Origin of the sequence: Flectobacillus rivi, assembly GCF_030056655.1 — a bacterium.
Classification (GTDB): domain Bacteria; phylum Bacteroidota; class Bacteroidia; order Cytophagales; family Spirosomataceae; genus Flectobacillus; species Flectobacillus rivi.
The window spans coordinates 57672-115342 of sequence record NZ_JASHIE010000016.1 but is presented as its reverse complement, the minus strand read 5'-3'; the positions used below and the strand labels follow the sequence as shown (position 1 = coordinate 115342).

41 protein-coding genes and 1 pseudogene (2 of these 42 cut by a window edge) are annotated in these 57671 nt (G+C 37.7%); 27 read left to right on the top strand and 15 right to left on the bottom strand.

The genetic code is table 11. The annotated features are described in order from the left end of the window. From QM481_RS20600 to QM481_RS20510, 19 genes are all read left to right on the top strand, one after another. On the top strand, window positions 1–177 hold the 3' portion of the coding sequence (locus tag QM481_RS20600) for an MFS transporter (protein WP_283383128.1). 1116 nt of this gene lie to the left of the window's left edge; the window shows 177 of its 1293 coding nt (coding positions 1117–1293); its start codon lies beyond the left edge, outside the window; its stop codon occupies window positions 175–177. Window positions 178–299: 122 nt separating this feature from the next. Beyond that, on the top strand, window positions 300–1085 hold the full coding sequence (locus QM481_RS20595; RefSeq protein WP_283383127.1) for a crotonase/enoyl-CoA hydratase family protein: 786 nt from the start codon (window positions 300–302) through the stop codon (window positions 1083–1085). 40 nt (window positions 1086–1125) lie between these two features. Continuing rightward, entirely contained in the window at window positions 1126–2931 is a 1806-nt protein-coding gene (locus QM481_RS20590; RefSeq protein WP_283383126.1) for a feruloyl-CoA synthase, read from the top strand. A gap of 181 nt (window positions 2932–3112) precedes the next feature. Next, window positions 3113–3880, top strand: a complete 768-nt coding sequence (locus tag QM481_RS20585; RefSeq protein WP_283383125.1) for a 3-hydroxyacyl-CoA dehydrogenase — start codon at window positions 3113–3115, stop codon at window positions 3878–3880. Between the two features lie 16 nt (window positions 3881–3896). Then, window positions 3897–5234: a DUF3237 family protein gene (locus QM481_RS20580; protein ID WP_283383124.1), complete on the top strand. Its 1338-nt coding sequence runs from the start codon at window positions 3897–3899 to the stop codon at window positions 5232–5234. A gap of 594 nt (window positions 5235–5828) precedes the next feature. Continuing rightward, the gene (locus tag QM481_RS20575) at window positions 5829–6857 is read left to right on the top strand and encodes an alpha/beta hydrolase (protein WP_283383123.1); all 1029 of its coding nucleotides are present in this window, start codon (window positions 5829–5831) and stop codon (window positions 6855–6857) included. 17 nt (window positions 6858–6874) lie between these two features. Beyond that, a complete protein-coding gene (locus tag QM481_RS20570; RefSeq protein ID WP_283383122.1) occupies window positions 6875–8170 on the top strand; it encodes a CitMHS family transporter in 1296 nt (431 codons plus the stop codon). A gap of 3 nt (window positions 8171–8173) precedes the next feature. Next, window positions 8174–9520 carry an acyclic terpene utilization AtuA family protein gene (locus tag QM481_RS20565; RefSeq protein WP_283383121.1) on the top strand — a complete coding sequence of 449 codons (1347 nt, stop codon included), beginning with the start codon at window positions 8174–8176 and terminating at the stop codon, window positions 9518–9520. Beyond that, a complete protein-coding gene (locus QM481_RS20560; protein ID WP_283383120.1) occupies window positions 9517–9816 on the top strand; it encodes an AtuA-related protein in 300 nt (99 codons plus the stop codon). Before QM481_RS20565 ends, QM481_RS20560 begins: the two co-directional genes overlap by 4 nt. Before the next feature lie 175 nt (window positions 9817–9991). Then, on the top strand, window positions 9992–10471 hold the full coding sequence (locus QM481_RS20555; RefSeq protein ID WP_166551958.1) for a glutathione peroxidase: 480 nt from the start codon (window positions 9992–9994) through the stop codon (window positions 10469–10471). 1 nt (window position 10472) lies between these two features. Next, window positions 10473–10904, top strand: coding sequence for a MarR family winged helix-turn-helix transcriptional regulator (locus tag QM481_RS20550; protein WP_283383119.1), 432 nt, complete (start codon window positions 10473–10475; stop codon window positions 10902–10904). Window positions 10905–11764: 860 nt separating this feature from the next. Beyond that, the gene (locus QM481_RS20545; protein ID WP_283383118.1) at window positions 11765–12331 is read left to right on the top strand and encodes a collagen-like triple helix repeat-containing protein; all 567 of its coding nucleotides are present in this window, start codon (window positions 11765–11767) and stop codon (window positions 12329–12331) included. A gap of 73 nt (window positions 12332–12404) precedes the next feature. Continuing rightward, complete coding sequence (locus QM481_RS20540) at window positions 12405–12800, top strand: hypothetical protein (protein WP_283383117.1); 396 nt, start codon at window positions 12405–12407, stop codon at window positions 12798–12800. Between the two features lie 99 nt (window positions 12801–12899). Further along, window positions 12900–14705 carry a tetratricopeptide repeat-containing sensor histidine kinase gene (locus tag QM481_RS20535; protein WP_283383116.1) on the top strand — a complete coding sequence of 602 codons (1806 nt, stop codon included), beginning with the start codon at window positions 12900–12902 and terminating at the stop codon, window positions 14703–14705. 11 nt (window positions 14706–14716) lie between these two features. Next, the gene (locus QM481_RS20530; protein WP_283383115.1) at window positions 14717–15394 is read left to right on the top strand and encodes a LytR/AlgR family response regulator transcription factor; all 678 of its coding nucleotides are present in this window, start codon (window positions 14717–14719) and stop codon (window positions 15392–15394) included. Between the two features lie 542 nt (window positions 15395–15936). Beyond that, complete coding sequence (locus tag QM481_RS20525) at window positions 15937–17457, top strand: SulP family inorganic anion transporter (RefSeq protein ID WP_283383114.1); 1521 nt, start codon at window positions 15937–15939, stop codon at window positions 17455–17457. Between the two features lie 321 nt (window positions 17458–17778). Next, window positions 17779–19428 (top strand): glycoside hydrolase family 28 protein, encoded by a 1650-nt coding sequence (locus tag QM481_RS20520; protein ID WP_283383113.1) that lies wholly within the window; start codon window positions 17779–17781, stop codon window positions 19426–19428. A 71-nt stretch (window positions 19429–19499) separates the two neighbouring features. After that, window positions 19500–19691 (top strand): cold-shock protein, encoded by a 192-nt coding sequence (locus tag QM481_RS20515; protein ID WP_166551966.1) that lies wholly within the window; start codon window positions 19500–19502, stop codon window positions 19689–19691. A 429-nt stretch (window positions 19692–20120) separates the two neighbouring features. Beyond that, window positions 20121–20285: a hypothetical protein gene (locus QM481_RS20510; RefSeq protein ID WP_166551967.1), complete on the top strand. Its 165-nt coding sequence runs from the start codon at window positions 20121–20123 to the stop codon at window positions 20283–20285. Between the two features lie 82 nt (window positions 20286–20367). Here the strand turns inward: QM481_RS20510 and QM481_RS20505 are convergent, their stop codons facing one another. After that, window positions 20368–20820 carry a cold shock domain-containing protein gene (locus QM481_RS20505; protein WP_283383112.1) on the bottom strand — a complete coding sequence of 151 codons (453 nt, stop codon included), beginning with the start codon at window positions 20818–20820 and terminating at the stop codon, window positions 20368–20370. A gap of 370 nt (window positions 20821–21190) precedes the next feature. On the opposite strand from QM481_RS20505, the gene QM481_RS20500 reads away from it, so the two are divergent. Then, window positions 21191–22657 (top strand): Gfo/Idh/MocA family protein, encoded by a 1467-nt coding sequence (locus QM481_RS20500; RefSeq protein WP_283383111.1) that lies wholly within the window; start codon window positions 21191–21193, stop codon window positions 22655–22657. Window positions 22658–22832: 175 nt separating this feature from the next. Here QM481_RS20500 and QM481_RS20495 read toward each other — a convergent pair whose 3' ends face one another. From QM481_RS20495 to QM481_RS20460, 8 genes are all read right to left on the bottom strand, one after another. After that, entirely contained in the window at window positions 22833–23570 is a 738-nt protein-coding gene (locus QM481_RS20495) for a GLPGLI family protein (RefSeq protein WP_283383110.1), read from the bottom strand. Between the two features lie 45 nt (window positions 23571–23615). Beyond that, window positions 23616–26429, bottom strand: coding sequence for a TonB-dependent receptor (locus tag QM481_RS20490; RefSeq protein ID WP_283383109.1), 2814 nt, complete (start codon window positions 26427–26429; stop codon window positions 23616–23618). A 187-nt stretch (window positions 26430–26616) separates the two neighbouring features. After that, on the bottom strand, window positions 26617–27363 hold the full coding sequence (locus tag QM481_RS20485) for a GLPGLI family protein (RefSeq protein ID WP_283383108.1): 747 nt from the start codon (window positions 27361–27363) through the stop codon (window positions 26617–26619). A 90-nt stretch (window positions 27364–27453) separates the two neighbouring features. After that, on the bottom strand, window positions 27454–30258 hold the full coding sequence (locus QM481_RS20480) for a TonB-dependent receptor (RefSeq protein ID WP_283383107.1): 2805 nt from the start codon (window positions 30256–30258) through the stop codon (window positions 27454–27456). Window positions 30259–30958: 700 nt separating this feature from the next. Beyond that, entirely contained in the window at window positions 30959–34060 is a 3102-nt protein-coding gene (locus QM481_RS20475) for an efflux RND transporter permease subunit (RefSeq protein WP_283383106.1), read from the bottom strand. Between the two features lie 20 nt (window positions 34061–34080). Beyond that, window positions 34081–35133 (bottom strand): efflux RND transporter periplasmic adaptor subunit, encoded by a 1053-nt coding sequence (locus tag QM481_RS20470; RefSeq protein WP_166551975.1) that lies wholly within the window; start codon window positions 35131–35133, stop codon window positions 34081–34083. A 12-nt stretch (window positions 35134–35145) separates the two neighbouring features. Continuing rightward, the gene (locus tag QM481_RS20465) at window positions 35146–36477 is read right to left on the bottom strand and encodes a TolC family protein (RefSeq protein ID WP_283383105.1); all 1332 of its coding nucleotides are present in this window, start codon (window positions 36475–36477) and stop codon (window positions 35146–35148) included. Window positions 36478–36547: 70 nt separating this feature from the next. After that, complete coding sequence (locus QM481_RS20460) at window positions 36548–36979, bottom strand: MarR family winged helix-turn-helix transcriptional regulator (RefSeq protein WP_283383104.1); 432 nt, start codon at window positions 36977–36979, stop codon at window positions 36548–36550. A 470-nt stretch (window positions 36980–37449) separates the two neighbouring features. Between QM481_RS20460 and QM481_RS20455 the strand changes: the two genes are divergently transcribed. Both QM481_RS20455 and QM481_RS20450 read left to right on the top strand, forming a co-directional pair. Further along, a complete protein-coding gene (locus tag QM481_RS20455; RefSeq protein WP_283383103.1) occupies window positions 37450–38535 on the top strand; it encodes a helix-turn-helix domain-containing protein in 1086 nt (361 codons plus the stop codon). Window positions 38536–38612: 77 nt separating this feature from the next. Next, entirely contained in the window at window positions 38613–39476 is an 864-nt protein-coding gene (locus QM481_RS20450; RefSeq protein WP_283383102.1) for a DoxX family protein, read from the top strand. A 75-nt stretch (window positions 39477–39551) separates the two neighbouring features. Here the strand turns inward: QM481_RS20450 and QM481_RS20445 are convergent, their stop codons facing one another. From QM481_RS20445 to QM481_RS20425, 5 genes are all read right to left on the bottom strand, one after another. Next, a complete protein-coding gene (locus QM481_RS20445) occupies window positions 39552–40550 on the bottom strand; it encodes a GRP family sugar transporter (protein ID WP_283383101.1) in 999 nt (332 codons plus the stop codon). Between the two features lie 22 nt (window positions 40551–40572). Continuing rightward, window positions 40573–42132: an ADP-ribosylglycohydrolase family protein gene (locus QM481_RS20440; RefSeq protein WP_283383100.1), complete on the bottom strand. Its 1560-nt coding sequence runs from the start codon at window positions 42130–42132 to the stop codon at window positions 40573–40575. 157 nt (window positions 42133–42289) lie between these two features. Continuing rightward, a complete protein-coding gene (locus tag QM481_RS20435) occupies window positions 42290–43234 on the bottom strand; it encodes a nucleoside hydrolase (RefSeq protein ID WP_283383099.1) in 945 nt (314 codons plus the stop codon). Window positions 43235–43604: 370 nt separating this feature from the next. After that, window positions 43605–44501: a ribokinase gene (gene rbsK, locus QM481_RS20430; RefSeq protein ID WP_310589679.1), complete on the bottom strand. Its 897-nt coding sequence runs from the start codon at window positions 44499–44501 to the stop codon at window positions 43605–43607. Between the two features lie 437 nt (window positions 44502–44938). Further along, window positions 44939–46363: an NADP-dependent isocitrate dehydrogenase gene (locus QM481_RS20425; RefSeq protein WP_166551984.1), complete on the bottom strand. Its 1425-nt coding sequence runs from the start codon at window positions 46361–46363 to the stop codon at window positions 44939–44941. Between the two features lie 304 nt (window positions 46364–46667). Here QM481_RS20425 and QM481_RS20420 point away from each other — a divergent pair, with 304 nt between their 5' ends. Continuing rightward, a complete protein-coding gene (locus QM481_RS20420; protein ID WP_283383098.1) occupies window positions 46668–47633 on the top strand; it encodes an L-threonylcarbamoyladenylate synthase in 966 nt (321 codons plus the stop codon). A gap of 94 nt (window positions 47634–47727) precedes the next feature. Continuing rightward, window positions 47728–48686, top strand: a pseudogene (locus tag QM481_RS20415) (sodium-dependent bicarbonate transport family permease). Window positions 48687–48746: 60 nt separating this feature from the next. Here QM481_RS20415 and QM481_RS20410 read toward each other — a convergent pair. Then, complete coding sequence (locus QM481_RS20410; protein ID WP_166552684.1) at window positions 48747–49670, bottom strand: LysR family transcriptional regulator; 924 nt, start codon at window positions 49668–49670, stop codon at window positions 48747–48749. 517 nt (window positions 49671–50187) lie between these two features. Here QM481_RS20410 and QM481_RS20405 point away from each other — a divergent pair. The 3 genes in view from QM481_RS20405 to QM481_RS20395 are tightly spaced (at most 48 nt apart) and all read left to right on the top strand, a layout consistent with a single transcriptional unit that may run on beyond the window. Next, a complete protein-coding gene (locus QM481_RS20405) occupies window positions 50188–53316 on the top strand; it encodes a SusC/RagA family TonB-linked outer membrane protein (RefSeq protein ID WP_283383097.1) in 3129 nt (1042 codons plus the stop codon). A 13-nt stretch (window positions 53317–53329) separates the two neighbouring features. After that, window positions 53330–55219: a RagB/SusD family nutrient uptake outer membrane protein gene (locus QM481_RS20400; protein WP_166552686.1), complete on the top strand. Its 1890-nt coding sequence runs from the start codon at window positions 53330–53332 to the stop codon at window positions 55217–55219. Between the two features lie 48 nt (window positions 55220–55267). Continuing rightward, window positions 55268–57671 carry the 5' portion of a SusC/RagA family TonB-linked outer membrane protein gene (locus tag QM481_RS20395; RefSeq protein ID WP_283383096.1) on the top strand. It continues 623 nt past the right edge of the window, so the window shows 2404 of its 3027 coding nt (coding positions 1–2404); the start codon lies at window positions 55268–55270; the stop codon falls past the right edge of the window.

Sequence of the window (57671 nt, the reverse complement as noted above, 5' to 3'; positions counted from 1 at the left end):
ACAGGCGTTGGTTGGTCAATTGGGATTGGTCGACTAGGAGGCATTATTGGTCCAGCCGTTGGTGGAGTTTTAATCGGATTGGGATTATCAATGAGTACCAACTTCTTGATTTTTGCTATTCCAACAGCCCTTGCAGGACTTATGACTTGGTATTTGTCAACTGATAAGGTTAGTTAGAAGTGAAAGGGTAAAAGATTGTATTATAGGCAAAGTATTTACCGTAAATTTTAAATTCTGTAACCTTACAACATTTAGTTATCGTAAGAAAAAGCATCAGATACTCAACAAGAATTTAAGTTATGATAACGGAAAAATTGATTCCTGATACCTTACAGATACGTGAGGAAGGGGATATTCTATGGATAGGGCTCAGTCGTCCAGACAAGCGAAATGCCTTTAACGATGCGTTGATATTAGGTATTGAAACTGTTTTCGAAAATATTCCTTCGCACATCAGATGTGCCATAATTTATGGAATTGGCAAGCATTTTTCAGCAGGTTTGGACTTGTCTGAGCTGAAGGAGAGAGATGCGGTTCAGGGAGTTTTTCATTCAAGAATGTGGCATCGAGTACTCGAAAAAGTGCAATATGGACCTGTACCCGTAGTTGCAGTATTGCATGGTGCTGTGGTAGGTGGGGGCTTAGAACTAGCAGCGGCTTGTCATATTCGAGTGGCTGATAAAAGTACATTTTATGCTCTTCCCGAAGGACAAAGAGGAATATTTGTTGGGGGTGGCGCTGCTGTTCGACTACCCAAATTAATCGGTATGGCTCGTATGACTGATATGATGCTTACGGGTCGTGTGTATCATGCCGAGGAAGGAGAGAAGATTGGAATGGCGCAATACTTGGTTGAGGAAGGACAAGGGAAAGAAAAAGGTAAAGAGATTGCTCAAAAAATAGCTTCAAACGCTGGAATGACCAATTATGCCCTTACGCATGTATTGCCAAGAATTGTTGACAGTGGGCAAAGTGAAGGACTTTTATTAGAAAGTATGATGGCTGCCATAGCGCAAAGTGCTCCTGAAGCAAAACAACGATTAAAGGATTTTTTGGAGGGACGAGCCAAAAAAGTAGGAGAATAAATCATCCCTTTTTCCCAAAACATTTTACCTCTTTCAAGTTATGGCGTTCAAGAATGTAGCTTTTGGCCCAACCCAAACTATCAAGGTTCATCATCCTGATGGCAGTATTTTATTTCGTTTAAATAGTGAATTGAACTCCTTCCCTGAAACTATTACTGATAGACTCAAGGAGTGGTCGCTTTTGCAAGCTTCCAAAACTTTTCTTGCTCAACGTAATCAAGCAGGTGATTGGCAGCAATTGAGCTATGGTGAGACGTATTTACAAATGTGCTCGGTAGCGCAACATTTGTTAGATATGGGTTTTGGCGACTCTGATTCAGTGGTTATTTTGTCTGAAAATAGCCTTGAACACGCACTTTTGGCATTAGCTTCGGTACATATTGGTATTCCGTATTCACCGATTTCGCCTGCGTACTCTTTGGTGTCGGAAGACTTTTCTAAACTTCGTCATTGTTTGGAGAAAATGACTCCAAAACTTGTTTTTGTGCAGTCTGAACAAGCCTATTCAAGAGCTATTCATTTTATCAAAACTCATTTTCCCGCTACTCAAATTCTTGTTGCTGAGGGAGTAAGCTATCCTCACATAGAAGACTGGAGATATAGTGAATTTACCGATAAGGTCGAAAAAGCGCATCGGAAAGTTACGGGTGATACCGTTGCTAAAATACTGTTTACTTCTGGCTCAACGGGTTTGCCCAAAGGAGTCATTAATACTCAGCAAATGTGGTGTGCTAATCTCCAGCAGATTACACAGAGTTTTCCTTTCATGCAGGAACAAGCACCTGTTTTTATTGATTGGCTACCTTGGAATCATACTTTTGGAGGTAATCACAATTATGGATTGGCACTTCATAATGGCGGTACACTCTATATAGACGACGGAAAACCTAGTAGTAAGGGTATTGAAGAAACCGTAAAAAACCTTCGAGAAATATCTCCTACGGCTTATTTTAATGTTCCAAAAGGCTTTGAAATGTTGATTCCCTATTTGGAAAATGAAGAACAATTAAGAAATACTTTTTTCAAAAATCTTCAAATTATTTTTTATGCAGGCGCTAGTTTGGCGCAACCTATCTGGAATAAGTTGGAGGAACTAGCCATTCAGACCATCGGGGTGAAAGTGCCTATTGTGACAGGTTTAGGCTGTACAGAATCAGGCCCTTCGGCTCTTTTTGCCAATTGGGGTGGTGCATTTTCGGGCTTGTTAGGCGTGCCAGTAGCAGGCTTAGAAGTCAAGTTGGTACCCACTGGTGATAAATTTGAAGCAAGATATCGTGCTCCTAACGTAACTAAAGGCTATTGGCGAAATGCTGATGCTACTTCACAGGCATTTGATGAAGATGGTTTTTATAAAACAGGAGATGCAGTAAAGTTTTTGGATGAAAATAATCCCGATAAAGGATTGGTGTTTGATGGCAGAATAGCCGAAGATTTTAAACTCTCAACTGGTACGTGGGTGAATGTTGGCGTTATGAAAACCAAGATTATTTCTTCTGGTTCGCCCATTATTCAAGACGTAGTGATTGCTGGGCTCGACCAAGACTATATTGGTTTAATTTTATTCCTGAATTTGGATGCTTGTCAAAAGTTGATAGGAAGTGCTGAGAATATCGCACCGAATCAGTTGTATGAGCATAGTGTAATTCAACAATTTCTAGAAAACTGGATGAATGAGTTTAACCAACAAGCCACGGGTAGTTCCAACAGAATTGGAAAGATTATCTTAGCACAGGAGCCCCCTTCGATTGACAAAGGCGAGATTACTGATAAAGGATCGCTCAACCAACGAGCTGTTTTATCCAATCGAAAAGCTTTAGTCAGTCAATTGTTTAGTCATTATGAATAAATATTTTTCAAAAAGCTGATGGCTCATCGCCGAAAGCAACAACCCATATCCCTCAATCGTCAGTAAAGGTTTATTTCTATTAAATTATTATCCAAAAAACCATTCATACGAGCATATTGCTCAATCATATTCCTTTAAAAATCCCCTTTTATTGACGTATTGAGGGTTTTTCTTTTTTACGATGAATATACAATCAAACATATTTCTTATTTCTGGTGGTGCTTCAGGGCTAGGATTGGCTACGGCACAAAACATTATTTCGCAGGGCGGAAAAGTTATTTTACTAGACATAAATGAACAAGCGGGACAACATGCTCAAGTAAGTTTGGGCAATTCAGCGCTTTTTTGCAAAGCTGATATTGTAGACGAAACACAGGTAATGCAAGCCATTGAAAAAGGCTTGTCTGTATTTGGACAAATCAACGGGGTCATCAATTGTGCGGGTATTGGTCCTGCTAAAAGAGTTGTAGGCAAAGAGGGTCCTCATGATTTAGCTTTTTTTCAAAAAGTCATTCAAGTCAATTTAGTAGGTGTATTTAATGTACTTCGTTTGGGTGCAAATGTCATGCAACATAATACGCCAAACGAACAAGGAGAAAGAGGAATTGTAATCAATACCGCTTCGGTAGCAGCCTTTGATGGACAAATCGGACAGGCGGCCTATTCAGCTTCTAAAGGTGGCGTGGTAGCGATGACCCTACCAATTGCTCGTGAGTTTGCTCGTATGGGTATTCGAGTGATGACCATTGCTCCTGGGATTTTTGAAACACCATTGCTTGCAAATTTATCTAGCGAGGCACAAGCATCTTTAGCACAACAAATTCCTTTTCCCTCAAGACTTGGAAAACCTGAAGAATTTGCGAAATTGGTACAACAAATCATTGAAAACACCATGCTCAATGGCGAGGTAATCCGCTTGGATGGTGCTATTAGAATGGGAATGAAATAATACAAAACCTTTTACTATGAAAAAAATATTTACCTGTATATTAGGCGTTTTACTCGGATATACGGCTCATGCACAAGAAGTTATCCGATTATACAAAGGCAAAGCCCCAGGCTCAGAAAGCTGGACTTGGCAAGAATCAGTGTTAACTAATGCTAATTGGGGCGGTCGAACAGCCTATAATATCGTTGACCCAACTATTACTGCCTATTTACCTAACCCTAACAAAGCAAATGGTACTGCTATTGTAGTTGCGCCAGGAGGAGCTTTTCATACCTTATCAATTGACAATGAAGGTGTTGATGTAGCAAAATGGCTGAATGAAAGAGGTATTGCTGCTTTTGTTTTGAAATACCGAGTAGCACGCTCTTTTACGGATAATCCCATTACAGAAATCATGGGTAAAATGGGTAATATGAAAGCACTCGATCAAGAAAATGCGGCGGTGATTCCTTTGGCTACGCAAGATGGGCGTAAGGCGATTCAATATATCCGCCAGAATGCTGATAAATTCCATGTCAATCCAAACAAAATCGGCATGATGGGATTTTCGGCAGGAGGAACCTTAACCATGTCGGTAGTTTATACAGCCAACGATGCTGAAAGACCCAATTTTGTTGCTCCTATTTATGCCTACGAAAAAGCTATTTTGGGCAATAAAGTCCCAACTCAGCCTACGCCGATTTTTGTGGCAGCCGCTTCGGATGACCAATTAGGTTTCACCTTACACAGCTCCTCGATTTACAGCAAATGGACCCAAGCCAAACAACCAGCCGAGTTACATATTTACGAAAAAGGTGGTCATGGATTCGGTATGAGTAAGAAAAATATTCCTACCGACACATGGGTAGAACGCTTTGGAGATTGGCTACAATTGCATGGACTGACAACTCCTGAACCACCAGCGCCAGGCTTAGCATTTTTCTGTGAAATAAAAGTTTTACTAAGCGAAGCTCTTACGGTAGGTCAAACACCGCATGGACTACGACGCATCATTCCAATTGTTGGAGGTACTTTCGAAGGTCCAAGTATCAAAGGAGAAGTATTGTCTGGAGGTGCTGACTGGCAAATTGTGAGAAGCGATGGCGTGGCAGAACTAGATGCCAACTACCAAATCAAAACGGATGACGGAGTGATTATTTATGTAAAAAATAATGGATTGAGAGTTGCTTCACCTGAAATAGCCGCTAAAATTGCCAAAGGCGAGAATGTTGACCCTTCGCAATATTATTTTAGAACTATTCCAAAACTAGAGGCGCCCAAAGGAAAATACGATTGGGTAAATAATAGCTTATTCTTATGTAAAGGCATCCGTAAACCCGACCATGTTTTGATTCAAATTTGGGCGGTGAAATAGAATTAAAGTAAACAGGCACTTTGTGCCTGTTTAAAGTATATTTGATTTTTTGGGTATTTGTAGAAAAAACGACATTTCCCTTCGCGACACCTTACTTTTCTTGTCTTGACACAAGAAAAGTAACAAAAGAAAGTCAAGAAATCCTAAACTCGCCTTCGGCTCAAACAACAGGATTTCAGAAAATTGAATAAAAAATTATTTTTAGTGATTTATAAAGAAGCTATTTAAGCTCTCTTAAAATTGCTTGCGTAAGCAATGAATTTAAATTGTTTGAGCGAAGCGAGGTGGTACGCCACTCCGATTATAAATTCTTGAATTTTTTGCGGCCGCCGCTGCGGTTACTTTTTGTATCAAGGTGGGAACGCCTAGATAAAAAGTAAGACTAAGAATCAATCAGTAAAATATGTTTTTTGAAAAGTTTAAACAGCTTCAAAATTTAAACATACTCTAAGTATGAGTGTTGGGTTACTAGTTTGAATGTAGTTTTTTTTGATTATCAGTATTTTATATTCATAATTCACCACTCACAATTCAGCATTGATACTTAACTCAGCCCCTTTTAAAACATATCTATCCAAAAAACACATTTGATTTATGAAAAGAATTTTATTACTACTAATTACTTGTCTGTTTTTCAGTCAAATAAAGGCTCAACGAACCGCTGGCAAGGTCGAAAGCTTTGTGATTAATGCTAAAACCTTGCAAAATACAGGGGGAGAAAATGCTAACCGTAAAATCTCGGTATATCTTCCTCCGAATTATGAAAGTACACAAAAACGATTTCCTGTGGTGTACTATTTACATGGCTTCATGGGCAATGATAGCATTACAACAGGCATGAAGGCGATTCTCGACAAAAGTATTGCTCAAGCTAAAATTCGTCCTTTTATTTTAGTTATTGCAAGCCATTATACTCTTTTTGAAGGAAGTTTTTATAGTAATTCAACTCTCACGGGTAACTGGTCTGAATTTGAAGCCAAGGAGTTGGTTGAAGCGATTGACCGTAAATACAAAACTATCGCAAATCGCAATAGCAGAGGTATTGGCGGACATTCGATGGGCGGTTATGGTGCTATCAAAATCGGGATGTTATATCCAGAAGTATTTAGTTCGGTATATGCCATGAGTCCAGGGTTATTGATGATGGTCAAAGAATTTGGTGCCAATAGCGATTCATTTAAGGAACTTTCCAAAATAAAAACGGTCGAAGAGTTAAGAAAAACCTATTATCCAAAAGTATTAGTTGCTGTGGGTCGTGCTTGGTCTCCTAATCCTACAAATCCTCCTTTTTACTGTGATATGCCTTTTACGTATCAAGGTGATAGTCTGCAAGTCAATCAGACGGTTGTTGATAAATGGAATGCAAATTTTCCTGTATTGATGGTAGATAAGTATGCCGATAACCTTCGTAAACTAAAAGCCCTAAAATTAGATTGGGGAAGAAACGATGCGCAACGCTTTCCAATTCAGTGTGGAGCCTTTAGTCAAAAATTAGAAAACCTTGGTATTGAGCATTTTGCAGAGGAATATATTGGAAACCATGTGAACAAAATTTGGACAAATGATGGCAGAGTTTTGAATGATTTGCTTCCATTTTTTAATGACTATCTCGTTTTCGAATAACATATACGCTCGATAATATGCTCGCTCTATTAGGATTTTCGACCATTGCTATCTTTTTATTTTTAATCATTACCAAAAGACTCTCGGTGATTACTGCTTTGGTAATCGTACCACTTTTGGCAGGAATTATTGCGGGGTTTTCTCCTAAAGAATTAGGAGAAATGATGCTTGCTGGCATGAAGCAGGTAGCGCCTACAGGCATCTTGCTAACCTTTGCGGTACTATATTTTGCTACCATGCTCGATGCTGGACTTTTTGATCCAGTGGTTGCTTTTATCATCAAGTATGTAAAAGGTGACCCGCTCAAAGTTATTCTTGGCACAGCCATATTAACCATGATTGTACATTTGGATGGCGACGGTACCGCTACTTTTATGATTGTACTTTCGGCTTTTTTACCCATTTACAAACAGCTAAAAATCAACCGTTTGTTATTACCTTGTATTGTTGCGCTGAGTGTTGGACCTATGCATCTCGTACCTTGGTCTGGCACTTCGGCACGAGCTATTTCTACACTCAAATCAGATGCCGTACATATTTTTAACCCTAATATTCCTGCCATACTAGCTGGGCTCGCATGGGTATTATTTGTGGCGTATTTTTTGGGGATGAAGGAAAGAAAACGATTGGGTGTGGTAGATTTTGCCTATAATCATCAGGAAAATTTAACTGAAAATGAAAGAAGTTTACGTCGCCCAAAACTCATCATTCTCAATGCCATCTTGACGATTAGCTTAATTGTGGTATTAATCAAGGGACTGATTCCTGCGCCTGTTTTGTTTTTACTGGCAAGTATGTTGGCGCTGTTAATCAACTATCCACGATTGACCGACCAACAAAAAGTATTGCGTGGTCACGGCATGAATATTTTTCTCGTATCGAGTATGATATTCGTGGCGGGAATCTTTTCGGGGATTCTTACAGGAACTAAAATGATTGATGCCATGGCAAACGAGTTAGTCTCGTTGATTCCTCAACATCATGCGAATCTTTTGCCAGTACTAACAGCTATTACGAGTTTGCCAGCGAGTATTCTCTTCACGCCAGATGCCTATTATTTTGGCGTAGTGCCTATTTTGAGTCAAACTGCAACACAATTTCATTTAGATTCTTTAGAAATAGGACGCGCTGCTTTGCTTGGACAAATGACGGTGGGGTTTCCGATTAGCCCCTTGACGGCATCTACTTTTTTATTGATTGGTTTGACAGAAGTTGATTTGGGAGAACATCAAAAATTTACCTTCAAATGGGCTTGGGGTACCACCCTTGCGATGACGATTATGGCTTTACTGACAGGTTCGATACATATTTAGCACATGAAAAAAGAAAAAATAAGAATAGGATGCGGAGCAGGTTTTTCGGGAGATAGAATAGAACCAGCGCTTGTATTAGCCGAACAAGGAGAATTGGACTACCTCGTGCTAGAATGTCTGGCAGAAAGAACGATTGCCTTAGCCCAAAAAAGAAAATTACAAGACGCATCCAAAGGGTATGATCCACTTCTGGAGAAGCGAATCAAATCATTATTGCCATTATTAGTCAAAAATCAAATAAAACTCATCACGAATATGGGGGCGGCGAATCCACTGGCAGCCGCCCAAAAAGTCATTGAGATAGCTCAAGAACTACAATTGCCCATTAAAGTTGCCGCCGTGACAGGCGATGATGCTACACAATGGGTAAAAAATAGCTCCACCCATTTCACCATTTTGGAAAATGGTCAAGCGTTAAATGACTATGAGGTTATTTCTATCAATGCGTATATGGGTGTTGAGGGAATTTTGGAGGCTTTAGAGTATGATGCACAAATAATTATAACAGGAAGAGTATCAGATCCCTCTTTATTCTTAGCCCCCATGATTCATGAATTTGGATGGCAAATAGATGATTTTGATTTGTTGGGAAAAGGCACCGTGATTGGACACTTACTCGAATGTGCAGGACATATCACTGGTGGATATTTTGCCGAACCCATCATGAAACCGATAGAGGGATTAGAAAATCTGGGACATCCTTTTGCTGATATCTATGCCGATGGTTCAGCAGTCATTAGTAAAGTAAAAGGCACTGGAGGCAAAATTACGTTGCAAACTGCCAAAGAACAGCTTTTATACGAGGTCATAAATCCGCATGAATATTATACTCCTGATGTAATTGCTGATTTTACGACAGTCAAATTAGAAGAAATTGGTGAAAATCAAATTTGGGTAACGGGCGGTACAGGCAAAACCAAACCGTCAACTTACAAAGCAAGTGTTGGTTATAAAGCATTTTACCTTGGAGAAGGTGAAATTTCTTATGCTGGATTCAACGCCGTCGGGCGAGCCAAACTAGCAGGTGAGATTTTATCTCAAAGACTAAAACCTCAATTCGAAGCATTTAGAATAGATTACATCGGCTTAAATTCCATTTTTCGAGAAGAATTTAGTGCTAAAATGAAAGTCGAAGAATCCTATTTACCTGAAGTAAGATTGAGAGTCTCGGGAAAAGCCACAACTGCCCACGAAGCTTCATTGATTGGAGAAGAAGTCGAAGCGCTCTATACCAATGGTCCTGCAGCTGGTGGGGGTGTACGAAAAAATGTAAATGAGGTAATAGGGATTGTCTCCATTTTAATTGACAGAAATTTATTAAAAGCAAACGTAGACATTTTAAGCGCATGAAACTTTACGAAATAGCCCACAGCAGAGCAGGCGACAAAGGCAATACTCTTACGCTATCATTAATTCCCTTCAAGGAGTCTGATTATGAGCTACTTTGTACTCAAATTACTGCACAAAAAGTACAAGCACATTTACAAGGAATCGTCGAAGGTGAAATTACTCGATACGAATTACCTAATATTTCATCTCTGTTATTTGTTTGTCAACAGGCATTATTAGGTGGGGTTACAACATCGTTGGCAATCGATACTCATGGCAAAACTTTGAGTTATGCACTTCTGGAAATGGAGATTTAATCATGCCATTTCCCCTAATTACCTAGGAAACTATTCTAAATACCTTACCCAAATTTTCATATTCTTAAATACATCAATTCTAACATTCTTGTAAGATTTGATGTATTTTTTTGTATCCAAAAGAAGTTTATTATACATTTGTATCGTGTACGATATAATTGCAAAAAATTAAAAAATGGATCAAAAGTTCTATGATTTGTCAGCTAAAACACCTGCTGGCAAAGAAGTATCAATGTCAGAATTTGCAGGTAAAGCTGTATTAATTGTCAACACGGCAACCAAATGTGGATTGACACCACAATTTGAAGGTTTGGAAGGTTTGCACCAAAAATACAAAGATCAAGGTTTAGTCGTTTTGGGATTTCCCTGCAATCAATTTGCTGGGCAAGAGCCAGAAACCAATGATACCATCGAGCAAGTTTGTCAAATGAATCATGGCGTAACTTTCCAGTTGATGGCAAAATGTGACGTAAATGGAGATGAGACTCATCCTGTTTTCAAATATCTAAAAAGTAAAAAAGGAGGATTGTTCGGTAGCCGTATCAAATGGAACTTTACTAAATTTCTGGTTGACAAAAATGGAAAGGTAGTGAAGCGCTATGCACCCGTTACCAAACCTGAGGCTATTGAAGACGATATTCGTAAAGTATTGTAGTATGCTAGAAGAATCAGAAGTATTGAAGCTCGAAAGACAACTTTGCTTTCCTTTATATACAGCTTCGCGACTTACCACCCAGTGCTATCAACCAATTCTTCAAGAATTGAATCTTACTTACCCTCAGTACTTGGTCATGTTGGTTCTGTGGGAAAAAAACAATTTAAGCCTTTCGGACATCGCTCAAAAATTATACTTACAATCCAATACCCTAACACCTTTATTGAAACGGATGGAGGAATTAGGCTTGTTGACAAGAATTCGCTCTAAACAAGATGAGCGAAGCATTTGTATTTCTTTGACTGAAAAAGGTGAAACCCTAAAGACACAAGCAGAACAAGTTCCCTCTAAACTAATGCAACAAATTTCTCTAACCAAAGACGAAGCCATTCAACTACATACCTTATTATATAAGCTCATTCAGGGTTCATAAAACGTAAATAGCCGATTCTCATGAAAATCGGCTATTTTTGTACCTTTAAGTTAATAATTTCGAATAAAAGGTATTTTGAAAATAGGTATAGAAGAATGCACCTATCTTTTGATACTATTTTCCGAAAAAAAATCATGATGAAAATTGTACCCGAAATCGAGCGTTTAGTGTGTAGGTTACTTAAGCCATAGGCATTGGTACCAACCTCAGCAACATGACCATCAGAGGAAAAAGAAACAAATAGTAAATTCATATTTAAATCCTATCTTCTCACACACCCGATGCATTCATTTATGATTGAAGCCACACATAGGATAGTAACACTTACAAAAGCCTGCATAAGGATGATTCTGATTAATAGAACCATTAAAACTGCTTATCTTGAAAATATCAAACACCTCACTAATTTCCCTTAGATAGCGCTACTTCAGTTCTTACACATTCGCTTGAGTTCACCAGCCTTCATATCGCTATATACCAATAGTTATTTCCTGAAACCATATTAAGAACTTTCCAAATTCTAATTCCTGAGGAATCGTGGTAATATCTATCGAGCTAGATTTGCTTCACTTCACATTCAAAAATTCTCGATAATTGTCAACTTACACTACTATTTGTAAAGACCTTACTTAGACATCTCCGATGAAATACAGCGTTTTGTTCGGAAACGAGAGAACAATATGTCATTAAGAGATGTATCTGTTTGGGTAAAATCTCGAATTATGTTTGATCAATATCACTTTCTATCCCTAAAATCGGCGTTTTATCCCAGAAATTTTGTCCCATTTTCATGTCAATCTAATTTCATTCTATAATCGAATCTCAAGCAATTAAACACTCGGCGGAGATACGCAATAGCAATGAAAAAATCATCTTTTCTACCCGTAATTTTATCAGCATTATGTTGTAGTTTACTATTTACAAATTGTAAAGGCCCAGCAGGGGACGTTGGTCCAGCTGGGGTAGCAGGATCGGTAGGACCAGCTGGACCAACAGGCCCTGCCGGACAAACTGGCAACGCCAACGTGATTCAAATCTCATACGCAGCCAAAACTTGGACGGCTGCAAAAGGCTCAGCTCAACAATTTGTTTTCCCTTCTAATGTCACCACTGCAATAATGAATAGTAGTGCTATACTAGTCTATATGACCAACGGCACACCAAATAACGCAACCTCTTATGGTTGGTATGCAATACCTGGTATTGTTCCATCAAATGGAGTTGAACATGAATTCTACTATGAAACTTCTTTTGCTGGAAACACCGCAGGAATAAATATTTATAGAAAATTAGCTTCGACAGCATCACTTTCAGCTTCAACTCGTATCGTAATTATCCCTGCAAACGACATACGAGGTGGGCGTAAGGCAGCAGTAGATTTCTCTGATTATAATGCCGTAAAAGCGTATTATAACCTAGAGGATTAAAATAATTTATTGAAAGCAGTCTGCCGAAAATGCTGATTGAGAGTAGGCGAAAAACGCTTAATTATTTACAAAAATGAAAAGATTATTCTTTACCCTCGCAATAGTTCTGTTTATCGGACATTTTGTAGATGCCCAAAATCACAATACGCTATGGTGTGATAAAGACATGAAACTAAAAAACACGCATCACTTCATGTTGCAAAAAACCACTGAAACGGGTAAACTTAATGCCAAAATGAAATGGGGGGCACCAAATGGTGGTGCTACTTTTTCGGCAGCCAATTTAGAAATTACCAACGGTACTTGTGAATCTTGTAAGCCCCTTGGCGCTATTGGCTCGGGCAATTATGAGCAAAATTGGGTTATTAAAGTAACTGACCCCTCAAAACCTGTAACATTTGCGTGGAAAACTACAGGTACAATCAATGTGTGTGGTACTGGAAAACTTGTTGTCCCGAAACCATTCTAATCAAATTTGATTTATATTTGCGATTAGAGGATAAAACACCTTTTCTCTTCAAAAATAAAGAATAGGGAAAGGTGTTTTTTGTACTACTATCCACTGAAAATGCCCAACACACTTATTAAAATAGCACTTTTATTTTTAGCTTCTTATACTGTATTTGGGCAACCTCTCTCCCTACCTGAAAGTGAAGTCAAAAAACTGAAACTAAATTTAGAAGTAGGCGCCGAAGACACTAATAGTGTCATCAGCTTATGGCGTTTGGCAAGGTATCATACCATGACAGCGCCTCATCAAGCTGTAGTATATGCAACCAAGTCAATCAATCTTGCCCGAAAACTCGATTACACATACGGCGAACTGATTTCTTTACAGGCGTTGAGCTTCGTCTCAACCATCACGGGCGATTGGCAAAACGGTATGCAGTCGGCTTATGAAGGCTTGCAGGTAAGTCAAGCAAAATACCCCAAATTAGAAATCGTTTTTTATAACTTAATCGCTCTTGTTTACGAAAAACAACAAGATAGCAAACACCGATTAGAATGGTTATTAAAAGCCAAAAACAACCCAGAAATAGAATCACTTCCTAATAATGGGAAATGGTTGATTTTTCATAATCTTGGAGAGGTTTATGAAAAATTAAACGTGCTCGATTCTGCCATGTATTATGGAAAATTAATAGACTCGAGTTGTAGAAAATTGAACATTCCTATAGAGGTATCCTATGCCAATGCCGTCATGGGAAGGGTAGAAAAAAAACGCAAAAACTACCCACAAGCCCTACACTATCTAAGAACTGCGATTAGTTTCTCAAACAAATTCGGCAACCCTTTTTTAGAAACTGAGCAGTCGGTCGATTTGGCAGGGGTTTTTCAGGCAATGAACCAGCCCGACTCGGCTATTTTTTATGCAGAAAAAGCCTTAGCAGGCGGTCGACAATTCAAAAACTTAGTGCTTACCATAAGTGCCGCTAAAATTTTAGCGCAAATCTACGAACATAAAAACCCAGACAAAGCAATCTACTATCTGAAAATAGTAAATGCCTCTAACGATAGTCTTTACACTACTTCCAGAATTTTTCAAACGCAGAATATTGTCAATACCATCAAACAACGTGAGCAAGAATTGATAGAAGCTAAAAAAGAGTACAACAATTCTATCAGGCAAAATACGCTCATTGGATTTCTTATTTTTTTCGGATTATTGACTATTATTTTGATTCGGAATAACCGTCAAAAACAAAAAAATAATGCCGTTCTGAAGGATAAAAACCGAGAAATAAGCCTTCAAAAGGAGGAAATAGAGAAAACAATGGAGCAGAAACAAATGCTTCTTTCCGAACTGCAACATCGTGTAAAAAACAATCTACAGTATGTGATCAGCATTCTAGAAATCCAGAAAGAATCAGCGAGCCATAGCAACATTGACGACTTGATAAGAAGCAACCAGAATCGGATTCATTCGATTGCTTTGCTCCATAAAAAATTGAATGTTTCGGAAAGTGTTAATGAGGTTGACTTGAAACGATACATAACCGACCTATCCGAACTCGTCAAGGATTCGTATGACATCAAAGAAAAGAATGTGAGCCTGTTTATTACTTGTGACATCGAGATTTTATCAATCACAAAAGCACTGCCTTTGGGTTTGATTATCGTCGAGTTGGTTAGCAATAGCATGAAACATGCTTTCAAGAATCAAACAAAAGGCATTATCAATATTGAAATTACCCAAGAGAAAAACTCAAAAAAGAATTGTCTGCACTACATCGACAATGGCATTGGCTTTGATTTTAAGAATGTACAAACCAAAGGGCTTGGGGTAGAAATCACGAAAGGGCTGATTGACCAACTCAATGGCACAGTGGAAACACAACTCAAAAAAGGGTTTGAACTGAAAATGTGTTTTTAACGACCTCTACAATGAATTCAAAAGTAATACTAATCGTTGAAGACGATTTCCTGAATAGAAGACTTACAAAGAAAATTCTTCAAGAAAATAGCTATCAGGTTTTAGAAGCCAAGAATGCTGGTGAAGCCTTGGCAATCCTTAATAAGGAATTGGTTGACCTCGCTATTCTTGATATCAATCTCGGCGATGGAGAAATGGATGGTATTAGTTTAGGTAATCTCATTCAAAACAAACAAAAAGTACCATTCATCTATCTGACTGCTTACGAAAATACCAACATCATCAGTGAAGCTGTCGCAACGTCACCTTATTCTTATCTTACCAAACCGTTTAAAAACAGCGACTTAATAGCCTCTATTGAATTGGCACTCATAAAATCTTCAAAAGAAGACAAACCCAAACCTACCATTTTGGTAAAAGATGGTGAGTATAAAGTAGAATTACCACTAGATGATATCAATTTCATCAATTCAGAAGGGAATTATTTACTCTTTTATACCAACGAGAAAACGTTTAAATCTCGTGCAACTATTTCACAAATTTTAGAAGTATTACCTCCCTCAAAATTCATTCAAATTCATCGAGCATTTATAGTCAATAAGGATAAAATTGAGAAGTATAATGCTAAAAATGTGGTCATAAAAAATGCCATCATACCCCTTTCCAAAAAAGACCTCTTTGATAAGTAAACCATTGATAATAAGATCAATATGCTCAAAATTGGTCATTAGTCGCTGAAATAGTCTCAGCTACTACTGCTTCTTCATCTAGATAGATTAAAATATACCTCAGCAAAGACGTTTGAAACCTTTGTTGGAATTTTCGCCAACAAATTAGCATTATCAACAAGCTTGCTAAATAATGTCATCAATACTTCCCACGTTGCTTGCGGTTGACTCGTTGGAGATAGCTCCAACGAGGGCTAAAAACTCCACCACAGATAAAAAACGACACCTCCAACAGTCTGAGTCTCTTCTAATAAATGTATCTATAAAAATTTTCTCATGAATAAATTGTATTATTCAACTAGCACAAACAGATTTAGTGAGCTTGTTTGTACTTTTATATCATGATTGTGAAAAAGTTTAGATACAATACTCAACTTACTCTGCCTTGAGCCATTTCTTGATCCAATTTTCGCGCCTTGATTTTGACAAAATACGCAAGATTTTCTTAACAAATTTATTAAAAAGTCATCGCCTTTGGGTTGATGATAGACTATTCTCTAACAATGACTCAGTTATTTAATTTTAAACAAAAGGTAGACTACAAAACAGAAATTCTGGCAGGATTGACAGTTGCCATGACCATGATTCCAGAATCTCTGTCATTTGCTATCTTAGCCAAACTTCCTCCATTGGTTGGGTTGTATGGTGCCTTTATTATGGGACTCATAACTTCCATTTTCGGTGGTAGACCCGGTCTAATTTCAGGAGGAGCAGGTGCAACCGTGGTCGTACTCATTGCCTTGATGAATTCACACGGGCTTGACTATGTATTTGCTGCTATTATCTTGGGGGGAATCTTTCAATTACTAGTCGGAATCTTTCGTTTGGGGAAATTCATACGACTTGTTCCTCAACCTGTTATGTTTGGATTTGTGAACGGTTTGGCTGTTATTATCTTCATGGCGCAATTAGAACAATTCAAAACAGTCGTTGATGGACATCTGACATGGCTTTCAGGCTCGGCACTTTATACAATGTTAGGATTAGTTGCACTAACCATTCTTATTGTACTAGGCTTTCCGCGTCTTACTAAGGCCGTTCCTTCTTCGCTAGTAGCAATTATTATCGTAGGCTTTATAGTTTTTTTCTTTCAGATAGATACCAAAACTGTAAAAGATATTGCTTCTGTCAGCGGTGGATTACCCCCTTTTCATATCCCTCAAGTACCGCTTACTTTTGAAACGCTACAAATTATTTTTCCGTATGGCTTGGTTATGGGTGGCGTTGGCCTTACCGAAGGACTCTTAACGCTTAATGTTGTAGATGAAATCACTGAAACTAGAGGTGATGGTAATCGAGAGTCGCTAGCACAGGGAGCGGCTAATATCCTCAATGGTTTTTTCTTTGGTATGGGCGGTTGTCCCATGATTGCGCAAACTTTGGTAAACATTTCTGCCGGTGCACGTGCTAGACTTTCGGGAATTGTAGCGGCTTTTACGATTCTATCAATAATCCTTTTTGCTTCACCAATTATCGAAGCATTGCCTATGGCGGCGTTGACAGGTGTAATGATGATGGTGGCTATTGGCACTTTTGAGTGGATGAGTCTGAAAGTTATTAACAAAATGCCCAAAGCTGATATAATTGTAGGCATTTTAGTCGCATTGATTACAATATGGCTTCATAATTTGGCATTAGCGGTATTGATTGGAGTAATCATTTCAGCCCTAGTATTTGCATGGGAAAGCGCCAAACGTATTCGTGCACGCAAATTTATAGATGAGCATGGAGTAAAACATTATGAAATTTATGGCCCGCTATTCTTTGGTTCTACTACTACTTTTATGGAAAAGTTTGACATTCAAAACGACCCACAAGAAATCATCATAGATTTTAAAGAAAGCCGTATTGCTGATATGAGTGCCATAGATGCCGTCAACAAGTTGACCGAAAGATACCTAAAATTGAATAAGACAGTTCGTTTATGTCATTTGAGTGCCGATTGTCGCCAATTGCTCCAAAATGCTAACCAAATAATAGATGTAAACATCATCGATGACCCCACTTATCCTGTCATGGAATAGGTACAATTTAGAAAAATCAACAATGTGACCAGTCCAAGAAGAAATGAGCTTTCTCTTCTTGGACTGGTCTATTTATTTAGAGACGGTTCCCTTCTTAATCTTCAAAATTGGCAACGTTGCCGGTAACGATTGCACTAAAAAAGACAGTTTTTTATTTGTTAAGTTCAATATTGAAGTCCAATTTCGAACATAAAAGCATTGATTTTAGCTCAATTGCCTTTAAACCCTTTTCATTTTGGGGCTCTCTTGAGTAAAATTCTGAAAAAATCTTCCAGAATACACTCTAGATGGAACTATGACATTTAATCATTCAGACGGTTTATGAAAACTCATTTTCTTCGTTGGGCTGCGGCTTTAGTTGTAGCTACTCCATTTGCTAGTTTAGCGCAAAAAACTCAATCTTATAGTTGGGATAATTTACCCAAAATTACTCAACCAAGTTTCAGAAAAGATACTCTCAATATTCAGAAATTAGGTGCTAAACCAGACGGTGTTACGCTCAACACACAGACAATTAATAACGCTATTAATACGATTAGCCAAAAAGGGGGTGGAGTTGTTCTGATTCCCAAAGGTATTTGGTTAACAGGACCTATCGAGTTGAAAAGCAATGTAAACTTACATATTCAAAAGTCTGCCATCGTACTTTTTACAGGTGATAAAAGCCAGTATGCTCTGATAGAAGGTTCTTATGAAGGGAAAAAAGCTGCTCGTAATCAGTCTCCCATTTCGGCAACAGGTGTTGAAAATGTTGCTATTACAGGCAAAGGAATTATTGATGGAAATGGAGATGTATGGCGAGCTGTAAACAAAGCTCAGCTAACAGAAGGACAATGGAAAGAAAAAGTAGCTTCAGGCGGTGTGGTAAGAGCCGATGGTAAAGCGTGGTATCCAAGCGAGCAATTCTTGAAAGCTAGTGTTGAGGGTAAAAGTATGTTGCTTACAGATGGCAAAAAACCTGCTGATTTTGCCGATATGAAAGATTTTCTTCGCCCTAATTTGTTGGTTTTGACACAATGTAAAAAAGTTTTAATCGATGGTGTTACTTTTCAAAACTCTCCAGCATGGTGTTTGCATCCATTGATGACCGAAAATTTGACGATTAGAAATGTGGTAGTCAAAAATCCAGAGTACGCGCAAAATGGAGATGGTATGGACATTGAATCTTGTAAAAACTTCTTGATTGAAGGTTGTACTTTAGACGTAGGAGATGATGCGATTTGTATTAAATCAGGTAAAGACGAAGAAGGTCGTAAACGTGGAATGCCAACCGAAAACGGTATTATCCGCAACAATGTTGTATATAATGGTCACGGTGGCTTTGTAATTGGAAGCGAAATGAGTGGTGGTGCTCGCAACCTCTTTGTGTATGACTGTACATTTATGGGTACCGACAAAGGACTACGCTTCAAGTCTGTTCGTGGTCGTGGGGGTGTTGTTGAAAATATTTATGCTAAAAATATTTATATGAAAGATATTGCTCAGGAGGCCATTTTCTTTGATATGTACTATTTTGTAAAATTTGCCACAGATTCACCAAGAGATGAACGTCCGATTGTAAATGAAGGGACTCCTATTTTCAGAAATATGAAATTCGAAAATATTGTTTGTCATGGTGCTAAAAAAGGCATCTTTGTGCGTGGATTACCAGAAATGCCAATTCAAAATATTGCTATTGAAAATGCAACACTTCAAGCAGAAGAGGGAGCTATATTGATAGACGCAAGTGGAATTACCTGTAAAAATGTAGCTTTACTTTCTGAAAAAACAGAACCTGTTATTTCAATAGAAAATAGTCAAAAAATCACTTTCGATAACATTGAAGTAAGTAAAGGTGCCAAACGCTTCTTCACAATTAGTGGAGATCGCACAAAAAGCATCACTGTAATAAAAACAAAATTGGAACAAGCTAGCCAAAAAGTAGAATGGAAAGGTGGAGCTATAGAATCTGTTCTTTCTATAATGCCTTAATTCCGTAAATTTTAATCAAGATATTAGGAGTTATCAACATTTGTTCCGTTATTTGTCAAAAATTAAAACAAATGCAAACAGGAACAGTAAAATTTTTCAATGAGTCAAAAGGTTTTGGCTTCATTTCTCCAGAAAATGGTGGAGAGGATATCTTTGTCCACATTTCAGGATTAGTAGATTCAGTTCGTCAAGATGACAAAGTTGTTTTCGACGTAGCTCAAGGTAAAAGAGGATTAAATGCCGTTAATGTAAAGTTGGCTTAATATATAAGATATAACTGATCATTTCTTTTAAGCACGCCTTTCGAGGTGTGCTTTTTTTTGTACTAATGGGATGATTCTCAATTAATTTGTTTCGTAATTTATTACTGTTAACTTTGGTCTAATTAGCAAGCACTAATAAGTATTAATGCAAAATAAAATTGCATTAATGCGCTTTAAGCTGTAAGCCGTAGGCATTAAGCAAAAGAGCTTAAATTATTTCATGAGAGATTCTTTTCAACTTTTAGCCTACAGCATAAAGCCTAGAGCTTAATGCGGGTAAGATTTATTTTAATTTTGCCTACTAACTTAATAGATGAATTTCTCTCTAAAAGTATTTTACTTTTATTGTCTCCCGACCGACTTCCCTTCTTATTATGCTCCTCTAAGATTTCATCCATCATTTTAAAAGCTCCTAGGAGTATATCGGTTATGATAAAAAAAGATAAGAAAGTAAAAGAAAAAAAAGATTTGAGTATGTATATCACCTGCCTTATCCAAGACCCTGTGAAGGATTTTACGATTTCTTTTGATCGTGCTCTTTTGGATAAAAAAAGAGAAAAATACGGAGATAAATTGATTTTTAATCCTGCTTAGACTAACAAAGAAGAAGTGATTTAAGAAAAATATATGGGCAGAAAAAAAGAGTGTTTGAAACAAACACTCTTCATGGAATTAATTAGTTGGCCAATTTGGCAATTTGAACAGCTTTGGGTCCTTTACTTGAAGGTTCAACCAAAAACTCTACTTGGTCTTGCTCCTTAACTGGCTCTTTCAAGTCATTGGCGTGAAAGAATATTTTTTTCTTAGATTTACTATCAATGATAAAACCAAATCTTTTTTGAGTGTTAAAAAACTCAACGATCCCTTGATGTGCAGCTTTATCTGCTGGACCTCTTTCGTATCTATCTGATCTTTTTCCCGAAGCGGCATTATCCTCACTTCCCGCAGGTTTTGGAGGCGTAGTTGTAAGATTTCCATATTCATCAACATAAGCTAACATCTCTGAAAAATCCTTCCCTTTATTAGAGTTAGTTTTTCTATCCTCTCTCTTGTCATCTTTCTCTTGACGTTTTTTACGTTTTTTGGATTCTCTGTCTTTTTTGTTTGCCGTTATTTGGGAACTGCTCATATTGGAGGGGTTAAAATGTGATGTCAATCAATATTGACTATACCTGAAGATAGAGAACCAGTGTTGCATAAGGGGGTCATATTAAAATATTTCATTCCAAAAGCGATTGTGTTACGTCTATCCAACAAAGATAAAAGAATTATATGGGATTATGCTGTATTGAATGCGAAACCTACTGGCTATTGGAAGAATAAATTCCCCTTACATAAATATAACAACCTCCTTTCAATTTTATACAACTTTAACTGGAATATTAGCTAAATATTATTTTTTCGAGAAAAATAATAATTTAAAAAAGTTGCTAAATCAGGATAAAAGGGCATCGTAATTCGTTTATATTAGGGCACTTTTAACTATCCTCAATTTTACTATGTCAGAAAACTTACAAAATTCAAGAAGAGATTTCCTTAAAAAAGGCGCTGCGGCGGCTGTAGGAAGTTTCTTCATAGTTCCTCGCCATGTGTTAGGCAAGGGATTTATTGCTCCAAGTGACAAACTCAATATTGCTGCTATCGGTGCTGGAGGTAAAGGTCAATCGGATATTATTAACGCTTATAACAATGGTGCTTCAAATGTAGTGGCACTTTGTGATGTGGATTGGGCGAGAGCCAAAACTGCCTTCGAAAAATTCCCGAATGCCAAGAAATTCAGAGATTTTAGAGTAATGTTAGACCAAATGAAGTCTGATATTGATGCTGTAACGATCTCTACACCAGACCACTTTCATGCTTATGCAGCTATGGCTTGTATGCAAATGGGTAAGCACGTGTACGTTCAAAAGCCTTTGACACATAACATTGCTGAGGCTCGTATGCTTACCAAAGCAGCAAGAAAGTACAAAGTAGTAACTCAAATGGGTAACCAAGGTTCGTCAAACCCGCTTCAACAAATAGCTAGCAAATGGTTTGATGATGGCAAAATAGGTACAGTTCATACCGTAAATATTTGGACTAATCGCCCAGTTTGGCCACAAGGAATTCCTGTGCCTACAGATAAGCCTGCTTTGGTGGAGTCGATGTCTCCTGCTGATTGGGATGTTTGGGTTGGTCCTGCTCAATGGGTTGATTATCATCCGTTGTACCATCCATTCAAATGGAGAGGTTGGTGGAACTTTGGTACTGGCGCTTTGGGAGATATTGGTTGTCATACCATTGATTCGGCATTCCGTATTTTGGGATTAAGCTATCCAACCGAAGTAGAATGTAGCGTAGGGGCGGTGTTTATCAAAGATTGGACTCCTGAGTATATTCCTGAAGGTTGTCCTCCGTCTTCACACGTAGAAATTAAATTCCCAGCAACTAAGAAAAATAAGTCTGCTGTGAAAATGATTTGGATGGACGGTGGTATTCGTCCTATGCACCCAGATTTGATTCCTGCTAACACACCAATTAGTGATGATGGCGGTGCTAATGGTATTATTTTGACAGGGACTAAAGGTATCATGACTATTGGTATGTATGGTAACAACCCTAAAATTTATTTGAATAATGGCGAAGTTATCGATACGCCAAAATTGGCTAACGACATCAAGTTACCAGAATATGGTCACCAAGTAAGTTGGACGAACGCTTGTAAAGCAGGTTTTGCAAGTAAAGAGCATAAAGAACTATCGTCATCATTTGATTATTCTGGTCCGCTTACAGAAACAGTATTGATGGGTAATTTGGCGATTCGTAGTTATATGTTGCGCAAGAAAAACGAAAAAGGTGGACTTGACTTCTACGGTCGCAACAAGTTATTGTGGAACGGTGAGGACATGAAGATTACTAACTTCGACGATGCCAACCAATTTGTGGGTCGTACCTATCGTGAGGGTTGGAAAGTAGTAGATGTGTAGGAAACAGCTAAATCTTGAACTAGTAACTCATGATTTTAATAAACCGAGTACAATAATTGTAATCTGATAAAAAAACGGAGGTGACATCACCTCCGTTTTGCTTTTTAGCCTTTTCATGAATTAAGCGAATCAAAAAATTATTCAGCATTCAAAACTCGTAACTCAGCACTCATGCTTAGTATCTAATTGACCAAAATGGGTTTACTTCTTCTTTGAATTTTTCCTTCACATGCTTTTCTATCATTTGCTGATATCCCACTTCTTTGATTTTGCTTCCTTTAATTTTTTTGGGTAAATCTAATTCTGTTGTAAGTTTTTTAAACTCTATTTTGGAGGCTGAAATCACACAGGCGCCATTATTAATATCTAATTCGAGTATGAGCCCTGGCAAGCCCCAAAGTCTTTCAGGTCCAGCTTTTGCCTTAATATCCTGTGCAAACCACGCCACAATTACTTGATTTTTGATAGGGTCTTTGATTTGCGCCTTCATACAAATATGCCCCGCAACATCCTTTATATCGTTCAAAATTTTCCATTGAGGGCGTTCTAGACTATCTTCAACAACGTAGGTTTTCCCAAGAAAATCAATCACATCTGTGAGAGTTTCATTTTCGAAGTCTCTATAAATGATAAACTGCTCTTTCCGCCAAGAATATCCATTGGTATTTTCTTCCTTTTCCTCATATTTCGAACCTTTAGGACTAAAAAATAACGTATAGGTTTGAGTACTAATGTCAATATTCCCAAACATATAGGCATTTTTTTCTTTTTGCTGTTTACTCAAAAAGGTCATTTGGTCATTCATTTTTGTCCATGAAGTCGTTCGCTTGAAAGTAACTTCACCTTCGTTTTTTTGAGCTTTTGCCCAAACTCCAAAGGCGAGCAAAAGAATAATTAAGGTCATTTTTTTCATATAATTTGTGTCTATAATATCTAACCAGATAGAGAAATATTTTACCTAAAACATATTATTATTCTTTTTCAATTTAGCATCATGTCCTCGTACGTTGTAAGTCAAACTCAACATAAAGTATCTAGCAAGAGTAAATGCTTGCTGATAAGTTACAAAGTTTTGAGAACCCGTTTGGGTGATAGCTTGACGCTTATTAAATACATCAAATGCTGCCAAACGTGCTTCCAAACGGTTATCTTTCATCAATAAGCGACGTACTGAAACATTTAAAATGGGGATGTTTTGAGAAAAGTTAAATCGATCGTTTTCGTAACCTGTATAGTTGAAACTACTTTCTAGGAAGGTTTTCTTGATAAAGCTCCATTTGGCATCAATATTCAATCCTTTGCTAATAATATTCTGATTTTGACGGGTTTCGATAGAATATTGAATATTGTTAATTGAATAATTTCCGCCTAAAGTCACAAATATTTTATCGCTTGGGGTAATACTAAAACCGATGCTGGCTCCATAAGCATTACTGTTGGTAGTATTTAATACAGAGTTTACCAACGTGGGTGTTGTTGAAAAGGTGTAGTTTGCGCTTAGGTTGGTAGTCCATTTAGTTTTAATAATGGGGAAACTAGAATATAAAGTAGTTCTAAACGACTCGGCACCAGACATATTTTCGGGACGAGTACGTGTTACCAAATTAGCATCAACAGTTTGATTATAAACCACTTGATTAAGATAGTAATTGTAATTCATCCAGAGATTGATACTGGTAAAGTTGCTTTGATTAAAACGTGAAATACTCAAGTTTACATCATGTGATTTGGTTGGATTTAAGTTTTGATTTCCCTCTGTGATATAAAAAGGGTTGGTGTTTTGAATAACAGGCTGCAAAGCACTAATACTTGGTGCATTGACATTTATTCCATAACCAAATCGAATGTAGGTACTTTGTTGTGGATTGAAGGTTGCTGTAAAATTTGGCACAATAGCATCGTATTGTTTAGAAATCTGAGTTGTCAAATTTCCACCTTCGGTAGGATATACTTTTCCTGACAAGTCGTATCTCAATGCTGCTACACCAAGCGATAGATTAATCCCTTTCTTATTAAAACGCAAACCCGTTCCGATTCGATTATAAGTAATTCGGTTTTCATAATAAGTACTCAAACTATCATATCGTTGAGTTTCGATAAGACCATTATAGGCATCGCGACCAACATTTTGTTGGTTATTTGAAAAGTTATAAAAGTTTTCCCAAAAGAAACGCTTCGAAAGAGGTTCCAAATAATTCAAACCCGCTTTTAATGTCAGTGTTCGGTTAGCATTTTGATTAAGTTGAGCTATTGCACGAATTTGGTCGTTGGGATTGCTAGCTTCGAAGAACTGTGTTAATGAACGAATATTATCTGTTCCATCGGTAGTTGATCTTACAAATGAGCTACTAGCAGCAAATACACGTCCAACCTTTTTGAATTTATGACGGAAAATAGCAGTACCATTTAGATTATAAGCATTCAGGTTTGAGCTATTGTTGAGATTAATACGGTTTTGTAAAGCATCATTATTGTTGATGTACTCTTGACGAGTACCCACAGCGCTATTCGAATTACTAAAACGTAAATTTGCTTTGGTAATCAAAGTATTTGTCGAGTCAAGCATTTGCTCCCAGCGTCCACTGATGGAGTGGTTAGCTCTAAAACTTACTGTTGAACTGGTATCCAAAGTACTGAAAGAACCATTTTGAAGGAAGGTTCTTTTGTTCTGATTTTGATCCAAATTCAATTTAGTTTGATTATACACATAGCTGGTACTCAGCTTGGTTTTGTCATGTGTATAATTGTAGTTGACACCGCCACCCAAATTATTGGTAAAACCTTTTCCATTGAAACTACTCAATAAATCATCGTCTCCACCAATAAAAAAGGCGTCTCCACCACTTCCAAAGCCAAAATCTCCATTATCAAAACTACTGAAGGTATTATTTCCTTTAAACTCGCCATAGTCACTCCAGTTGACACCCGTTTCGTTGATATTATTAGCATATCCAATGACAGAGAACTGTTCTTTTTTGTTGAAACGGTTATAATTTCCTCTCAAAACTCCTCGGTCTGAGGTACCAATGGCGCCTGTAATTTTACCAAATTCTCCTTTTTTGAAGTTTTCTTTCAACTCCAAATTGATGGTTTTTTCCTTGCTACCATCGTCTACACCAGTAATAGTGGCTTGGTCTGATTTACGATTAAACACCTGAATTTTCGAGATGGTCTCTGCGCCTAGATTTTTGGTGGCAGCTTTTGGGTCATCGCCAAAAAAGGTTTTGCCATCGACGGTTACTTTTTTGACATCATTTCCTTGCGCCTTAATGTTTCCACTTCCATCCACTTCTATACCAGGCAGTTTACGCAATAAATCTTCAACCGTTGAACCTGGTGGTACTTTAAATGAAGCCGCATTATATTCGATAGTATCGCCTTTGATACTCAAGGGAGCTTTGGCAGTTTTGACCACAATTTCGAGTAATTCTTGCGAGATGGGTTTGATTTTGATAAAGCCCAAATCGTTTATAGCTGTTGGGCTAGGAGTGAGGTGTTGCTGATAAGGTAAAAAACCAACGTAAGAAATTTTGAGGAGATAGGGAATGTTTTTAACATTTCGAAATTCGAAAACTCCTTTTTCGTTGGCATTACCAAAATTAACTAAGGAGGAATCTGAAGGTGAAAGTAACATTACTGTAGCATCTGCCAATACAGCCGAGTTGGTATCTTGAACAATACCTTTAATACTTATACGAGTAGGGTTTTGTGCATAAAGTCGTGTTATGGCGAGCATCAACAGCACACTTAATAGGACTAGAATTCGATTCATAGGTCTGATTTTTAGATTTAATGGAGGTAAAGAAAACATCTTGTTTCCTTGATAGAACAAAGATAAGTATATCTACGAGTTTTTCGTAGATATACTTATCTATTAGCAATAAAAAATTTAAAGTAGCTTATAATAGGTTAATAAATGATAAAAAATCGCTAATCAGGATGTTTGAAGGAAGCGAAGACTAATATCTTATCACCCAAAACGGATTTATTTCCTCTTTGATTTTTTCCTTGATAAACTTATCAATCATGCCCTGATATTCAGCGTCAGTGATTTTTTTACCCTTGAGTTTTTTGGGAGGTTCAAGTTCTTTGTCTACTTTTTTGAATTCAATTTTTGAAGCTACAACAGTTACCGCACCGTCGTTGATATCTAGTTCTAAAATCATTCCTGGCAATCCCCAAAGTCTTTCAGGCCCTGCCTGCGATGGGAGGTCTTGTGCGAACCAAGCCGTAATTTTTTGACTTTTGATAGGATCTTCTACCTGAGCTTTCATACAAATGTGCCCAGCGACTTCTTTCAAGTCATTCAAAATTTTCCATTCAGGAAGTTTTAGACTATCCTCTACGATATAAGTTTTACCTAACATTTCAATGACATCCGTCATCGTATTTTTAGTAAAATTACGACCAATACTATACGCCTCTTTGCGCCAAGCATATCCTTCTGATTGATCGTTTTTCTCTTCAGAATTGACATATTTGGATTCATTATCATTGAAATAGAGAAGGGTGTAATTAGCCCAATCGTCTTTTCCACCAAACATATAAGACATTCTTTCTTTTTCTTGCTTACTCAAATAAGTCAAGGTAGAGTTAAGTTTTGTCCAATAGGTCGTTCTCGTAAAATAAACAACCCCTTCGTTGTTTTGTCCGAAAGAGGTAAAATAAGCGATATATAGTAGTGCTAAAAGGAATATTTTTTTCATCGAAATAATAGTTTTCTGTTTGTAAGAATAGATTCTCTGTAAGTTGGCAAAAGGCAAAAGAGTATCAACCTCTTTTGCCTTTACGTTTCATTAAAAGAATCCTCCGTTTTTCTTGAGTTTGTCTGAGTGACCTTTAAGGTTATAAGTCAAGCTCAACATAAAGTAACGAGCCAAAGTCAGTGCCTGTTGGTTGCTTACGGTATTGAGGTAGCCCGTTTGTACAATAGATTGACGTTTGTTGAAAATATCAAATGCTGCCAAACGTACTTCCATACGGTTTTCTTTCATGAATAATCTTCTTACCGAGCAGTTAAGAATAGGTATCTCTTGGTCAAATCCAAAACGGTCGTTGCGATAGCTGTTATAATCAAAACTAGTTTCGAAGAAGGTCTTTTTAGCAAAATTCCATTTTACAGACGTTGATAAGCCCTTGGTACGGATATTTTGGTTTTGATTATTTTCAATCGTGTAAGAAATATTGTTGAATCCAAGATTTCCTTCGATGTTCATGATTAGCTTCTCACTTGGTGTAATACTAAAGCCCGCATTAATCGTGTAATTTTTATTGTTGGTTTGATTCACAACGGTATTGACAATGGTTGGTGTATTAGAAGTGTTAATATTTCCCGATAGATTCATCGTCCATTTAGTTTTGATGATTGGGAAACTTGAATACATACCAACGTTAAAGTTTTTACCTCCTGACATATTTTCAGGGCGAGTTCTTGTCACCAAATTAGCGTCTACAGTTTGGCTATAAACTATTTGACTCAAGTAATAGCGGTACGAAGACCAAATACCAATACTGGCAAAAGTTGCAGGGTCAAACTTAGAAATATCAAAACTTAACTCGTGGTTTTTGGCTGGCAATAAGTCCTGATTACCCGAAGTGATATAAAATGGGTTATTGTTCTGAACCACTGGCTGTAAATCTGTTATACTTGGGGCTTCAACGTTGAGCGTATAATTAAAGCCCATGTAAGCATTATTTTTGAACTCGATATTGGCAGAGAAATTTGGAGTCAAGGCTTGATATTGCTTACTGATATTTGCTGTAAGAGGTTTTCCTTTTTGAGGATATACCTTGCCATCCAAGTCATATTGTAATACTGCTAATCCGAATGATAAGTTGATTCCGTCATTTGAAAATCTCAAACCTGAACCCACACGATTGTAGGTAATTTGATTTTGATAATAGGTACTCAAACTATCATAACGTTGTGATTCCAAATTACCATTGAATGCGTCACGTCCTACATTTTGACCGCTGTTGTTGAAGTTATAGAAACTTTCCCAATAGACTTTTTTAGAAAGGGGCTCTAAGTAATTTACCCCTGCTTTAATCATCGTAGTAGTATTGGCATTTTGGTTGAGCTGAGAAATCGCACGAATTTGGTCGTTGACGTTGGTTGCGTTAAAGAAGCGTGTCAACGAGCGAATATTATCTGTTCCATCAGTCGATGAAGTGCTTAAAGTGCTACTGGCTGCAAATGTTCTTCCTTTTTTCTTGAACTTATGGCGATAAATAGCCGTGAAATTGAAGTTATAGGCATTCAGATTAGAGCCATTGTTCATATTGATACGGTTCTGAACATCTTCAGAGTTATTTAAATACTGCTGAACTTGGTTAACAGAACTATTGCTCCCGCTGAAACGTAAATTTGTTTTAGCAATAATGGTATTCGAGGAATCCAACATTTGTTCCAAACGAGCAGCTACGCTATGTGAGTTTCTAAAACTAACAGTATTGTTGGTATCAAGCGTTGTAAAATTGGAGTTTTGGAGGAAAGTTTTCGTACTTTGATATTGGTCGAGGTTTAACTTAGTTTGGTTATAGAAATAACTTGAACTAAACTTTGTCTTTTGGTGAGTGTAGTTGTAGTTGACACCAGTACCAAAGTTGTTTGTAAAGCCTTTTCCGTCAAAATTGTTCAGATAATCGCCTTCCATATAATAGAATCTATTGCCATTTCCGAAGCCAAAATCTCCATTATCGTTGGAATTAAAAGAGTTATTTCCTTTAAATTCACCATAATCACTCCAGTTTACACCCGTTTCGTTAATGTTATTGGCATAACCTAACACAGAGAATTGTTCTTTTTTGTTGAAACGATTATAGTTTCCTCTTAAAACGCCACGATCAGAAGTACCAATAGCGGCTGTAATTTTTCCGAAAGCACCTTTCTTAAATTCGTCTTTCAGTTCTAGGTTAATGGTTTTTTCTTTTTTTCCATCGTCAGCACCAGTTAAAAGTGCTTGGTCAGACTTACCATTATAAACTTGTACCTTAGAAATCGTTTCAGCGCCTAGGTTTTTGGTAGCAGCTTTGGGGTCGTCACCAAAGAAAGTTTTTCCGTCAACCAATACCCGTTTTACATCTTTTCCTTGGGCTTTGATATTTCCACTGGCATCTACTTCGATACCTGGGAGACGGCGCAGGAGGTCTTCTACTGAAGAACCAGGCGGAACCTTGAACGACGCAGCGTTATACTCGACCGTATCACCTTTGATACTAAGTGGCGCTTTGGCTGTTTTTACTACTACTTCAAGAAGTTCTTTGGCGATCGGCTTGATTTTGATAGGACCGAGGTCATTGACATCGTTGGGAAACTCTTTGAGTTTTTGTTGGTAAGGCAAAAATCCCACGTAGGAGATTTTGAGCAAATACGAAGCATTTTTTACATTTCTGAATTCGAAGGAACCTTTGTCATTTGCTCTAGCAAAGTTCACCAATGACGAGTCTTTGGGTTGAAGAAGCATGACTGTTGCGCCTGTAAGTGTCATAGCACTTGTATCTTGCACAACACCACGAATGGTCACACGAGCAGGATTTTGGGCAAAGAGGTTGGTACATGTAAAAAATAAAGCAATTAATAGAACTAAAGATTTGTTCATAGAATTTTGAATTTTAGATTTTCTTGGAGGTAAATAGGAGTGCTGAATTATGAATGATGAGTTTTGAGTGTAATTTTTATGATTACTCATATTTTATCTCATTAATTTCTTCAACTTAATTCTGCACGACTACGTATATGGTTTATGGAGCGGTGTATATATGGGGTTCAGCTTTCGGGTATCGGCTTTCAGCAACTTATCACTATAAAACATAAAATCACTCAGTGCCTCTGTACCTATATGGGTTTCGGCTTTGAGCTTTCGGCTTTCAGCAAAATGTATTTTGTAAACAACTTATCACTTTAAAACATAAAATCACTCTGTGCCTTTGTGCCTGTTGCCTCTGTGCCTATTTCAACAATGATTTTCAAATTTATAGGAAGTTCACAAGAGTCCTTATGAATTTAAGAATTTTTAACTAAAAGTTTAGCTAATTAACTAAAAAAATAGTTTAAATCATTGGTTCATGAAAAATTAATTAGGACATTACACTAATAGCCTGAATAAACTTACTATTAGGCATTGCGTGCAAGATATATTTTATCAAAAAATTGTAAGGAAGGAATGGGATGAAAGGCTTAAAATATGGGCTGAAATTCTTGGGAATTATATTTTTCGGTAGAAAACTATAGTTAAAAAATAAACCGCAGAAAAAGCTTCTCTGCGGTTTAAACGAAATACCAAGTTAAAAATTATGGTCTTAAGCAGTTTTTGCTGCTTTGCGACGAAGAATTCTATTTTTCAAAGATTCTATAATCATATACATACAAGGTACAAGCAAGAGAGTTAATAGGAGCGAGCTGGTTAAGCCACCAATAATAACCCATGCCATACCATTTTTTACTTCTGCACCAGCGCCACTTGCTATGGCAATAGGCAACATACCTGTAATCATGGCAATAGTCGTCATCAAGATTGGACGTAAACGTTCTTTACCTGCCTCAATCAATGCTTCTTTTACAGATAATCCTGTCTCTTTCAAGTGATTGGTAAAGTCTACAATCAAAATACCATTTTTGGCCACTAGCCCCAACAACATGATCAAGCCGACAATAGCGAAGATAGTCAGAGATTCCATCGTCAAAGCAAGAGCTAATAGCGCACCAATCAAAGCCACAGGAATTGAAAATAATACTACAAAGGGATATACCACACTTTCGTACAAAGCCACCATAATGAGATATACCAAAATTACACCTAGCAAGAAAGCAAATCCAAGGCTACCAAAGGCATCTTTCTGACGTTGAATCTCGCCTAAATACTCAATCGTTAGTCCTTGTGGCAATTTTAATTTATCTACCTTTTTCTGAATATCTGCCACGATTGTACCAGTTGGACGACCCACGGCGGATGCTGTTACCTTGATAGAGTTCATACGGTCAGAACGCTCCAATACCGATTGTCCAACTACCTCTGTTACTGTTGCAACATCTTTGAGTTTGATGATAGCTCCACGACTATTGCGCAAAGTCAAATCACGAACGTTTTCGATAGAACGTTTGTCGGATTTATCTAAGGTAATATTAATGGGATATTCTTCGCCTGACTGTCTGAACTTAGATTGATCGTTACCTCTAAATGCTAATTGAATTGCTCCACCAACTTCGGGAACACTCAAACCAAGGTTAGCAATTTTTTCACGGTCAAGTTGTACAGAGATTTCCGATTTCAAACTTTTAGTCGAAAACTCCACATAGTCTGTTCCAGGGGTTGTGCGAACAATTTCTTTTACTTGATTCGCAACTTGTTGAATATCATTCATATCAACGCCTTTGATAGCAATCTGGATAGGCGCTTCGCTATTCCCTGTAAGTCCTGTCAAACGAATTACTACCTTTACGCCAGGAATTTTGTTGATTTCGTCACGCAATTGTGTACCAAAAACCTCTGACGAAACCTTACGTTTTTCTTTAGGGACTAAGGTTACAGCTATTTCGGAAATATTACTATTGCTACCACCTGAGCCCATAGCACCTGTTTGAGTACCCACATTGGCAAATACCTTTTCTACTTCTGGTTTTTGCAAAATCATTTGCTCGATTTGCTTAGTTACCAAGTTAGTTTGTGACAAAGGCGTTTGTGGTGATAACTCTAATTGAATAGTTAATTCGCCACGGTCGCCATTTCCAGCAAAAGATGATCCAATAAAACCAGCAGGTAATAGTGAAAATGCACCCACAAACAAGATTAAAATGGCAATCAAAACCCAACGTTTGTGATTTAAAGACCATACTAAGATTTTACCATACTCTTCTTTAACACCATCCAAAAAGCTTTCAAAGCCTAAATTGATACGTCCCCACAAGCTTGATTTGCTTAGTATTTCTACTTTCCCCCATCGTGAAGCCAACAAAGGCGTCAAGGTGAATGACACAAACAAACTCATTAGCGTTGAAAATACTACCACCAATGAAAATTCTCTCAAGATATTACCAATCAAACCGCCACTCATTGATAAAGGCAAGAATACCACAACGTCCACCAAGGTGATAGCGATTGCTGTAAACCCAATTTCCTGACGACCTTCAAGGGCTGATTCTATTTTACCTTTACCCATTTCGAGATGTCGGTAAATGTTTTCTAAAACCACAATACTATCATCAACCAAAATACCTACAACTAATGAAAGCCCCATCAAAGTCATCAAGTTGAGCGAGAAACCAAACACATACATCAAGATAAATGTTGGAATCATAGCCGAAGGAATCGCTACCAATACAAACAAGGAGCTACGGAAACTATGTAAGAAAAATAGCATTACAGCCCCCACAATCACAATTGCCAAGAAAAGGTCATGTACTACAGCATCAGCAGAAGCCAAAGTATAGACCGATTGGTCATTGGCAATTTCGTAATCAAACTTCTGAGAAGCATATTGTTTTTTAATGTCAATTAGTTTCGCTTTTACAAACTTGCTTACATTTACGGCATTAGCATCGGCTTGTTTTACGATTTCGATACCAATACCTGCTCTACCATTGTTACGGTTGATGGTTGTTGGTTCTGTTTGCGCATCGGTAATAGTACCTAAATCAGACAATAGGACACGACTACCATCGGCATTTTGGCGAATAATCAATCTACGTAGCTCCTCTACTTTAACCAATTTGGCATCCAAACGGATTGAAGTACGATTATCATTATTTAGTACACTACCCGCAGGGTAAGACATATTGCTGTTGGCAATCATTTGATTGACTTGCGCCGACGAGATACTATATGCCTGCAATTTGTCATTATCAAGATTTACTTGAATTTCTCTTTCGCTACCACCAATCAATCGTACCGTACCTACACCCGCTACATTGGCGATTTGAGGTTTGATTTTTTGGTCAATCAAATCATACAAGGCAGGCTCCGACAAGTTGGCTGAAGCACTAATACGTAATACAGGTATTTCGTCCGTATTATAACGGTTTACCACTGGATCGTCGGCATCGTCGGGAAGTGTAGACTTGATTTGGTTAATCTTTCTTTCGGCATCGCGCTGCGCATCTAGGGTATTCACACCAGATTTTAATTGAATCGTAATCAAAGAAAGACCTTCCATTGACTGCGATGACATTTTATCGATACCCTCGATAGCCGAAACGGCTTCTTCGATAGGTTTGGTGACAACATTTTGTATTTCATCCGATGAGGCTCCACGGTACATCGTTTGAACCATAATCACATTTGCCTCAAATTTGGGCAAAAGGTTATAATTAAGCTGTTTATAGCTGACAAACCCGAATAAAATTAGCGTTACAAAAATTACGGTAATCAATAAGGGTCGTTTTATAGATAATTCGGTAACTGACATATTCTTATGATAGTTAGCTGTTATTGATTAGACGTTTTTGTAATTTTAGTCCCGTTAGTCAAGTTGATTTGACCACTTGTAACGACCTCTTGACCTTGCTGTAAACCAGAAATAACCTCAATGTTTTCGCCAATTTCACGACCTAATGTTACTTTTTGAACAATAGCCTTTCCGTCTTGGACAACATACACATAAGGATTTTTGATACCTTCTGCCAAAGCCAATTTTGGAATTTGCAAAACGCTTCCTTTACGTCCTAAATCAAAGTTGACCATCACGTACGTACCCGCACGAAGGCTGTTGCCTGTCAGGGTCAATTCTACACGATAGTTGTGGTTTTCGTCACCTTTTGGAGAAATGAATTTTACTTTACCTACAAATGCCTTATTCGGAAAAACATCGGTAGTAATTCGCGCCGATTGACCAATTTTTAGTTGATAAACATCTTTTTCATTGACATAAACCACTGCTTTCAAATTCACATCATCCACGATAGTAGCGATAACATTACCAGGGTTTGCATATTCACCAGCCATCAATTTTCGAGAAGTAATCACACCACTAATCGGTGAAATAATATTACCATCTGCGATTTGTTGTTTGGTCAATTCGATTTGAATGCGTGTATTTTCAACATCATATTTTGAGTTGGTTACGCTCACTTCTGTACCTGCATTTCCTTTGAACAAATCGGCATTACGCTTCAAATCCTTTTCTAATTTGTCAAGCGTCAACTGATTGGCTTTCAAATTGATTTGTTTGATTTTTGAATCTAAAGTACCGATTACCTGTCCTTTGCGTACACGTGAACCAACCTCAATACCCAAGGTTTCGATTTTACCTTGAATAGCACTTGTAACAGTTGCTTCGTTAGTCAATTCGATGTTAGCAGGAAGACTTACATCACCAGCCAATTCTTGATAGCTTACTTGATAAGTCGAAACAGCCACTGGCAATGCCGTGCGGTCTACCACTACCTTGTTTGCTTCAATTTTCTTTTTGTTTTTATATAGCGTAAATCCAATTAATCCTACCAGAGCAATAATGGATAGTGTGATTACTGACTTTTTCATTGATATTTTTGATTAAAATTGATTGATATAGCTTTTTAAAGACCCTTTTGATTTTTCATATTCCAATCTCGAACTCAGCACATTGATCAACGAAGTCATGTAATTGCTTTGTGCTTCTTTGAACGAGTAATCAGAATTGAGCAAATCTGATAATGTTGCCACTCCCTTTTCGTATTCTACCGTTGTACTTTCTAAGACAGTTTTGGCAAAAGTGAGGTTTTCACGGTTGATGCCTAAGTCCGATTGAGACTTTTGTAATTGAGCCGAAGAGTTATGATATAGCATCGAGAGATTATCACTCATCAACTTATAATTAGCCTTGGCGTTTAATAGTGAAATTTCGGCTTGCTTGAGTTGGCTACTTTTGCGGTATCCACTAAACATTGGGATATTTACTTTTAAACCAATAGTCGAGAAATCAAACCATTTACCAAATGAAGGACCAAATTCGTTTCCAAAACTTTGTCCACCATAACGGGCATACATCGAAACCGTTGGCAAGAAAGCAGCTTCTTTGCGCTTTACGTCAAAAGATAAAAGCGAAGCATTGGCATTCTGAATTTTGAGGTCTAGCAGGTTACCTATTTCAAAACCATTATCTTTTTCTCCCAACGCCATTCCCTCATAATTCAAAGATTCAACATCCACTACATCTTCTGTAACAGGCATACCAATGGCATTTTTGAGACGGTTTAAAGCGATTTGCTTGTTTACTTGTAGAATTGATTTTTGGGCAACAATATTGTTCAAGCTTGCTTTGGTACGGTCATACTCAGTTTTTTTGATGACGCCTTTCTCTAAACGAAGTGCCAAAATCTCCAACAAGTCTTTATATTTCTTTTCGTTCTCAAGCGTTAGTTTTTCTTGTTCTTTGATAACTAATACTTGAAAATACGCACTTACCGTATTGTAAATCAGCTGTTCTTGGTTTTGTTCTTTTTTAAAGACTGAAAGCTGGTTGTTGGGTTCGGCAGCTTTGATACCCACTAACATCGACTTGTCATAAATCACTTGGTCGAGTTGAACTGTCCCCATCGTATTATACTGATTACCAAACTGTAATCTAATTTCAGTAGGAGAAAATGCTCCCGCAGGAATTACAGTAATTTGGCGCTTGAGGTTATCGTCAAATGTGACTGTACCATTTACTTGAGGTAAATAACCCGCCAATGCTTCTACTGATTTTTGTTTGGCTAGGGCTATTTCATTTTCGTAAACGGTGTTACTCACATGATTTTTGAGCGCATAATCTACACTCGATTTTAAAGTCAAACGTTGCTGTGCATTGGCACTCAGCGAAAGCCAACATCCTAACAGTGCTAGGTAATATGGTATTGTTTTCATAAAAGAGTAGTTGATTTTAATATTGTTGAACTTTCAATAGTTGATTTTGTCAACTATTTGAGCAAAAAAATTATTTTTCTGAATTTTGTTTTAATTTGATAAGAACTTTAGTGAATACCTCAAGTTCTTCTTCTGTAATACCTACCAAATTTCTTTCGGTCACCACATCGATTACTTCTTGACACTGTTTCATAATATCTTTTCCAGCTTCGGTAATGACTAAGTGTTTTTTGCGACGGTCGGTAGTGTCGTTTACACGAATCAAATAACCCATTGCTTCCAACTGGTCGATATGACGCATAACCGCTGATTTGTCCTTATGAATCATTTCGGCCAAATCCGATTGAATTGTTTCTTCTTTTGAAGCAATAAGGTGTAATAAAAAATGTTGCTCAGGCAAAATTTGAATACCTGCATTGGCCAATTCACGAGCCGATTGCTTGAACAATGCTTTGACTGTATCAGCAAATAGGTATCTAAATGAATTACGTTGTACTTCCATTATCGTTGACTTTAAAAAAGTTGATTTTTAAAATAGTTGACAAAATCAACGATTCAAAATTAGAGTATGAAAATGAATTCTCCAAAGAAATTTGATGAAAAGTAAAAAAAGCACGTTAACTGGCAGAAAATCAGGCGCAAAAAGCATGAAAGTGTATTTCTAAGTCAAGAATTGGCACTGCACAAAGGATTTGAAGAATCACCCATTTCGGATATGAGATATTGGACTTGGGAAGAACAACAAACTTTATCGAAGAATCGAGGATGAAAGTTGGGGAGCACATCAGAATAAAATATCTTCGTAAATAATAGATAGGAATTGAAAGGTATCAACCTAATAAATAGATAATAATGTTATTTTCATACAGCTTTTATAGCTCATTTTTATTAGTTTTTTTCATTCACTTGTTGGTGTACAGTCTTTTGTTTTTGATAAAATATATCAAAACTCAGCAACTTTCCAGTTTTTGGATGAGCTTATTTCTGTTGTTAAGCACCCTATATTTCACGCCTTGGATGGTTGGATTTGCTGGTTGGTATGACACACAACCTTATAGAGATTTCCTATTTTACACTCCTTTTCAACACTTATTTCTGTTAGGACCAGTGCTATTTTTTTATACACAAAGTCTACTGAATCCTGCGTTGAGACTAAACCGTAGCATGTTATTGCATTTCATCCCTGCCATTCTATATTTGGTGTACAGTGCTATCATCGTGATTTATGATAAATTCATCATTCATGATTATGGTTTTCTTGCCAGTGGACAAGACCCTGACTTTGATCCATGGTATCAGCTTTTGGGATTTGTCAGTATGTCGGTTTATTTGGTTATGGGATTTAGATACCATCAATTGTATGTAAAAAGTATTAACCAAGTTTTGAGTAACACAACGGCCTATTTGTATCCATGGTTGCCGAGATTCTTTTTTGCTTGTATCACTTTGCTATTCATTAGGGGCGTCGTAGCGATATTGGGGCTTATTTGGGATATGAACTATATTAATACATGGTGGTACTTTTTATGCTATGCTATTTGCTGCTATTACATTGCAATTTTGAGTTATAGCAATGCCGTCGAAAGTAAGTTGTTGTTTCGAACCAATCTCTTATCTACAGACGAAACCTATTGGGCTGCGTCTGATACCATCGACACAGAATATATCTCTATTCCAATTGCTGAAAACACCACAACTCAAGAGCTAAGTGATGACTTGTTAACAATCAAAGAATCGCTCCTCTCAGTTTTAGAACAAGAACAAGTTTTTCTGAATCCTGAACTTACCTTGGTTGAGCTGTCAAAACAACTCAATACCAATGCTTCGATTTTGAGTAAAGTAATTAATAAAGGTTTTGGTCAAAACTTTAATGATTTAATCAATCAGTATCGTATCAACATTGTGATAGGTGAAATAGAAAAAGGGCTTCATAAAAAACAAACGTTGTTGAGCATCGCATACGATTGTGGTTTTAATAGCAAAGCAACTTTTAACCGTGCTTTTAAAAAAGTTACCAATTTTACCCCTGTAGAATACATTCAACAGCATTTTCTTTAATAAAATAGGTTTCAAATCATAATTTGAAGCGATTGAGGTATCCAGCTAGAGCTACTTTTGACGAAAAAAAACATTTTATGCAAAAGCTATTCGACCTCTTATTTCGCCCAATCACTATGCCTCGCTGGTGGCAAGACGTATTCATTAGTATCCCAAGAATCATCTGTGGATATTGGCTCACTTCAGATTTTGGCGCCTCCAAATTTGGTTTGCCTTGGACTCCTGCTGAGATTAATCTTGGTTTATTTGAAGTGGTATTCTGGTTTCCCAGCGATGTTGCAGCGTATGGGGGTATTTTCAAAACATTCTCTGTTTTTCTAGCCTACATGGGCGCTTTTAGTGAAGGTATCGGTGGAATGGCCTTTATACTTGGTTTTCAAACTCGCCTATTTTCATTTTTGATGGCATGTACCATGCTTGTGGCGGCAATCTGTCAGCAGTGGGACAATGGGCTATGGTCAATGATGCCAGCTTTGGGGATTCTGTGGGTAAGTATGTTTCATCTTATTTTAGGAAGCGGACGCTTTGGCATCGATCATTTGATTTATCAAAAACAGAATTTCAAGATTGGAATGTTTAGTTTATTACCAATTGTCTTGGTATTACTGATGGCAGGAGTTCAAGATACAAAAACTCATACAGTAACAGTACAAGTAACTTTGCCACATAAAACAAGTGTTAAAACGATGGGAGTTCGAGGAAATGATGCTCCTCTTAGTTGGGATACCGATTTAGCGATGAAGGAGATAATTAAAGATTCTATCTATACCGCTCAATTTAAAGTCAACACGGGTTTTAACTTTACCAAAATAAAATTTGTACTAAACGGTGAAATCGAACTAAAAGACCAAGGGAATAGATATATTTCGTTAGATAATAAAACCACAAATACCGTTTATAAAGCTATGTATGATGTGGCAAAAGATGATAAGAAAAAGTAAATGTTAGTTGTTGACAAAAAGGTTTATTTTCTACTAGAGTGCGAATGAATTCGCACTCTAGTAGAAAATAGATCATCACTTGGCAGAAATCAATAATCCCAAGCCAAGGATATAGCACAACAACATGATATTAAGTAAAGTATTGGTACCTTGAGGAGCATTTTTGAATTCTTTCCAGATATAAATACCCCAGATAGCAGCTACAATGGTAGCTCCTTGTCCCAAACCATACGAAATAGCAGGCCCAGCCGTACCTGAAGCGATGATATTGAATGACATTCCGATGCACCAAATACTACCGCCAACAATACCCATAAGATGACTCTGGCTTGTGCCCTTGAAATAATCTGAATAGCTTACAGGTGCTCCTACAAAGGGTTTTTTCATTAAAAATGTATTGAAAACAAAATTACTCAAGAAGATACCTACCGCAAAAAATACCACAGCCGTATAAGGACTTAATTTTCCCTCTATTGGATGTGTAAAATCAGGGAACATGGAATTGGCGACGTATTTATAAAATAGTCCCATCAACAACCCACTAATAACCGAAAGAGCAAGTCCTTTGCTTGATACAGAAGCCGTATTGCCTGCAAGCATTTTTCGATAGGCATTAGCATTGAGCAAAATAGCAATTACAATAAGCGCTACCCCCGCAAAAATAAAAGTTGAATTACCAATAGGGGCATCGATATAATTCACAATCACGCCGACTACCAATGCCAAACCTATTCCCACAGGAAAGGCAACCGACATCCCTGCAATAGAAATAGCTGCTCCTAACAGGATATTAGCCAAATTGAATACGATACCACCTATAATCGCTGAATAAATATTGACAGTATCAGCTTGTTGTATATCTACTAAAAAACCTCTTCCTCCTTCGCCCATACTTCCGAGCGTAAAGGCAAATAATAAGGAAGTAATGAGTATTCCGATAACATAATCCCAATAGAAAAGCTCAAAACGCCAATTGGACGAAGCTAACTTTTGGGTATTGGCCCATGAGCCCCAGCATAACATAGTTACGATACAAAAAACCACCGCAGTGGTATAGTTTTCGATGATAAACATAAATTTGATACGGTTGTGGTTATTACTTTTTTGCAGCTGGTTTTCTCTGTCCAAAACGATAAATAGTCTGATTGGAATCGTTATTTGGACTATCACCATAAATCAACACTTCGGTGATACGGCATTCATGCTCCTCAGATGGGTTAAGCATTTTCAGCTTGACGGTATGTTTTCCCTTTGGTAGCAAATATTTCCAAAACAACTCATGACGACGTTCTTTAAAGCTAGTTGGCAAGGCTACAGTCTCTATTTTATTGCCATCTAAATATAATTCTACCTGAAAGTTAAAAGTGCTTTCTGACATCCATTTAGCCGTTTCTCCCTTTACTACAAAACCTGTTCCTTCAAAATCAAAGGTATATTCATCTTTCAAATATTTATTAACAAACTGTTTATCAATTGGATAAGTCCCATCAAAGCTTTTTTCCATTTTGACTGGCATAGGAGTTTGAATCGGAATAATCACTTTATCTTCTAAGACTTTCCCACCATTACGTTCAATATTCAACAATGCGTGTTTGGTACCGATTTCATACACATCTGCCAATGAAATAGTTGTGTATTTAAAATCAATATCTTCAGCCTCTTTCAAACCCATTTTCCAATAAGCTGGAATTTTGTCATAACCTAATACTGTTCCAAGTATTCCTCCTGCTGATGAAGGATTGCAGTCTGCATCTTGACCGCAACGGGTCGTAATTTCCATTGTTTGGGAAAAATCTCCATTGCCATAAAGTAAACCTAAAACCACATACGCCGAGTTGATAGTCGCATCGATATTGAATGGCGCAAATACACCATCAGGGCATCCAATATCTTGTGTCCATTTGTCTTGGAGTAAATACCATGTCTTTTTCCAATCATTTGGATACATTTGATGCCATTTGATTATGTCAGCTATACATTTGTAATAATTACTTTCTTTGGGAATAGTCTTAAGTGCTTCCGAAACAATGTATTTTATATCGGTTGAAGTAAATGCCAAAGTATAACACGCACCTAAATACACGCCACCAAAATACCCATCACCATAGTTCATGATATGTCCAATTTTATCAGAAATTTTTGAGGCAGCATTTGGCATAGCAGGTGACATAAGTCCTGCAAAATCGCATTCTATCTGATAATCAATACAATCTGCATGTGGATTATTGACCCAATGACCAGAGGCAGGAGGCATCATTCCATGCAAAATATTATATCTTCCCGCTTGATTTGCGTGCCAAAGTGCATAGCCAGCATTGGCATAAGCCTTGGCATGTGACTCAACTGGAGCATCAAGCCCTTCTTTCTCAAAAACATCCACAAAAGTCAAGTCCATATATAAATCATCATACAAACCTGGATTGTTGAGCATAGTGTTTTTCAAATAGCCATCATACCATTGTATAGGCTGATATTCATTGATGATGGTGCCATTGTACTTAAACTCAACGGGTCCTCCAAAGGTTACGCCAATAGTTTGACCAGCCCAACCTCCTTTGATTTTATCCTTGAGCTGTGTTTTGCTCAAGGTAAGTGTTTTTTGTTGCGCCAATAATGTATTGGTCAAAAATAGAATTAATAGAAATGTTTTTTTCATAAAGTTAAATAGTTGATTAATAAAAGGATAAGATTATGAATGAGTGCTGAGTTGTGAGTTGTGAATTTTGAAAAATCAATATTTTATTAAAATTCTTTGACAGTTATTTTACTCTATTACTTAAAAACTGTTTTACTAAGTGCTCATAGCTCAATACTTAACGTTCTAAATTTTGATATAAAAAGCTTTTCATTATTCGGTTGATAAACTCATTGGAATCAATCGAAACACCCACTTCGGCATTAGGAACTTGATTTTCGTTTATTCGGGTAAAGCCTTCGTTATCGACTGCAATATTGACTTTTTTAGTCTTGAAAAGTTCGGGGTACAGCATCATACCAATCGCTACAGGGTCAAACAGCGTTGGCGTTTCGTTGCCCCATAGCACATACAAACCCGACAAGGCATTTGTCAAAACAGACTGTCGCATCAATAATAAATCTCGCTTGGTTTTCTCAAGTTTTACCATAGCAGTTACGTCCAATCCCGCATAAACTATATTGGCACCTGAATTGACAAACTTCTTAGCAGCAGGAATATCCACTTTTACATTCCATTCGGCATCGATACTTGGATAGGTGTTGTAGCCAATATAGAATGACCCAAACATCGCATAGATTTTCTTGGCTAATTTCAAGGCTTTGGGGTCTTTGTCGATGACGTCTGCCATATTCGTTACTGGACCAACCGAAATAATGATGACCTCATTCGGATATTTTTTGAGGTTTTCGATGATAAAATCTGTAGCAGATTGTTGAATAGGTTTTAATTTGTTGAAATCCTTAGCCCAGTAAAATTGTTCTGCATACCAGTTGGCACGCTCGTCAATTTTGGAAGTATTACGTCCCAAGGCTACAGGAATTTTGTCTTGACCAGTCTCATACAATAGTTTGAGCGCCACTTTGGCACGGTCATCGGTACGACCGTAGCATGTAGTAATGCCCAAAATATCCAATTTATCTTGATTGGTTAGAAGCATGGCTAAGGCAAAGGCATCATCAATATCATCGCCCAAATCGCAATCAAAAATGACTTTTTGTCGAGTTTGTCCAAACAGCATCATTGACATGAGCGTCAGCACAATAGTGAGTTTTAGTTTCATAGAAAATGGGATTTAAGTTATGTGTTTAGACACTAGGCAAAGAGTTTTAATATGTTTTTTAGTAACTACGGATATGTTTTGTCGAAAGCCAAATAGTTGAATTTTATTTACTAACTTAAGTTAGTGGGCAAAATTAAATTTAAGATTATGCTTGGATCTTTCAGGTAACGGCTCTCGGCGGTGGGTTTTGGAAAAAGCATGGCTGTGGGTAATAAAAAACATTTTAACACTCTGTGCCTTGTGCCTGTTGCCTTGTGCCTAAACACATAACTTAAATCTTATTCTGCATTAATACTTAATTTAGCATCACTATTCTGATTATGAACTCGTTATATTAATCGATATACTATTAACTAACAACTCCTATTGCTTACATTTCAACTCTTGATGGCATAGAAGCTTGTGCTCCCATGCGAGTAACGGCAATAGAGGCAGCTTTGCAAGCAAACTTTACAGCTTCTGAAAGTATTTTTTCTTCATAAATCGCTACTGCCAAGGCTCCACTAAAACAGTCTCCAGCGGCTGTAGTATCTATGGCTTCAACCTTAGGAGCTTCAATTATTCCTTCAAAATCAGCTGATTTCAGATAAGCTCCTTTTGCTCCCAAAGTAATGATGATATTTTGAACGCCTAGTGCTGCAAAGACTTGTCCCGCTTTTTGAGCACTTTCAAAATCCGTAACTTTTACTCCAGTAAGCAGTTCTGCTTCGGTTTCGTTTGGCGTAATGGTATGAATAAATGGGAATACGGATGAGGAAAGTTGAGCCGCTGGGGCTGGATTCAGAATCACTTTTAATCCATATTCATAGGCTTTTTGAATCGTGTATTCAACTGTTTGGATAGGTGTTTCTAGTTGTATCAGCAGAATATTATCTCGTTCAAAAATACTCGACGCATTTTCGATATCCTCGATAGACAAATGGGCATTTGCTCCCGGCGCTACCGTAATGCAATTTTCACCTTTGGCATCCACATTGATAAGAGCAACTCCCGAGGGGTTTTCGGTATCGACTACCACAAAATCGGTGTTGATACCTTCTTGCACAAACTGTTGGTGTGCTTGTCGCCCAAAAATATCATCTCCTATTTTACAAACGAACACGGTTGGGCACCCTAGTCGGGCGGTAGCTACTGCTTGGTTAGCACCTTTGCCACCAGCATTCATCAAAAATTTTCCTCCAATGACAGTTTCACCAGGTGTAGCAAGTTTTTCTGCTTTGATGACCATGTCTGTATTTGAGCTCCCAACTACAATAATTTTCTTCATCAGATTATTTTTAAATTTGAAACATTCAAAAATATCTAAAAATAATATCAAAACACAGTGGATAGAAAAATGATATGTAACTAGCTGCAAGACTTTGGCAGATTAGTAAAAGTCTTTTTTATAAAATATTAAGCTGTAGACGATATGCCAGAAAATCAAAAACTGATAGAGAGAAAATTTTGCCTTGAAATAACCGTATAGCTAAGTCTTTCAATTTCAGATTGGAGATTTCGGAAATAAATAGTTTTTATAATCCTTCGTACACTGCTAATTGAGAGTGCAATTTTTAAATATCACTTTAATTTAGCATAAAAAGTATTGAAAATTAGAGTTTTACATTCGCAACTCAGCATTCATACATAAAAAATAGCTATCAAAAAATTTCTGATAGCTATCCGTTTTCATACAAGATAGGATGAACAGGTTAGTTCAACTTACTATTGTCCTTGACCTAGTGAGTAAGCGGCTTTGCCATCAAACTCATAAAGGTTTTCTGTTTTAATGACATCTATGCCTTGCGAAATGGCTTTCTCCAACAACGCTGGAATTTGCGCGCTTGAACCAAGTCCCTTAAATCTGCATCTCCAGTGGTCTGTACAAAATGTTTCAGGAAATCCTTCAGGCCAAACTTTGATTCCTCGATTGGTAATCATACTTAGTTCTAATCCTGCATGATTCAACTGGCTTACTTGTGCTGCCAAATCATCTGCTTGACTGCCAGACCAGTGTACAAATAAATCTACACCAACGATTTCCTTTTTGGCAGGTGCTTTACGCACGTACTTCGGCAAGTACATTTGGGCTCCTTCCGCATACTCAACTGCTTGAAGCTGCTTTGGTTTTTGACCAAGGTTTGCAATTACAGCTTGTGCAAATTCTTTTGTTCCAACTTTTTGAGTACTTGTTCCCTCCTGATAGATATCGTAAGTATGAATACCGTCTTCGATGGTTTTAAGCCATGCGTTTTGTACCTTTTCGGCTATATCCATCTGACCAATATGTTGTAACATCAGGATGGCACCTTGCAATAGTCCAGATGGGTTAGCAACATTCTGTCCAGCTCTTCGTGGGGCAGAGCCGTGAATGGCTTCAAACATGGCACATTCTTCACCGATGTTCGACGAACCAGCCAAGCCCACTGAGCCTGCGATTTGTGCAGCGATGTCTGATAGTACATCTCCATAGAGGTTTGGTACTACAATTACATCAAAAGCCTCAGGGGTATCAGCCATTTTTGCTGCGCCAATATCGATAATCCAGTGTTCATTTTCAATTTCTGGATACTCCTGTGCTATTTCGTCGAATACCTTATGAAACAATCCATCTGTTTGCTTCATAATGTTGTCTTTTGTAAAGCAAGTTACTTTTTTACGTCCGTTATGTTTGGCATACTCAAAAGCATAGCGAACGATTTTCTCACAACCTGGGCGACTAATGAGTTTAAGACACTGTACCACTTCGTCGGTTTGTTGGTGCTCAATACCTGCATAAAGATCTTCCTCATTTTCACGGATAATCACAATATCCATCTTAGGGTGCTTGGTATCCACAAACGGATGCAGACTTAAACAAGGGCGAACGTTAGCGTACAAGCCCAAAAACTTACGAGTAGTTACGTTAAGACTCTTGTAGCCTCCCCCTTGTGGCGTTGTAATGGGCGCTTTTAAGAAGACTTTGTTTCGGCGTATAATGTCCCACGACTCTCTTGCAATACCTGAAGTATTACCAGACAAATACACCTTTTCACCAATGTCAATTGTCTCGATTTCAATTTTTGCTCCTGCAGCAAGAATGATTTCTAAAGTGGCATCCATAATCTCTGGTCCGATACCATCTCCTTTTGCAACTGTAATTTTTGTCATCTGTGTTTGTGTTATGCTTTGTTTACGACACAAAATTGAAGTAATATTTTCATAAGTTTTTATTTATGTTAAAAATGTTTTACATAAATAAAATTTATAATAATACTTCCTATTGAATAATTTGACTTATTATTTAATTTATAAGTAATTAATTTTCAAATAATTAATAACAATCACTGACATGAGCTTTTTAACTGAAATATCAATATATAAATATTTTAAATGTTTATAATTTCATGTATAAATAAAAACTTATGATTAATTCATTTCAATTTTGTATTCAAATATTAAAACACATACAGAAATGATACTTTCAACATCAGTACAATTAGCAAAAACATATTTAGAAAAGGGAGGAGTAATTGGGCTACCAACAGAGACCGTTTATGGTTTGGCAGGAAATATTTGGGATCAAGAGGCAATCAATAAAATCTTTGCTATTAAAGAACGTCCCAAAAATCATCCTTTGATTGCGCACGTGGCTCATTGGAATCAAGTAGAAAGTATCGCAAGTGATATTCCTGCCATGGCACAGCAATTAGCAGAAAGGTTTTGGCCTGGCCCACTCACTATGATATTAACTGCCAAACCTGACGTGCCTTCAGCAGCAACTGCTGGTCTCGGAACTATCGCTGTTCGAATGCCTGAGCACCCATTGGCATTGAAATTACTATCAGCACTTCCTTTTCCATTGGTTGCTCCAAGTGCAAACCCTTTTGGAAAAATTAGCCCTACCTCAGCTATGCACGTATTTTCCTATTTCAAAGGAAAAATACCTTTAACACTTGATGGTGGAAATTGTAAAATAGGACTTGAATCGACCATTATTGGCTTCAAAGATAATGCTGTAGTGATTTATCGTCAGGGAGTCATTAGTAAAGATGATATTCTTGAGGTACTTCCCAATACGGCGGTATATTATGATATTGATAGCCAAAATAACTATCCGGGCAGTCATCGTTCTCATTATGCACCCAAAACTCCCTTGATTATTACTGAATCTTTAGAAGAAACGCTTGAGAAATATACAGACCAAAAGATAGGATTGCTCAGTTTAGGGACTAAAGGAGAGAATTTTTCAACTATTGCTGAAATCCGTTATTTGAGTAAGACAAATGACCTAAAAGAGGCCGCCTCTAATCTATATGCTCACCTACATGAATTAGATAGTCTGAATCTTGATGTGATTGTGGCAGAACTTTTCCCTACCAGTGATTTGGGGATGGTGCTCAATGATAAATTGATTAGAGCCTCTAGTCAATTTGTGTAGATGCTTTCAAGAAGTAGTGTATTACCGAATAGATTATTTATAAACTTTCAGGCCAACAAAAGCCTGATCATTTATCTTAACTAATTGTTATATTATGAATTCAAGCTTATTACTCGAGAATTTATCAAATCCAGCACTGTTATTTTTTGTTTTAGGAATTGTGTCGGTGGTGTTAAAAAGTGATTTGAAAATTCCTGCCAATTCATCGAAGTTTATCTCATTATACCTATTGTTTGCGATTGGGTTCAAAGGTGGTCAAGAGCTCTCCCATGAGGTCTTCAATGGTCAAATGGTTGGGTGATGCTCACAGGTATATTTATTTCTGTGGCAATTCCTTTTTATACTTTTTTAATTCTTAGAAAAAAACTAAACGTGTATGATGCAGGAGCAACAGCAGCGGCTTATGGCTCGGTGAGTGCCGTAACATTTGTGACAGCGGTTTCGTACCTCGAAACTTATCATTTACCAATACACGGCTATATGGTTGCCACCATGGCATTGATGGAATCACCAGCTATTATAGTAGGATTACTATTGATTTCTGTTTTTGGTAAAGATATTCATCAAGGTATCCAGAAAAAGGAGGCACTCAAACATTCTTTAACCAATGGAAGTGTTCTACTAATTTTAGGAAGTTTAATAATAGGCTACTTAGCCAATGCCAAACAGGCGGAAGGCATCAAACCTTTTACCAATGATTTGTTTAAAGGTTTCCTAGCTATCTTTTTATTGGATATGGGAATTTCAAGTGGAAAAAAATTGGCTTCCTTCTTTTCCTATGGTTGGTTTCCGATCATTTTTGCAGCGATTATTCCATTAGTCAATGGATGTCTTGTGGGTTGGGTAACTGGATTTTTCTGTGAACATTCGATAGACCGCTTTATACTAGCAGTCTTAGCGGCGAGTGCGTCTTACATAGCCGTACCTGCTGCCATGAAAATATCAGTACCCCAAGCGAACCCAGGATTGTATTTGCCTATGACTTTAGCTATTACTTTTCCCATCAATATCACAATTGGACTACCCATTTACTTCGGGATTGTCTCGATGTAATTTTGAATGGTGAATGATGAGTTGTGAGTAATGACTTTATTCACAACTCATCATTCAAAACTAATACTTATTGCACCAATCAAATTTTTCCTGAATAATTCGATCTTTTTCTTGATGGATAAATTCTAAGAAAGCTTTTGCTACTGGTGAAAAATTCTTGCCTTTCATCCAAATTAAGTGCCATATACTTTGAATAGGAAATCCTTTGACAGGGATAATTTGAACGTCGCCCATTGATAATTCATTTTTGAGACCAATCAGCGGCATTACCGAATACCCCAGACCTGCCAAAACAGCCTGCTTTACAGCCTCATTGGAAGTCAGTTCCATTTTTTTATGAATAGGAAGCATATTGGCCTGCACAAATTTCTCCATCACATGTCTTGTTCCAGAACCTTGCTCGCGATAAATAAGCGGTAATGTCTCCAACACAGAAGTATCGTAGAGTTTTTTCGGGAAAGTTTGAAGTGAATTACCTACCAAAAATAGTTTATTGGGCATCAGTTCCACCTTCTCAATTTGGAGATGGTCGGGTAATACTGATACTAGCGAAAAGTCTACATCGTTTTGTTCGAGACTTTCCACAACTTTAACTTTATTAGTTACATCTAATTTCAATTCTATTCCATCATGTTGACTCATGAAGTCATTCAGGAAATAAGGAATCACATATTTACCTGTTGATACTACTGAAATTTTGAGTTGACCTACCAATTGCCCTTTAAAAGCGGCCGTCTTATGATTGATGGCGTATACTTCAGATAAGATTCGTTCGGCGGCAATAGCAATTTCTTTTCCAAAATCTGTAATGAATAACTTACGTCCAACGACTTCGGTGAGAGGGATGGCAAATTGGTCTTGCAGATTTTTTAACTGTATAGAAACGGCGGGTTGACTCAAGTGCAATTCCTCAGCGGCTTTCGTAACACTTTTGGTTTTACTAATCATCAGGAATACCTGCAATTGATGTAATGTATAGTTCATAGAGATAGCTATAATGATTCAAAAAAATCCTAACAAGTAAGAATCTAAGATCAAAATTAGCAAAAGTAATAGTCAATCTAAAATCCTACCTATAATCTCCCAGGGTTAAATATTGAATGTAATTTTTGGGGAAGATAATCAAAGAAAAATTACCCACCTATCCATGATCCAATCAGCATATCAGCTGTCGATTTTCAAGCTGTAGATGTCACATTTTAGAGATTGTTTTAATCAATAGGTAGGAATACAACAGGTGTAGAGATGTTGACGGTTTCTACATGAAAAACTATTTAGGTCTAAAATCACCCAACCCTAAACTTTGAATTCGAACCACAGATTGAATCTTCAATATTTCATAAATCTTCTCTATAAAGTGTCATAATGACACTTTTCTGATTGTAGTAAACATAATGAATACATATTTGAAGATTTGTGCTAATGTATTCTACCTACATGACCTTATTTTGCATTGTAATTTTATATTAATTATTAAATGAATCATATTTTATTCTAATGTATGAAACACTTTAACCTACCTATTTCAACTATTCGAAATAAACTTCACTTAGTAGCTTGGTTTGTCTCGCTTATGATTGGGGTTATGAGCTTCACCTCAAAAGCTCAAACAGTAAGAGGAACTGTAAAGTCTTCATCGGGCGAACCGATACCCGGAGCGACCATTACAGTGAAGGGAACAACCAAAGGAACCAATGCCAATAAGGATGGTGCTTTTAGTATCAATTGTTCTCCTAAAGAGATATTACTGATTAGTTCAATCGGCTTTAAACCACAAGAGATTTTAGTCGGCAAAAAAACAACAATTGATGTCGTTTTGGAAGAGTTTCAAACTGCCCTAGACGAAGTCGTTGTTGTTGGTTATGGTAAGCAAAAGAAAGAAGGCGTCGTAGCTTCGGTAACCCAAACCACAGGAAAAGTTCTTGAGCGTGCGGGTGGTGTATCGAGTATTGGTGCTGCCCTCACAGGTAACGTGCCGGGTTTAATTACCAATGCCAGTACGGGTTTGCCAGGAGCCGAGGATCCACAAATCATTATTCGTGGACGTAGTACATGGAACAACTCAGACCCTTTGATTTTGGTAGATGGTGTGGAGCGTCCCATGAATAGCGTCGACATCAGTTCTGTAGAAACCGTAACAGTATTGAAAGATGCTTCTGCTACGGCCGTATTTGGATCGAGAGGTGCCAATGGTGTAATCTTGATTACGACAAAAAGGGGTAAAACAGGGAAGGCATCTATACGTGCCACGGTGAATACAATTTTGAAGTCACCTTCAAAACTACCAGGGAAGTATGACTCATTTGATGCCTTACGTATAAGAAATGACGTTATCGAATATGAGCTTGCTACGAAGCCAGATGGTTGGAGAGATTATTTGCCATTTGATATTCTGAACAAGTACCGCAATCCAGCGAACTTAGCAGAAGCTGAGCGTTATCCGAATGTCAACTGGGAAGAAACATTGTTTAAATCTCACGCTTGGTCAAACAACGCCAACTTGAACATTAGTGGTGGTACAAATACCGTGAAGTATTTTACCAGTGCTGATTTCTTGCATGAAGCCGATTTGTTTAAAACTTATCCAAACAATCGTGGATATGAGCAAGGTTTTGGTTTTGACCGCTTGAATGTGAGAAGTAATTTGGACTTTCAGTTAACGCCAACTACTTTATTCAAAACCAATTTATCGGGCTCGTATGGTGTACGCAAAAGCCCTTGGGGTTTTACAGGTTCTGAATATGGCGCTTGGATTGACGCCTACAACGCAGCACCAGATTTGTTTTTGCCAGTGTACTCAGACGGCTCTTGGGGATATTATGCGCCCAACGAAGCTAGAGCTGAAAACTCAGCAAGAAGTTTAGCGATTGGTGGGGTTTCTTATCAAACAACAGCCAGAATCACGACAGACTTTACACTCGACCAAGAGTTGGATATGATTACAAAAGGCTTGAGATTTACGGGTACTATCTCACTTGATAATACTTTTGTGGAAAGTGATAGAGGTATTAATGACCTTTACAATGACACACAACGTAAATGGATTAACCCAGAAACAGGAGCCGTTACGTATCGCCAAGCCATTGACGGTATCACAGGATTTGATTTTCAAGAGGGTATCAAATGGAATCCAGCGGCAGGTACAATTGGTGCAAGTCAAAGAAGGTTGTTTTATCAGTTACAGCTCAATTATGCCAAAAATATTGCTGGAAAGCATTATGTAACAGGAATGGGCTTGATGAACCGCAACGTCTATGCTAATGGTAGTATGATTCCTTCGTATCGTGAAGACTGGGTATTTAGAACAACTTATACTTACGACAACAAGTATACGGTAGAATATAACGGAGCTTACAACGGTTCAGAGCAATTTGCAGCGGCTTATCGTTTTGCATTTTTCCAATCGGGTGGTTTAAACTGGATTGTTTCGAATGAAAACTTTATGAAGTCTTTAAAATTTGTAGACCAATTTAAAGTAAGAGCCTCTTATGGACAAACTGGTTTTGATAACCTTGGGGTAAGATGGCCGTATTTGGAACAATGGAATTATAATGGAAAATCAAGATTAGGAATCAGTGGTGAGGCCGCCGAACAAAGCCCTTACACATGGTATAGTCAAACGGTAGTTGGTAACCCAAATGTACAATGGGAACAATCTGAGAAGTACAATGTTGGGGTTGATTTCGAATTTTTGAAAGGCTTTATCAAAGGGAAAGCAGACTTTTTTACAGATAATAGAAGTAAAATTTTGTTAGCAAACCGTTCTGACGTTCCTACTTATTTTGGTGCAACTCCTCCTGTAGCAAACTTAGGAGCCGTAAAATCAAGTGGTTATGAATTAGAGTTACACCTCAATAAATCCTTGAGAAACTTTAGGTTATGGACAGACCTTAACATGACGCATACACAAAATAAGATTATTGAAGCTGCCAATCCTGAATTATTACCTGACTATCAGAAGTCAGAAGGCATGCAAATCAACCAAGCTTATTCGTATGTAAGTCGTGGTACCTACAGCACGTGGGATCAATTATATGGAAGTGCTATTCAGAATGCCAATGATAACCAAAAACTCCCAGGCAACTACTATTTAGTAGATTACAATGGTGATGGTTTGATTGATTCTCGTGACAATATTCCGTATGGATTTACAGGCTGGCCAGCCAATACTTACAATGCCACTTTTGGTATAGACTGGAAAGGATTCTCGGCTTTTGTACAATTCTACGCAGTAAACAACGTAACACGTCAGGTAGAATTTAGAAGCTTGAGTTCACAAAGTCATACCGTGTACCAAGAGGGTGATTATTGGTCGCCTAGTAATCCGAATGCCAATCCAATGCCACGCTGGTTGACTACACCACAAGGCTATTATAGAGGCACGCAATATATGTATGATGGTTCGTATGTACGCTTAAAGAATGCTGAAATCGCCTACAACTTTACACCAGAATTTAGTAGAAAGTTGGGAGTTTCAGGACTCAGAATTTATCTCAACGGTAACAACCTTATTGCTTGGAGCAAAATGCCAGATGACCGCGAATCGAACTTTGCAGGTACAGGCTGGGCTTCACAAGGAGCATATCCTACCGTTAAACGATTCAATTTAGGTCTAAATCTTACCTTTTAATTAAAACAAAAGCATGATTAAGAAAATTAAACTCTTGTTTGTGGCGGTGGGTCTTTCCATGACTTTTGGAATTACCTCCTGCAAGGATTTCCTCGACCGTGACCCTCAGTCATTGGTTTCAGACAAAGATGCCTTTAAAAATTTTGTTAACTTTCAAGGCTTTACTGAAGAGTTATATCATTGTGTACCAGACTTTTCAAATGCCTATTGGACAAACTCATGGAACTGGGGAGAGGATGAAATTCAATCTACAGCTCAAACTTTTCACTTTTGTGTAAAAATCGACAACGGTGATTTTTGGGGATGGCAACGCAACTTTGATGGCTGGCAAGCAGGTTGGATGGATCGTAACAATAACCAAACCAACGACGACCGCTTTGCTAAATCACTTTGGGGCTTAGGTTGGTATGCAATTCGTAAAGCTAATATGGGCTTGGCCAATATCGATAAATTAACCGATGCAACTCAGGAAGAAAAAAACCTTATCAAAGGACAACTATTATTCTTTAGAGGCTGGTACCACTTTATGTTTATGCAATACTTTGGTGGGCTACCTTACATTGATAAAGTACTTCCAGGTGACCAAAAACTTACCTTGCCTCGACTCAAATACAGCGAATGTGCTGACAAAGCTGCCGCTGATTTTAGAGAAGCAGCGAATCTTTTGCCATCAAACTGGGATAATACCACAGCAGGAAAGAGAACCTTAGGTAAAAACCAACTCCGTATCAATAAGATTATGGCGTTGGGATATTTAGGGAAAAACTACCTTTGGGCAGGAAGTCCATTGATGAACTCAGTGTCTGGTGGTAGCCGTACTTATAATGCCGAATACTGCAAAAAAGCAGCAGACGCTTTTGCTGAATTATTATCCTTATGTGAAAGTGGCGAAGCACCATATAGCCTAGTCCCTTTTGCTCAATACTACACTAATTTTTATACAACTGGTCAAAACTGGAATATCCCAGGGGGTACTGAAGCCATTTTTAGAGGTCCTTATTATGGTGCCAACAACTCTAACTGGGGTACAAGTAAGCAGTATTCGCCATTAATTATTAGCGAAGGCGATGTGAAGTTTTTACCAACATCTAACTACGTTAATTACTACGGTATGGCCAATGGTTTGCCAATCAAAGATGTTACTCAAGCGGATAGCGAATCAGGTTACAACCCTGAGTATCCTTGGAAAGGTCGTGACCCTCGTTTTTATAATGACATTGTGTTTGATGGGGTAAAAATGGTGGCAGGAAGTATTCCAAATGCCAGCGAAGCTAACAACCGCTATGCTAACCTTCATACGGGTGGTTCGTATCGTGATATTGCCACTGGAAGTCGTACAGGGTATCTATTATTTAAGTTTGTACCAAGAACAGCTAACAAGTATGATCAAGGATATAGCTACGATAAAAGTTTGAATATCCACCTACCTTATATGCGTTTGGCAGATGTTTATTTGATGTATGCCGAGGCTGCTGCGCAAGGTTATGGTTCGCCAACGGGTAAATCAGCTAGTTACAGTAAAACTGCGGTAGATGCTATCAATGTCATTCGCGATAGAGCAAGTGTTGGACGAGTGGCAACCAAATTCTTAGGGTCATTAGATTTGTTTATGGAAGAAGTGCGTCGTGAGAGAGCCGTTGAATTATCCTTTGAAGGGCACAGATTCAATGACTTACGTCGCTGGTTGTTGCTAGCACAAAGTCCATATACGTTGAAAAAATCGCTAGAGTTTGACCGTGCAAGTACACTAGATCCTAACAAAGATCCTAAAGAAAACAGAGTGTTGAACATTCGTGAGACTACCATTTTGGAACGTAAGTTTACTGACAAACATTACTGGTTACCGCTCAAAAATAATGATGCCAACCTCTATTTAGAATTTGCTCAAAACCCTGGTTGGTAATCAGAGCTAATACTATAATCATACCTTGAAAAGATTAATGTAAAGCAAATGAAGTTCATAAAAATACTCCTCTTCTTGTGTACGCTCATGATGTTACAGCCTGTAACATCGAGGGCACAAGACACCCCAACCATACAGATAAAGGCTACTGTATTTGGGGTAAACAACCAGCCTTTGAAAGGGGCGGTTGTAACAAGCGCTGCCGAAAATAGCAAAGCTGTTACAACAGATGCTTTCGGCACTTTTGAATATGAAGTAGCTAAAAATGATGTGTTGTCTATTTCGGCTAAAGGATTTGAAACAAAGTATATTACCATTACAAAAGCGATTTCTCAAATTAGTCTTACACCAGAAAAAACGCGTGATTTGATTCATGCTGCTTTTCGTGAGGTAGAAAAACAAGACTTATTGGGGGGAGTTGCTTCGGTAAATGTAAAAGAGCTTTTAAATAAAAACTATTTTACCAATACCCTCGATGGTATGGAGGCTTTCGCTTCTGGATTCAACGGAAATAGCAACTGGGGTATGGGAAACTATCTGTTTATGATTGATGGTGTACCTCGCGAAACTGGTAATGTGGCTCCTACCGAGATAGAAGAAATTGTTTTCTTGAAAGGTGCCAACGCAGTAGCACTTTACGGTAGCCGTGCTGCCAAAGGTGTTGTCAATGTTATTACGAAGCGTGGCGAGGTAGGAAAACGCCGCTTTGATTTAAGAGTAAACAGTGGTATCAATATTCCTAAAAGTTATCCGAAGTATTTGGGGTCAGCAGAATATATGACGATGTATAACGAAGCTCGTAGAAATGATGGCTTAACGGATTTATATTCAGAATTAGATATCTATAATTATGGTTCAGGACGCAACAAATACCGTTTCCCGAATGTAGATTTTTATTCTTCAGATTATCTCAAAAATGTGTTTACTCGCTATGATGCTACAGCCGAGATTTCGGGAGGAAACGAGCGTGTAAGATATTATACCAACTTAGGGTATTCAACAACTGGTTCATTATTGAACTTTGGCGAAGCAAAAAACAATAACAATTCGGACCGTCTTAATTTTAGAGGAAATCTTGATATTCAGCTCAACGAATATATCTCGATGAATGCTGATGCTACAGCGATTTTTTATACAGGAAGAGGCGTCAATACTGATTACTGGGGCAATGCCGCTACGGTACGTCCCAACCGTTTTGCGCCTTTAATTCCGATAGATTTAATCGAAAAAGAAGATGCAGCTTCACAAATTTGGATTCAGAATAGTAACAACCTTATTGATGGCAAATATTTACTAGGAGGCACTCAGCTTGACCAAACTAACCCTATCGCAACGATTTATGCAGGTGGAAATAATCAGTATTCAAACCGTCAATTTCAGTTTAATACTGGTCTGAAGGCCGATTTGCGCAATGTATTGAAAGGGTTGTCGTTCCGTACAGGTTTTGCAGTAGACTATGCTACGGCTTATTCGCTGTCATACAATTACTCGTATGCTACGTACTCGCCTACATGGAACAACTATAGCGGAACAGACTTGATTAGTAGTTTGACGGTCTACAACCAAGATGCCAAATCTGGAACACAAAATGTTAGTGGTAACTGGTATCGTCAAACGATCGCATTTTCAGGTCAGTTGAACTATGACAGAACCTTTGGCACTAACCACAACTTCTCTGCGATTTTGTTGGCAAATGGATTTCAACAATCTGAATCAGCGGTTTATCACCGAACTAGTAATGCAAACCTCGGCCTATTAGCGAGCTATAATTACAATCACAAGTACTACGTAGATTTGAGTACGGCGTATATTCATTCTGCTAAGTTGCCACCAAGTAACCGTCAGGCATTCTCGCCTTCAGTTTCTCTAGGTTGGAGATTGAGCCGTGAGGAGTTCTTGAAAAACTCACATATCGTGAATGACCTAAAACTTACTGCTTCGGCAAGTATCCTAAACACCGATTTGGATATCAATGATTATTATCTCTATCAAGGATTCTATACAGGTGCAGGTTCATGGTATGGTTGGAAAGATGGAACAGGTATTCAGGCGACAGAATCTAGAAGAGGTGATAACCCTAATATGAAATTTCCAAGAAGAGAAGAAATTAATATTGGTTTAGAAGGTACCTTCTTTAATCGTTTATTGAATGTGAATGGTACTTTCTTTATGAATAAAATTACAGGAAATATCATTCAAGCCTCTGTATTGTTCCCTTCATATTTCACAACAGGCTGGCCAGTATCGTCATTTATTCCTTATGTGAATTACAATGAAGATAAGCGTGTAGGGTTTGATTTCTCAGCGAATTTGAACAAGAAAATTGGAGAAGTAAACTGGAATTTGGGTATCAATGGTACTTATTACCAAACAACTGCTGTAAAAAGAGCTGAGCTTTACGAAAATGCCTATCAGAATAGACAAGGTAAGCCTTTGGATGGCATCTGGGGAT

Excerpts from the sequence above, each read along its gene's own strand:
- QM481_RS20595 (WP_283383127.1), top strand. The coding sequence starts at position 300 with ATGATAACGGAAAAATTGATTCCTGATACCTTACAGATACGTGAGGAA.
- QM481_RS20590 (WP_283383126.1), top strand. The coding sequence starts at position 1,126 with ATGGCGTTCAAGAATGTAGCTTTTGGCCCAACCCAAACTATCAAGGTT.
- QM481_RS20500 (WP_283383111.1), top strand. The coding sequence starts at position 21,191 with ATGTCAGAAAACTTACAAAATTCAAGAAGAGATTTCCTTAAAAAAGGC.
- QM481_RS20440 (WP_283383100.1), bottom strand. The coding sequence starts at position 42,132 with ATGAAAAAAACATTTCTATTAATTCTATTTTTGACCAATACATTATTG.
- QM481_RS20495 (WP_283383110.1), bottom strand. The coding sequence starts at position 23,570 with ATGAAAAAAATGACCTTAATTATTCTTTTGCTCGCCTTTGGAGTTTGG.
- QM481_RS20510 (WP_166551967.1), top strand. The coding sequence starts at position 20,121 with ATGATAAAAAAAGATAAGAAAGTAAAAGAAAAAAAAGATTTGAGTATG.
- rbsK (WP_310589679.1), bottom strand. The coding sequence starts at position 44,501 with ATGAAGAAAATTATTGTAGTTGGGAGCTCAAATACAGACATGGTCATC.
- QM481_RS20410 (WP_166552684.1), bottom strand. The coding sequence starts at position 49,670 with ATGAACTATACATTACATCAATTGCAGGTATTCCTGATGATTAGTAAA.
- QM481_RS20450 (WP_283383102.1), top strand. The coding sequence starts at position 38,613 with ATGCAAAAGCTATTCGACCTCTTATTTCGCCCAATCACTATGCCTCGC.
- QM481_RS20555 (WP_166551958.1), top strand. The coding sequence starts at position 9,992 with ATGGATCAAAAGTTCTATGATTTGTCAGCTAAAACACCTGCTGGCAAA.
- QM481_RS20550 (WP_283383119.1), top strand. The coding sequence starts at position 10,473 with ATGCTAGAAGAATCAGAAGTATTGAAGCTCGAAAGACAACTTTGCTTT.
- QM481_RS20580 (WP_283383124.1), top strand. The coding sequence starts at position 3,897 with ATGAAAAAAATATTTACCTGTATATTAGGCGTTTTACTCGGATATACG.
- QM481_RS20525 (WP_283383114.1), top strand. The coding sequence starts at position 15,937 with ATGACTCAGTTATTTAATTTTAAACAAAAGGTAGACTACAAAACAGAA.
- QM481_RS20460 (WP_283383104.1), bottom strand. The coding sequence starts at position 36,979 with ATGGAAGTACAACGTAATTCATTTAGATACCTATTTGCTGATACAGTC.
- QM481_RS20405 (WP_283383097.1), top strand. The coding sequence starts at position 50,188 with ATGAAACACTTTAACCTACCTATTTCAACTATTCGAAATAAACTTCAC.
- QM481_RS20570 (WP_283383122.1), top strand. The coding sequence starts at position 6,875 with ATGCTCGCTCTATTAGGATTTTCGACCATTGCTATCTTTTTATTTTTA.
- QM481_RS20470 (WP_166551975.1), bottom strand. The coding sequence starts at position 35,133 with ATGAAAAAGTCAGTAATCACACTATCCATTATTGCTCTGGTAGGATTA.
- QM481_RS20515 (WP_166551966.1), top strand. The coding sequence starts at position 19,500 with ATGCAAACAGGAACAGTAAAATTTTTCAATGAGTCAAAAGGTTTTGGC.
- QM481_RS20530 (WP_283383115.1), top strand. The coding sequence starts at position 14,717 with ATGAATTCAAAAGTAATACTAATCGTTGAAGACGATTTCCTGAATAGA.
- QM481_RS20465 (WP_283383105.1), bottom strand. The coding sequence starts at position 36,477 with ATGAAAACAATACCATATTACCTAGCACTGTTAGGATGTTGGCTTTCG.
- QM481_RS20560 (WP_283383120.1), top strand. The coding sequence starts at position 9,517 with ATGAAACTTTACGAAATAGCCCACAGCAGAGCAGGCGACAAAGGCAAT.
- QM481_RS20585 (WP_283383125.1), top strand. The coding sequence starts at position 3,113 with ATGAATATACAATCAAACATATTTCTTATTTCTGGTGGTGCTTCAGGG.
- QM481_RS20535 (WP_283383116.1), top strand. The coding sequence starts at position 12,900 with ATGCCCAACACACTTATTAAAATAGCACTTTTATTTTTAGCTTCTTAT.
- QM481_RS20480 (WP_283383107.1), bottom strand. The coding sequence starts at position 30,258 with ATGAACAAATCTTTAGTTCTATTAATTGCTTTATTTTTTACATGTACC.
- QM481_RS20475 (WP_283383106.1), bottom strand. The coding sequence starts at position 34,060 with ATGTCAGTTACCGAATTATCTATAAAACGACCCTTATTGATTACCGTA.
- QM481_RS20485 (WP_283383108.1), bottom strand. The coding sequence starts at position 27,363 with ATGAAAAAAATATTCCTTTTAGCACTACTATATATCGCTTATTTTACC.
- QM481_RS20455 (WP_283383103.1), top strand. The coding sequence starts at position 37,450 with ATGAGCTTATTTCTGTTGTTAAGCACCCTATATTTCACGCCTTGGATG.
- QM481_RS20505 (WP_283383112.1), bottom strand. The coding sequence starts at position 20,820 with ATGAGCAGTTCCCAAATAACGGCAAACAAAAAAGACAGAGAATCCAAA.
- QM481_RS20420 (WP_283383098.1), top strand. The coding sequence starts at position 46,668 with ATGATACTTTCAACATCAGTACAATTAGCAAAAACATATTTAGAAAAG.
- QM481_RS20435 (WP_283383099.1), bottom strand. The coding sequence starts at position 43,234 with ATGAAACTAAAACTCACTATTGTGCTGACGCTCATGTCAATGATGCTG.
- QM481_RS20545 (WP_283383118.1), top strand. The coding sequence starts at position 11,765 with ATGAAAAAATCATCTTTTCTACCCGTAATTTTATCAGCATTATGTTGT.
- QM481_RS20575 (WP_283383123.1), top strand. The coding sequence starts at position 5,829 with ATGAAAAGAATTTTATTACTACTAATTACTTGTCTGTTTTTCAGTCAA.
- QM481_RS20400 (WP_166552686.1), top strand. The coding sequence starts at position 53,330 with ATGATTAAGAAAATTAAACTCTTGTTTGTGGCGGTGGGTCTTTCCATG.
- QM481_RS20540 (WP_283383117.1), top strand. The coding sequence starts at position 12,405 with ATGAAAAGATTATTCTTTACCCTCGCAATAGTTCTGTTTATCGGACAT.
- QM481_RS20565 (WP_283383121.1), top strand. The coding sequence starts at position 8,174 with ATGAAAAAAGAAAAAATAAGAATAGGATGCGGAGCAGGTTTTTCGGGA.
- QM481_RS20445 (WP_283383101.1), bottom strand. The coding sequence starts at position 40,550 with ATGTTTATCATCGAAAACTATACCACTGCGGTGGTTTTTTGTATCGTA.
- QM481_RS20425 (WP_166551984.1), bottom strand. The coding sequence starts at position 46,363 with ATGACAAAAATTACAGTTGCAAAAGGAGATGGTATCGGACCAGAGATT.
- QM481_RS20490 (WP_283383109.1), bottom strand. The coding sequence starts at position 26,429 with ATGAATCGAATTCTAGTCCTATTAAGTGTGCTGTTGATGCTCGCCATA.
- QM481_RS20520 (WP_283383113.1), top strand. The coding sequence starts at position 17,779 with ATGAAAACTCATTTTCTTCGTTGGGCTGCGGCTTTAGTTGTAGCTACT.